The sequence below is a fragment of the Sphingomonas sp. 179-A 2A2 NHS genome, from assembly GCF_045371305.1.
Classification (GTDB): domain Bacteria; phylum Pseudomonadota; class Alphaproteobacteria; order Sphingomonadales; family Sphingomonadaceae; genus Sphingomonas.
The window spans coordinates 1-56,075 of the sequence record NZ_JBIQDE010000001.1 but is presented as its reverse complement, the minus strand read 5'-3'; the positions used below and the strand labels follow the sequence as shown (position 1 = coordinate 56,075).

The window sequence follows — 56,075 nt, the reverse complement described above, 5'->3', positions numbered from 1 at the left end:
TGCGCGCGCCGCCGCGACACGCGCTGTCGAGCTCCAGCGCCGCGCCGACGAGGAACGCGACGCGGCCCGCAAGGCACGAACCGAGGAAGCGGCGGTCGCAGCCCGGATCAGGCGGGCGCAGGCGGATATCGACGCCGCGCGCGCCCGCGTCGCCATCGTCGAAGCGCTGCTCGCGCGGCAACGCGCCGAACTCGGCGCCCGGCAGGAGCCGATCGCACGGCTGATGGCCGCCATCACCTCGCTTGCCCGCCGGCCGGCAACGGCGACGATCGTGCAGCCCGGTTCCATCAGTGATCTCGTCCACGTCCGCGCTGTGCTCGGCAGCGCCCTGCCGGCGGTACGGGAACGAACCGCGGGCCTGCGGGCTGATCTGGCCCGTACGCGTGCATTGCAGGCCAGTGCCACGCTGGCGGAAGAGAGCCTGGCGCAAGGCCGCCGATCGCTCGTCGCTGAGCGGCAGAAGCTCGCGGCGCTCCGCACCCGTCACGCAGATGCGGCGGTGCGGCTCGATCGCGACGCGCTGGTGCAGTCGGACCGGGCGATCGCAATGGGGGAAGCGGCGCGCGACATCGTCGATCGCATGGCGGCACTGGGCGAAACACAGGCGACGCTGGAGGAGTTGTCGGGGCTCGCCGGCCCCCCGCGGTCCGATCCGGCGATATCGAATACGCCCCCCGCATATCGCCTGCCGGTGACGGGGCGCCTCGTGACGGGCTTCGGCGAGATATCGGACAATGGCGTGCGCGCGCGCGGCCTTACTTTTGCCGTCCCCGGCAATACTGCGGTCAACGCGCCAGCGGCGGGCCGGGTGATCTTCGCGCGTCCGTTTCGCCGCTTCGGCACGGTCGTGATTATCGATCATGGCGCCGGCTGGACGACGCTGCTTGCCGGGCTGGGGGGCACCGCTGTCGGGCGCGGCGCATCCGTCAAGGCGGGGCAGGTGATCGGGCGTTCGGTGAGGAGCGGAGACGCGGAAGTGACGGTCGAGCTTCGCCGCCGCGGCCGGCCGGTGGATGCCGCCGCGCTGATGAGCTGAACGTGCGCTCTACGGTTTCGATTGCCCGCCCACTCATTTGCGGTTCACCTCGCCTACTGCTTTGCTCGACCTCGTGAAAACCGCTACATCACGCCGATCCGCATCCCCCGAGGACGTGCACGCATGAAGTATCCGTTGCTCTCCGCTACTGCCTTGGCCGCGACGCTTGCGCTCGTGCCACTCAGCACGGGCGCGATGGCCGCGGTCGATTCCGGCGCCTATCGCGAGATGGAGCGCTTCATGGACGTCTACAATCGGGTGAAGGCCGATTACGTCGACAAGGTCACCGACGAGCAGCTGATCAAGGGCGCCATCGACGGCATGCTCTCGGCGCTCGATCCGCATTCCAGCTATGTTGACGCATCCGATTACGAGAATCTGCGCATCCAGACGGAGGGCAATTACGGCGGTCTGGGCCTCACCGTCTCGATGGAGGATGGCGCGGTGAAGGTGATCGCGCCGCAGGAGGATTCGCCCGCGTGGCGCGCCGGGATCAAGACCGGGGACTATATCACCCACATCGACGGCAAGCTGATCTACGGCGGGACGCTGGACGAGGCGGTCAGCCAGATGCGCGGCAAGCCGGGCACGAAGCTTGCCATCACCATCGTCCGCCCTGGCCGAGACAAGCCGATGGAGCTGTCGCTCACCCGCGAGGTGATCGTGCAGCGCCCGGTGAAGTGGGAAGTGAAGGGCGACGTCGGCTATATCAACATCAACACCTTCTCCGAGACGACCGGCGCCGACACCCGCGCTGCCGTCATGGCAATCGAGAAAGCACTCGGGCGCCGCCCGCTCGGCTATGTCATCGATCTGCGCTCGAACGGTGGCGGGCTGCTGACCCAGGCGATCGAGGTGTCCGACATCTTCCTCGAAGGCGGGGAGATCGTTTCGCAGCGCGGCCGCGGCAAGAACGATGTCGAACGTTATTATGCGAAGCCCGGCGATCTGGCGAAAGGCCTGCCGGTGATCGTGCTCACTGATCCGGGCACGGCGTCCGCGTCCGAGATCGTCGCCGGCGCGCTGCAGGACCACCACCGCGGCCTCGTCATGGGTGAACGCACCTTCGGCAAGGGATCGGTGCAGACGCTGCTGCAACTCGGGCCGACCACTGCGCTCCGCCTGACGACCGCGCGGTACTACACCCCGTCCGGCCGGTCGGTGCAGGAAGGCGGGATCGAGCCCGATATCCGCGTGCCGCAGATCAGCGATCCCGATTACAAGTCCCGCCCGGTGTTCCGCGAGGCTGACCTGCGCCGTCACCTGATCAACGAGGTGAAGGCCGACGACAAGATTCTCGAAGAGGATACCAAGGACGATCCGCGCTTCACCGCGACGCCCGAGGCGCTGGAGAAGCAGGGCATCGAGGACTTCCAGCTCTGGTATGCGCTGAAGACGATCGCGCGTATTGGTGGGCCGACGCAGGTGGCGGCGGTGACCGCATCGATGAAGAAGGAAGTCGCCGCCAAGTGACCGAGGCGCAATCGCGGGCGCGGCTGATCGCCCTTCTCCTCCCATTATTGCTGCTGGCCGGTGCCTGGGGATCGCAACTGATCGGCGGGCTCGTGCCGTGCGAGATGTGCCATTGGCAGCGCTGGCCGCATTACGGTGCCGTGGTCGCGGCGGCATTCGCGTTCATCGTGCCCGGGCGATCGAGCAAGGTGACAATGATCGCGGTCGCCGCGGTGCTGATCGCCATCTCCGGCCTGATCGGGGTGTTCCATGCCGGCGTCGAATATCATTGGTGGCAGGGCATCACCGCCTGCTCCACCATGGTGAGTGGCGACGGGATCTCGACCGACGAGATGCTGCGCCGGATCCTCGCAGCGCCGGTTATCCGGTGCGATGCGGCACAATGGACCTTGTTCGGCGTTTCCCTTGCAGGCTTCAACGCGATCCTGTCCCTTGGCGGTGCAGCGGTGATCGCCTGGCTGATCGGGAGAGCGAGATGAGCTGGAAACCGGGTGATCGCCGGCGCGACACGAAGTCCATGATCCGCGTCGACCAGGCGGGCGAGTATGGCGCCACGCGCATCTATGCCGGGCAGCTCGCGGTGATGGGCCACCGCTCGCCGATGGCGCGCGAGATCGCCGGCATGGCACTGCAGGAGGAGCGGCACCGCGCCTTCTTCGATCGAATGATTGCGGAGCGCGGCGTCCGCCCGACGCTGCTGCAGCCGATCTGGAAGGTCGCCGGCTTCGCGCTCGGCGCGGTGACTGCTGCGATGGGGCCCGAGGCGGCGATGGCCTGTACCGCAGCCGTCGAGACCGAGATCGACAAACATTATGCCGATCAACTCGTTGAACTCGGCAATGACGATCCCGAATTGAGCGGCGCCGTGCTCGAATTTCAGGCCGAGGAGCTGGAGCATCGCGACATCGCGCTGGCGAGCGGCGCAGAAAATGCCCGCGGTTACCCCCTGCTGTCGGCGGTGATCCGGCTCGGCTGCCGCGTGGCGATCGCCACCGCCAAGCGGGTGTGACGGAGTAGAAGGAATGCGACTGACACGATCGATCGTTCTCGCCATGCTGATCGCCGCCCCGGCAGCGGCGGCGCAGACGCCGGAGACTGAAACGGCACCCGTGAAGGCACCGAACGTCGTGATCGTTCCCCCGCCGGCGAAGGTTGCGCTGCCGGGTGCCCCGCGCGCCAGCCGCCAGACGGTTTCCACCGAAACCTCGCGCAACGCGCCGGTGAATGGCGTGCTGGTGCTCTACGGCAACGAACGCTGCCCGACGAACAACAACGGCGAGGAAATCGTCGTCTGCCAGCGCCGCAGCGCGCAGGAGCAGTTCCGCATCCCGCAGGAAGTCCGCACTTTCGAAGTGACGCCGGAGAACGAAACCTGGGCTGCCCGTGAGAAGGCCAATCAGGACGTCGGCGCCGTCGGCGTCGGATCCTGCTCGACGGTTGGTGCGGGGGGCCAGACCGGCTGCTTCGTGCAACAGGCCCGGCGCGCGCGTGCCGACGCACAGGCGCGCAAGAAGGCAGCGACGGTCGACCTCAGCAAGTACTGACGCGCGGGGCATCGTCCGTTCAGGAGGGCGATTGATCGGGGATCGGATTCCGGTCTAGCCTCGGTCCACGATCACGTGACTGGCGCATGCGCGGATCACCGCGGGGGAGCGTGCTCGATCGACGCCGCGCGCCTGGGCATGTCTTCAGCCGAAGGAGAGGCCCGATGCGTATCGCATTCCTGTTGTTTCCCAATGTCACGCAACTCGATCTGACCGGCCCGGCGCAGGTGCTCGCCCGCCTGGGAGGCAATTCGCGCCTCGATCTGGTGTGGAAGACGCTGGATCCGGTGCCGACCGATGCCGGCTTCTCGATCCTTCCCACCGCCACCTTCGACGATGTGGCATCGGCCGATATCCTGTGCGTTCCCGGCGGCGTGGGTGTGAATCGCGTGATCGCGGATGATGCGGCGATGGACTGGGTTGCGCGGATCGGCGGGGACGCTGGGTGGGTGACGAGCGTCTGCACCGGATCGCTGATCCTCGGCGCGGCCGGCCTGCTGCGCGGTTACCGCGCCACAAGCCACTGGGCGTGGCGGGAGCAGTTGGCGGCGTTTGGCGCCATTCCCGTTGCGGAGCGTGTGGTGGTGGATCGCAACCGCGTGACGGGCGGCGGTGTGACGGCGGGGATCGACTTTGGGCTGACGCTGACCAGCCTCATTCGTGGTGAGGATCACGCCCGGATGGTTCAGCTGAGCCTGGAATATGATCCCGCGCCGCCTTTCGATGCGGGCTCGCCGGAGCGGGCAGGGAAGGCGCTGGTGAACGCCTTCGAGCAGCGGATGGAGAAACTGGCGCCGGGCCGGCACGAGGAGCTTCGCGATCTGGCGAAACAGCGCGGCTTCTAAAGCGCGCCTCGGGCCGAAGGTGAAAAAGCAATCGGCCCGCCGGATCTCCGGCGGGCCGATGCGTCACGACTTAAAGATCGATCAGGATGCGGGTCGGATCCTCGATCGCGTTCTTCAGGGCGACGAGGAAGGTCACCGCCTCGCGGCCGTCGATCAGGCGGTGATCGTAGCTCAGCGCAAGGTACATCATCGGGCGCACCACGACCTGGCCGTCGCGGACGACCGGGCGCTCCTCGATGCGGTGGAGGCCGAGAACCGCCGACTGCGGAGGGTTGATGATCGGGGTCGACATCAGAGAGCCGAACACGCCGCCGTTGGAGATGGTGAAGGTGCCGCCCTTCATCTCGTCCATCTTCAGCGTGCCTTCCTTGGCGCGCTTGCCGAAGTCGCCGATCGTCTTCTCGATGCCGGCGACCGACAGGTCCTGCGCGTCACGGATGACCGGCACGACGAGGCCGTTGGGTGCCGAGACCGCGACCGAGATGTCGGCATAATCGTGATAGACGATCTCATCGCCCTCGATCGATGCGTTGACCGACGGGATGTCCTTCAGCGCCATGCAGGCGGCCTTCACGAAAAAGCCCATGAATCCGAGGCGAACGCCGTGCTTCTTCTCGAACAGGTCCTTGTACTTGGCGCGTGCCTCGATCACCGCGCTCATGTCGACGTCGTTGAACGTCGTCAGCATCGCGGCGGTGTTCTGGGCGTCCTTCAGGCGCTTGGCGATCGTCTGGCGCAGGCGCGTCATGCGCACGCGCTCTTCCTTGCGCCCACCCGAGGCGCTGACCGACGGGGTGGTCGGCGCGACCGTCGGCGCCGGGGCAGGGGCTGATGCCGGGCGCGAGGAGGCGGCGGTCGCCACGTCCTCCTTCGTGATGCGGCCGTCACGGCCGGTGCCGCGGATCGTCGCCGGATCGACTCCATGCTCCAGCACCGCGCGGCGCACCGAAGGGCTGAGTGCGGCCGGCGCATCGCTGCCGACCGGCGTCGCGCCGTGATTGCCATAGCCGCCGGCTGCAGGAGCAGGCTCGGACGGCGCCGTAGCCGGAGACGCGGTGACCGCAGGCTGTGCCGCCGGGGTGGCTGCCGGCGCGCCGTCGCCTGCCTCCACCGTGGCAAGCATCGCGCCGACCTCGACCGTGTCGCCAACGGCAACGGCGTGCTGGCCCATGATGCCGGCGACGGGGCTCGGAACTTCGACCGAAACCTTGTCCGTCTCCAGGCTGGCGATCGGCTCGTCAGCTTCGACCTTGTCGCCCGGCTGCTTCAGCCACTCGCCCAGCGTCGCTTCGGTGATCGATTCGCCCAGAGTGGGGACCAGAACTTCGGTTGCCATTCCCGTTTCCTTCCACCCCGCCAAAGACCGGGGCCCAGTTGCGCGGCGTTCGGTGAAGAACGCGATGCGTCGTTACATCTGTTCCGCGAACCGCCCCGGCGCGCCGCCGGGGCTGCCCGCGATGCTATTGGCTCAGCTCGCCGCCTTGCCAGCCTTCTTCGTCGTCTCCGCCGAGCGCGTGCGGCGGATTTCCTCACGCACATTGTGGCCGAGCGCATCCGCGATCAACGCACCTTGTTCGGCCTGGTGCCGCTTCATGAGGCCGGTTGCCGGCGATGCGGCGACCGCGCGGCCCGCATAGCGTGCCCGCTTGATCGCGCAGCCTGCCTGGGCCAGCGCTTCCTCGATGAACGGCTCGACGAAGAACCAATAGCCGTTGTTGCGCGGCTCTTCCTGCGCCCACACCACGTCTTCGAGGTTCGGCATCCGCGCGATGCGCTTGGCCAGTGCCTCGGTCGGGAAGGGATAGAGCTGCTCGACGCGAACGATCTGCGTGTTCTCGTCACCCGCTGCGTCGCGCGCCTCGATCAGGTCGTACGCCACCTTGCCGGTGCACAACACCAGCCGCTTGGTCGCCTCGTCCGGCGCGCCGTTCGTGTCCGACAGGATGCGGCGGAAGTGCGCGTCGCCGACGAAATCCTTGGCACTCGACACCGCCAGCTTGTGCCGCAGCAGCGACTTGGGCGTGAAGATGATCAGCGGCTTGCGGAACGTGCGGTGCATCTGCCGGCGCAGCAGGTGGAAATAGTTCGCCGGCGTAGTGCAGTTCGCGACCTGCATATTGTCCTGCGCGCACAGCTGGAGGAAGCGCTCCGGACGGGCCGAGCTATGCTCGGGGCCCTGGCCTTCGTAGCCGTGCGGCAACAGCATCACGAGGCCGTTGGCGCGCAGCCACTTGGCTTCGCCGCTCGCAATGAACTGGTCGATCATGATCTGCGCGCCGTTCACGAAGTCGCCGAACTGCGCTTCCCACAGCACCAGCGTCTTCGGGTCGGCGAGGGCGTAGCCATATTCGAAGCCAAGCACGCCATATTCGCTGAGCGGGCTGTCGAGCACCTCAAAACGGCCATGCTCCAGATTGTGGAGCGGCACGTATTTGCGCTCGTCATTCTGGTCGACCCAGACAGCGTGGCGCTGCGAGAAGGTGCCGCGGCCGGAGTCCTGACCCGACAGGCGCACCCCGAAGCCTTCCGACAAAAGCGAGCCGAAGGCCAAAGCCTCGCCGGTCGCCCAGTCGAAATTCTCGCCGGTCGCGAACATGTTGCGCTTGGCGTCGATCACGCGGGCCAGCGTCTTGTGGATCGCCAGGTCCTCGGGAACGGTCGTCAGCGTGCGGCCGATGGCGTCGAACAGCTTCTGCTCGATGCCGGTGTCGACACTGCGGCGTGCGTTCTCGGCGTCAGCCGGGGCGGACAGCCCGGACCAGCGGCCCGCGAACCAGTCGGCCTTGTTGGGCTTGTAGCTCGCACCCGCCTCGAACTCGCCTTCGAGCAGCGTGGTGAACTGCTTGACGTTCTCGTCGATCCACGCCTTGTCGACTACCTTCTGCTCGATCAGGCGCTTGCCATAGATCTCGCTCACCGGCGGGTGATTGCGGATCGCCTTGTACATCAGCGGCTGCGTGAAGCCCGGCTCGTCGCCCTCGTTGTGGCCGAACCGGCGGTAGCACCACATGTCGATCACGACATCGCGATGGAACTTCTGCCGGAACTCGATCGCCATCTTGGTGGCGAAGGTCACCGCTTCGGGATCGTCGCCATTGACGTGGAAGACCGGCGCCTGAACGCCCTTCGCGACATCCGACGGATAGGGCGAGGAGCGCGCGAACTGCGGGCTCGTCGTGAAGCCGATCTGGTTGTTGATGACGAAATGGACGCAGCCGCCGGTGTTGTAGCCGCGGATGCCGGAGAAGCCGAAGCACTCCCACACGATGCCCTGGCCGGCGAAGGCCGCGTCGCCATGGATCAGCACCGGCAGCGACTTGGAATGGGTCTCCAGGTCGTTGGCGATGGTCTGGATCGCGCGCGTCTTGCCCAGCACCACCGGATCCGCCGCCTCGAGATGCGACGGGTTGGCGACGAGCGACATGTGGACCTTGATCCCGTCGAACTCGCGGTCGGTGGAGGTGCCGAGGTGATATTTCACGTCACCCGAACCGCCAATGTCGTCCGGATTGGCGGAGCCGCCGGCAAACTCGTGGAAGATCACGCGCAGCGGCTTGCCCATGACGTTGGCGAGCACGTTCAGGCGGCCGCGGTGGGCCATGCCGAACACGATCTCGTTCACGCCGGCCGCGCCGCCGTACTTGATCACGCTTTCCAGTGCCGGGATCATCGATTCGCCGCCGTCGAGGCCGAAGCGCTTCGTGCCGACGTACTTGCGGCCGAGGAACTTCTCCCACTGCTCGGCCTCGATCACCTTGTTCAGGATCGCCTTCTTGCCCTGGGGCGTGAATTCGATCGCCTTGTCCTTGCCCTCCATGCGCTCCTGGAGGAAGCGGCGCTCCTCGACATCGGCGATGTGCATGTACTCAAGGCCGACGTTGCCGCAGTAATTGGCGCGCAGGATGTCGACGAGCTCGCGGATCGTCGCCCATTGCAGCCCCATCGTGCCGCCGAGGTATACCGGGCGATCGATGTCGGCGTCGGTGAAGCCGTGATATTCGGTGCGCAGGTCAGCCGGCAGCTCACGCGTGGCGTTCAGGCCCAGCGGATCGAGATTGGCGGCGAGGTGGCCGCGCACGCGGTACGTGCGCACCAGCAGCTGCGCGCGGATCGCATCACCCGCCGCGCGGACGATCTCGTCCTGCGACAGGGTGGGGGCGGGCGCCGCGGGGGCAGGTGCGGGCTTGCCCTTGGCCGGCTTGGGCGCCGGCTCCATCTGCGTCGGATCGAGCGCGGCGGTCAGATCGTCGGTGGTGGTCAGCGGCCAGCGATCGCTGCTCCAGCTGGGTCCCGAGGCGCCGCTTTCCAGGCCTTCGAAGAACCCCCGCCAGCCCGGCTCGACGCTGTCCGGCGATGTCTTGTAGCGCGCATAGAGCGCATCGATGAACGCCGGCGAGACGCCGCCTGCGATATCCGTGAAATCCTGGCCTTCGTAGCCCATTGCCGCCTCACTTTTCCCTCACGCCCGCGTCACGCGGGGCAAAGGGGTGCGCAGATCTTGGCCAGCGCGGCCTCGATCAGCCGGAGGAGGGGTAACCGGTTTCCGTGCGAAACCCGGATGAGCGCGACACCGCGCGACCCCGCTCCAAACTTCCGCCTAGGCAACGTGTCGCCCGGGCTTCGTATCCTCTCCCCGATAAGGGGAGAGGACATCAACGGTTCAACCCTTCAGCACTTCCAGCAGCGTGGAGCCGAGCTCGCTGGGGGAAGCCGCCACCTTGATGCCGGCCGCTTCCATCGCTGCGATCTTGTCCTCGGCGCCGCCCTGGCCGCCCGAGACGATCGCACCCGCGTGGCCCATGCGGCGCCCCGGAGGTGCCGTACGGCCCGCGATGAAGCCCGCCATCGGCTTCTTGCGGCCACGCTTCGCTTCGTCACGAAGGAACTGGGCTGCTTCTTCCTCGGCGCTGCCGCCGATTTCGCCGATCATGATGATGGATTCGGTCGCATCATCGGCGAGGAACAGTTCAAGCACGTCGATGAAATTCGTGCCGTTGACCGGATCGCCGCCGATGCCGACCGCGGTGGTCTGGCCAAGGCCGGCATTCGACGTCTGGAACACCGCCTCATAGGTCAGCGTGCCGGAGCGCGAGACGACGCCGACCGAGCCCTTCTTGAAGATGTTGCCCGGCATGATGCCGATCTTGCACTCGCCCGGCGTCAGCACGCCCGGGCAGTTCGGGCCGATAAGACGCGACTTGGAGCCGGACAGCGCGCGCTTCACGCGCACCATGTCGAGCACCGGGATGCCTTCGGTGATGCACACGATCAGGGGAACCTCGGCGTCGATCGCCTCGAGGATCGAGTCCGCGGCGAAGGGCGGCGGAACGTACACGACGGAGGCATCGGCGCCGGTCTTCTCGACGGCTTCGGCCACCGTATCGAACAGCGGCAGGCCAAGGTGGGTGCCACCGCCCTTGCCCGGGGTGACGCCGGCAACCATCTGCGTGCCGTAATCGAGCGCCGCCTGCGTGTGGAAGCTGCCCGTATTGCCGGTCATGCCCTGGGTGATGACCTTGGTGTTCTTGTCGACGAGAATGCTCATTGGCTCTCCAATCCAATCAACCGGAAAGCGGCAGGGCCACCTGGCCCCGCCGTTCCCGGATGCGCCATTCAGTTGTTATGCGAGGCTCTCGTCGATGCCCTTGCAGGCGACGAGCAGTTCCTTGACCGCATCGACCGAGACCTGAAGGTTCGCCTTCGCCTCGTCCGACAGCTTCACTTCCACGACCTTCTCGACGCCGCCGGCGCCGATCACGACGGGCACGCCCACGTACAGGTCATCAACGCCATACTGGCCGGTCAGGTGAGCCGCGGCCGGCAAGATGCGCTTCTGGTCGTAGAGATAGGCCTCTGCCATCGCGATGCCGCTGGTGGCGGGCGCATAATAGGCCGAACCGGTCTTCAGCAGGGCGACGATCTCGCCGCCGCCGCCGCGCGTGCGCTTGATGATCTCGTCCACCTTTTCCTTGGTGGAGAAACCCATCTCGATCAGATCGCTGACGGGGATGCCCGACACGGTCGAGTATTCGAGGACGGGGACCATCGTGTCGCCGTGGCCGCCCAGCACGAAGGTGTTCACGTCCTTGACGGAAACCTTGAACTCGTCGGCAAGGAAGTGGCTGAAGCGGGCCGAATCGAGCACGCCTGCCATGCCCACCACCTTGTTGTGCGGCAGGCCCGAGAATTCGCGCAGCGCCCAGACCATCGCGTCGAGCGGGTTGGTGATGCAGATCACGAATGCGTCGGGCGCGTTGTCACGAATGCCCTCGCCGACGGCCTTCATCACCTTCAGGTTGATGCCGAGCAGATCGTCGCGGCTCATGCCCGGCTTGCGGGCGACACCGGCGGTGACGATGATCACGTCGGCGCCAGCGATGTCCTTGTAATCGTTCGAGCCGATGATCTTGGCATCGAACCCTTCGACCGGGCCGCACTGCGACAGGTCAAGCGCCTTGCCCTGCGGCACGCCTTCGACCACGTCGAACAGAACGATGTCACCAAGCCCCTTCAGGGCAGCGAGGTGCGCGAGCGTGCCGCCGATATTGCCGGCGCCGATCAGCGCGATCTTCTTGCGGGCCATCCAATCCCCTTCCGTCGATACTGGGTCGTGATGGCTCGGTCGCGTACGCCGTTTGGGCGCAGCGGGCAACCCAATAAAGCCGAAGCGGGAAGATATTAAAGATAATCGTTCGCAATAGCAATAAGCGATTCAGCCCTCAGGACGTGCCGTGTCCCTGGGCGAGATAATCCTCGGATCGCATCTCCTCGAGGCGGCTCACGGTACGCTGGAACTCGAAGCGTCCGTCGCCTGCTGGGTAAAGTGCGTCGGGCTGCGCATCCGCCGCGGCCAGCAGCTTCACCTTATGTTCGTAAAGAGCGTCGATCAGGCTGACGAAGCGGGCGGCCTCGTTCCGGTTCTCCGGCCCAAGGATGGGGATGCCGACAAGGATCACCGTGTGAAAGCGCCGCGCAATGGCGAGATAGTCGGCACTGCCGCGTGCCTCGCCGCACAGCTTCTTGAAGCTGAAGACGGCGACGCCCTTCAACGACTTGGGGACGCGGAGCATGCGGCCCTGAACGATCATGTCCTCGCTCGGCACATGCGCGCGATCTTCCGGCGGATAGTCAGTCAGGCGGAAGAAGGCGGCGGAAAGCTGCGCCGTCGCCTCCGGACCGTTGGGGACGAGCCAGGTATCCTGCTGGCCCAGCCGATCGCGGCGGTAATCTACCGGGCCGTTCAGCGCGAGCACGTCCAGCCGCTCCTGGATCAGCGCGATGAAGGGCAGGAAGTGCTCGCGGTTGAGGCCATTCTTGTAGAGTTCGTTCGGCGCACGGTTGCTGGTCGTCACCACCGTCACGCCCGCCTCGATCATCGCGGTGAACAGGCGGGAAAGGATCATCGCGTCGGGCGAGTTGTTGACGATCATCTCGTCGAAGGCGAGCAGTTGCGCTTCCTCGGCCAAAGCAGCGGCGACGGGCAGGATGGGGTCACCCTGTTCCTTGCGCCGTTCCACCGCGATGCGGCCGTGCACCTCCAGCATGAACTCGCCGAAATGCACGCGGCGCTTCTTCGCGACCGTCACGTTGGCGAAGAACAGGTCCATCAGCATGGATTTGCCGCGGCCCACGTCGCCCCACATGTAGATGCCGCGCGGCGGAATTACCTTCTTGCGGAAGAAGCCGGTGGTGCGCGGGTTCTCCAGCTCGTGCGCGAGTGCGTCGAGCTTCGCCGCGGCCGCGGCCTGTTCGGGATCAGGGCGAAGCTCCCCGGCGGCGATCAGGGCTTCATAGGCGGAAAGAACAGCGGCCACGCAGATACTCCGGTCATCGTCGGATGTTGCTTGACCCTCAAATCATCCCGGTCTTCAGCCGGATCCATCGGTCGGCGGGCGGGCACGCCCGGTGCGAGGCCGCAATAGATGTGCGGCCGCATGGACCCGGCTGAACGCCGGGATTGGACGGGTGCGGCAGGACGCCGCCAACATCGTGTCACCGGCCCCGGTAGGCCAGAAGACGCCGCCACGACAAGCGCCAGCCGAGCCAGTCGGCGCGCCGACGGTGCATCAGCGCTTCGTCGGCTTCCGGATCGTGCCGGAGAATTCCGTGATCGGGCCATCGCCCTGCATCACCAGACCGCGCATGAACAGCAGCCGACCAGTCTCGCGCAGCAGCTCCACGCGGGCTTCCAGCGGCTCGCCGATCTTGCCGGCGCCAACGAAGTGGGTGTTGAGGTCAAGCGTCACCGCCGTACCCGCCTCGATCAGGCCGAAGCTGCGCGCGGCGGCGAACAGTGACACGTCGATGAATCCCAGCATCGCCCCGCCATGGACGTTGTTGCCAAGGTTCGAGTGGCGCCGCTCCGGCAGCATGCGGACGCGGCACATACCCTCCTCGACGCGCACCATCATGTCGCCGAGGAAGGTGTTGTAGCGATCGGAATTCTTCAGGCCCCAGCGCTTCCAGCCGGGATGATCCGGATGATCCTCGTAGAGGAACTCCGGCTTCGGTTCGGAGTCAACAGCCACTTGCGCCACACATTCTCCATTCGTGCCGAGCGAAGTCGAGACACGGGAAGCGCAGCGCTCGTGACCCCGTTCGTCGACTTCGCTCGAAACGAACGGGGGAGGGAATGGTGGAGCGCGTCAGAGAACGCGCTCGACCTCCATCTTCTTGATCTCGGCGATCGCCTTCGCCGGGTTCAGGCCCTTCGGGCAGGTGTTCGCGCAGTTCATGATCGTGTGGCAGCGATACAGGCGGAACGGATCCTCCAGGCTGTCGAGCCGCTCACCGGTCATCTCGTCACGGCTGTCGGCCAGCCAGCGATAGGCCTGGAGAAGGATTGCCGGGCCAAGGAACTTGTCCGAATTCCACCAATAGCTCGGGCACGAGGTCGAGCAGCAGGCGCACAGGATGCACTCGTACAGGCCGTCGAGCTTCGCGCGGTCTTCGGGCGACTGCAGCCGCTCCTTGCCGGCCGGCGGTGGCGTGACCGTCTTCAGCCACGGCTGGATCGAGGCATATTGCGCGTAGAAGTGCGTGAAGTCGGGGACGAGGTCCTTGATCACGTCCATCGCCGGCAGCGGGGTGATCTTCACCTCGCCCTTCACGTCCTCGATCGCGGTGGTGCACGCGAGGCCGTTCTTGCCGTCGATGTTCATCGAGCAGGAACCGCAAATGCCCTCACGGCACGAACGGCGGAACGTCAGCGACGAGTCCTGCTCGCTCTTGATCTTGATCAGCGCGTCGAGAACCATCGGGCCGCACTCGTCGAGATTCACCTCGAACGTGTCGTAACGCGGGTTCTCGCCGCTGTCCGGATCGTAGCGGTAGATCTTGAAGTTGCGCATCGTCCCGCCCGGCTCGGGCGAAGGGATCTTGCGCCCTCCCTTGATCTTGCTGTTCGCCGGCAGGGTGAATTCGGCCATTTTCCGTTCCCGCTTCAGTCGGTTGGTGACTGGGAACGAAGGCCGCTCCAGTCGAGGTTGCGCGTCAGATACATAACACCGGCCAAGGCCGCAAACAGAAGCAGCGATCCGATGAGCAGCGAATACGCCTCCAGGCTCAGCAGCACGTAGAGCAGGGCATAGAGCGCGGCCAGAAGCGCCGCGATATAGCCGCCCCGACGCCAGCTGCGCAGCACCGCGGCGGAATAGGCCGCCAAGAGGGCGATGATCGCGCCGGCAGCGACGATATAGGCCGCGGCAAAGCCGATCACCTCGGCAAAGGCGAGCAGCAGGACGAAGAACAGCACCAGCCCGGCGCCGACCAGGAGATACTCCACCGTTGCCACGCGCACGCCGCCGATCACGTCGAACATGAGGAAGGCGACGAAGGTGAAGCCGATGAACAGAAAGCCGTATTTCACCGATCGGTTGACCTGGCTGTAGAGATCGACCGGCGAGATCAGATCCACCCGCGCCTCATAGTCGCCGGCCGGAATGGCGGTAATGTAGCGATCCGTTACATCCGGGCGCGACTCGGGCACGACATCGCCCGAGGAGACGAGGCTGCGGCCAAGCGCGAGGTTGCCGACCCGCCACGTTGCCGAGAAGCCCTTCTCGCTTACCTTCTGCGCGGTCGGCAGGAAGCCGCCCTGGAAGCTCGGGTGCGGCCATGCCGACGTCACCTGCCAGCGTGTGTCGCCCGCCTGCGGCGCAAGCGCCAGCCAGCCGTTGCCGCGGAAACTGTAGCGGAAGCTCACCGTCATCGGCCGGCTCTGGATCGTGCCCGCATCCAGCCAGGTGAAGAAGCCGGAGCCGTTCGTCGCCGGCGTCCCCTTGCCGGGCTGCAACGCCAGCTGGCGACCGTCAGCGGTTACCTCGGGCGGCTTGCCGAACAGCCCGCGGGCATCCTTCAGCCCGAAGCGAAGCTCCGCGCGGTCATAGGCCAGCCGGTCCGCCGTAATCCCGAACCGGGCGAGATCGCTTGGCAGCCGGAAGCGCACCATGCCGCTGGCCAGTGCCTCGAACAGCACCGCTTCATAGATCGAGCGACGCCGGCGTTCGGGGGTCAGTTGCGTCTTGAGATCGGCCACCTCGGGCGCCAGCGTCAACTCGCGCCACACCATGCTGGTGCGCACCACCTGTCGCCCGCCCTCGTTGACGGTCTCGGTCGTCTCCGCCTGATAGGGGAGGATCAGAACCGGCCCGGCGATCGTTTGCGGCCCTCCCCATCCGGCAGCGATCGAGGCGCGCGCCGTGTTCGACTGCTCCTGCCGATCGTATACGAGCAGGTAGACGGCGAAGAGCGGGATCGCGAGCAGCAGGGCGATTAGGATCGCCATTCCCAGCTTGCGCCCCGGGGTCGGGCCTTCGATCCTCAAGCAGCACCTCGTTTCGGCTTTTCTGCCGCCTTGGTGCCGCAGCCGTCAGATGATGTCGAGGATCAGCCCAAGGTTACGGGCTTCCTCCGCCTCGATATACCAGTTGGACGGCGCCTTGGCGCGAAGTTCGTCGAGCGACACGTTGGTGCCCTCAACCAGCGCCGCGAAACCCTCGTCCTGGATGCGGATCGAATCCTGGATCTCGTTCAGCTTGGCCAGCAGCACCGGCGCCAGCGTGTTGAGCGGGCCGGAAAGCTGGACGGTGGAGTTCATGATCCGCTCGTGGATCATCAGCCGACTGCCGCGCGTCAGGAAGCGCTTGTCGGCAGGGAAGGCGGACATGAAGGTCGCCCCCGCCGAATAGACCGCCACCTTTCCCAGGAACAGCGTCTCGCGGCCGGTATATTCCCGCAGCATCCGGATCGTATCGCCCATTGCGCGGGCCATTTCCGGGTCACCGCCCAAGGTTGTGATCGAGACGACGAGCGGCCCGTTGCCGGAAGCGTTGGCAAGCTGATCCTTGAAATTGTTGTACATCATGTCGTCAACCGTCCCGTGCAGCTGGATCTGCGGGTTGGCGAGCAGCGGATAATTGATGGCGTTGTTGTTGGTCATGGCGCGCCGAACCACGGGCGGGGGAAGACAGTTCCGGTGCCGCGTTAATATATGTGTCGCCGCCTCGGGCCGTCGCCGGCGCTACCCGCGAAACCCTTCAGCTGGATTGCTCAGCGCCCCGCTTTCGCCGTGGTCAGAACGGCGTTTGCCGGACGCCCCACCGGCGCACTCGCCACCCGCGGCGCGCGCGCGTCCAGCGCTGCCAGCCAGCGTGCGGCGCCGGCACCGATCGAAACCTGCGGCTCGGAAGGTTCGAGCCGCCCGTCACGCTCCCAGCTCGCGATCGTCTTCACCGCCTCGTCCGCCGCCGCCGCGAGCGGCTGCGGCTTGCGCAGCGCGTGATTGACCAGCGCGTCGCCGAAGAACGTCCAGTCATTGTCGGCCTGGCAACCGAACGAGGTCTTGGTCGACGATGCGGCGGTCACGATCGCGGTCGTGTCGCTCGACAGCAGCGGCACGAACACGCCCGCGTAGCAGGCGCTGATCAGGATCAGCCGGTTACGGATGCCCAGTTGCGACAGCGTGGTCCACAGCCGCGTCGGCGAGATCGCGCCAAATCCCTGGTCCGCATCATTGTAGACGATGCCGAAGCGCGCGCCGTGGCTGGTGGTGTAGAGCACCAGCACATCCTCGACCGGATCCATCAACTCCGCGACCCGGGCCAGCGCCATGTCGATATTGGCGGGCGATCCCATCGGCAGGTTGCTGTCGGCACTGCCGTCAGTGCCGGCCAGCACGATGGTGCGGCCCTCGGCGCCATAGCGCTGTGCGAGCACGCGGCCCGCCTCGCGTGCCTCGCGACCAAAGACAGGGTCACTGTCCAGCGCCGCCGCGACAACATAGGCATCCACTGTCCCGCGCCGCTGCGGCTGGATCTTGGCCAGTGTCGTTGCCAGCCGGCGATGCTCGGCCAGCAGCCAGGCGGCCGAACGGTCATGCTCGATCGCGCCCCCTTGGTCGGCCAACTGAACCAGTTCCGTTTCCCCGCCACGCGCGACAAGGGGAACGGGGCGGGTGTGTTGCGGTGGCTGATACGTCTGCGCCGGGGCCATGCCGGCGACCGTGGCAAGCAGCAGCGTGATCAGCTTCTTCATCAGCCCGCATCTCACGATTGCTTTTGGCCGCTGTCAATCACTTGATACTTGTCGCGCGCCTCGCCAAGACTTTGGTTCAGGGGAGAGTGGCCGTGATCGAGTTCTTTTTCGACTGTTCGAGCCCGTGGACTTGGCTCGGCCTCGAAAGCATCCAGCCGCTGGCAGAAGGATTGGGCGCGGAGATCGTGTGGCGGCCGATCTTGGTCGGCGGCGTGTTCAATGCAGTCAATGCAAGCGTCTATGAAGGCCGCAGGAACCCGGTTCCCGCCAAGGCACGCTACATGCAAAAGGACCTTGCGGATTGGGCGCGGCTGCAAGGCCTCACGATCAACTTTCCGCCCGCCGTCTTCCCGGTGAACAGCGTCAAGGTGATGCGCGCCTGTTGCTGGCTGGGGCAGGATTGCGTGTCGTTCGCGCGCGCCGCTTTCCACGCTTATTGGACGGAGAACCGCGACATCTCGCAGGATCCGGTGATCGCCGACGTGGCGGGGCGCGCCGGTGTGGATGCCGATGCGCTGTTTGCGGCCATTGCGGGGGAGGGGCCCCGGGCAATGCTGCGCGCGAACACGGACGAGCTGATCGCGCGCGGCGGGTTCGGATCGCCCACCATCTTCGTCGGCGGTGACGACATGTATTTCGGCAATGATCGGATACCGCTGGTCCGTGCGGCGATCCTGGCTCAGCGATCCGCCTGAGTCTCCAGCCATGCCAGCGTCAGCGTGTCACCGCGCCGCGTGGTGCCTTCCTCCGCCGCTACCCCGGCATTCGACAGCCGCTCCATCGCCGTGGCGACCGCCTCGGCCGGCCCGGACACGGTCAGCGCGCGGCCTAGCCGATGCGCGGCCCAGATGGCGTCGTCGAGCGCCTTGGCATCGGGCCCATCCTCACCAATCGGCACCGGCGGAAGCGTTCCGTCCGGCGGCGTCAGCTCGACGCTCCAGCCCGGCACCGCAGCTTCGGCGCGCTGTTCAATCGCGCGATAGGTGGCGAACCCGGCGCCGGGCAGGGCGGCCGGGCGGGCGGTGGCGCGCTTGAGCACCGGATCGGCTATGACGTTCGTTTCCGGCACGCCGACGATAAGCCCGATGCGCTCGGCAACGGCGTTGCGATCGTTGCGCGCCGCGGAGCTGGCGCCGGCACCGCCCTGCGCGGCCGCGATCTGCGCCGCTTCGCCCGCGCCGCTTTCCATGCCCACCCGGATCTGGTCGACGTGAAGGTCGAGCGGGATGCTCACCGAGCGCTTGGCCAGCGCGACGGCCGCGGCATCCGCCCCCGGCACGACCTTGGATGTCAGCACGATGGCGCGAACCACTGCCGGCGTGCGATCGAAATTGATGTCGAGCTGGCTGATCCGGGCGTCGCGCTCGAACGGCTGCAGCACCGCGTCGCGGATCTGCCGCCGGGCAAGGCTCTCCACCGCAATCTGCTTCAGTGCCAGGCCCAGCGGGATCGCCAGCGCCGCGAGGCCGACGATGATCAGCAGGCCCTGGAGCCGCGTCTGCGCCGGGGACAGGTGCGCGCCGAAGCCATAGAGCCGTGCCACCGTCGCCGCGGTCAGCGCGATGGTGATGAGGTTGGTGAGGAACAGCAGCAGCGATCCGCCCAGCACCGTCCAGTTCTGCGTCGCAAGGCCAAAGCCGACCACCGCGAGCGGCGGCATCAGCGCGATGGCGATCGCAACGCCGACGACCGTGGTCGAACGCTCGCGGATCAGGGCATAGCCGCCGGCGACCGCGGAGAGCAGCGCGACGAGCAGGTCGAACAGGTTTGGCCGCGTGCGGATCGCGATCTCGCTGGTTACCGTCTGGATCGGGGAGACCGCCACGAAGGCAGCGGATAGGGCGACCGCGATCAGCGAGCCGAGCAGCAATGCCCAGCCGGCACGCTTGATCTCGTTCAGGTCGAAGGTCGCAATGCCGAAGCCGAGGCCGATGATCGGCATCATCAGCGGCGAGATCAGCATCGCGCCGATCAGCACTGCGCTCGACGGCAGCAGCAGGCCGAGGATCGAGATCCCCGCGGAGATCACGATCGCGAACAGATATGCGCCGCTCCAGCCGGATTCGGCGGAGATTTTGGTGATGACGGCTTCGTGGTGGACGTCGCCCACCACGCGCGATCGCCACCAGCGGGCGATCACATGAGCACGTCCGGGGCGCACCGGCGCCCCGGAGAGAGCATCATTCACCGCGATCAGTACACCCGCTTCTTCGGCTTGATGTACTCGGCGTCATCGGTGAGCGTGTAATCGTGCACCGGACGGTAATCGAGCGAGCAGCTGCCGCCCTTGCCGCCCCAGCCATCGAAGGTCGCGATGGTGTGCTTCATCCAGTTCACGTCGTCGCGCTCGGGATAATCCTCGTGCATGTGCGCGCCGCGGCTTTCCTTGCGGTTCTCCGCACCGCGCATCGTCACGACCGCCTGGCTGATGAGGTTGTCCAGCTCGAGCGTCTCGACGAGGTCGGTGTTCCAGATCAGCGAGCGATCCTTGATGCCGACGTCTTCCATCGACTTGTAGATCGCGTCGATCTTGGTGACGCCCTCGGCCAGGAGCTCGCTGTCGCGGAACACTGCGGCATGGCGCTGCATCGTCTTCTGCATCTCGGCGCGGATCTTCGCCGTGGGCGAACCGCCGGTCGAATTGCGGAAATGATCGAGCCGGCCAAGCGCCATTTCTTCCGAGCCCTTGGGCAGCGGATTGTGCGGCGTGTTCGGCTTCAGCGTTTCCTTGAGGCGCAGGCCCGTCGCACGGCCGAACACCACAAGGTCGATCAGCGAGTTGGAGCCGAGGCGGTTCGCGCCGTGCACCGACACGCAGGCTGCCTCGCCGACCGCGAACAGGCCGGGGACGACCGCGTCCGGATCACCGTCCTTCAGCTGGACGACTTCGCCGTGATAGTTCGTCGGGATACCGCCCATGTTGTAGTGGACGGTCGGCGTGACGGGGAGCGGCTGGCGGGTGAGGTCCACGCCGGCGAAGATCTTGCCCGTCTCGGTAATGCCCGGCAGGCGTTCCGCCAAGACCTTCGGATCGATGTGATCGAGGTGAAGGAAGATGTGGTCCTTGTCCTTGCCGACACCGCGGCCCTCGCGCATTTCCGCCGCCATCGACCGGGACACGACGTCACGCGAGGCAAGGTCCTTCGCGCTGGGCGCGTAACGCTCCATGAAGCGCTCGCCCTCGGAATTGGTGAGGTAGCCGCCTTCGCCGCGTGCACCCTCGGTGATGAGGACGCCCGCGCCGTAGATGCCGGTCGGGTGGAACTGCACGAATTCCATGTCCTGCAGCGGGAGCCCGGCACGCAGCGCCATGCCGTTGCCGTCGCCGGTGCAGGTGTGCGCCGACGTCGCCGACTGGTACACGCGGCCACCGCCGCCCGTCGCCAGCACCACCGCATGGGCACGGAAGCGATGGATCTGCCCCGTTTCCATGTTGAGCGCGATCACGCCGCGGCACGCACCGTTCTCCATGATGAGATCGAGCGCGAAAAATTCGATGTAGAAGTCCGCGTCATACTTCAGCGACTGCTGGTACAACGCGTGGAGCATGGCGTGGCCGGTACGGTCGGCGGCGGCGCAGGTGCGCTGCACCGGCGGGCCTTCGCCCATGTTCTGCATGTGGCCGCCGAACGGACGCTGGTAGATCGTCCCGTCCTCGTTGCGGCTGAACGGCACGCCGGCGTGCTCCAGCTCGTACACCGCGGCCGGGGCCTCACGCACCATATATTCGATCGCGTCCTGATCGCCGAGCCAGTCGGAACCCTTGACGGTATCGTACATGTGCCAGGACCAGTGATCCGGCGAGTTGTTGCCGAGGCTCGCCGCGATGCCGCCCTGCGCCGCCACGGTGTGGCTGCGGGTGGGGAACACCTTGGTGATGCAGGCGGTCTTGAGGCCAGCCTCGGCGATGCCCATCGTGGCGCGCAGGCCAGAGCCGCCGGCGCCGACGACGACCGCGTCATAGGTATGATCGATGATCTGGTAAGCGGCGGGCATCAATTTGCTCCGAAGGCGATCTTCAGGATCGCGAAGATGGCGGTGCCGGCGATCGCGGCAACGAACAGGTTCAGCACCACCATGGCGGCGACGCGGCGCTCGTGGCGCTGATAATCCTCGATCACCACCTGAAGGCCGATGCGGAAGTGGTAGAAAACCGAGATGACGAGCAGCATCATGGGGATCGCGACCCAGGCCGACGACATCCACTCGCGCATCGTCCCGAAGTCATAGGCCGGACGGCGCGCGAGCGAGATCATCAGCCAGCTCATCAGCAGGATGTTCGATCCCGCGGTGATCTTCTGGTGCCACCAATGATGCGCGCCTTCATGCGCGCTGCCGAGGCCGCGGACGCGGCCGATCGAGGTTCCCGTACCCATTACTTGGTCCCCACGTAGAGCCAGAAGGCGAGCGTCAGGATGGTCGAGCCGACGAAGGTCAGCAGCGCGAGTCGCCGGTTCAGCGTCAGCTCGAACGCCGCGCCGGTGTCGAGCACGAGGTGGCGGATGCCGCTCATCATGTGCTGGAACAGCGACCAGGTGAGGCCAACGCCGACCACCCAACCCAGGATGTTGAGCCGCCCGTCGGACAGCGTGAACACGTCGACGAAGGTCGCATATGCCTCGGCGCCGGACGCCAGCGCGACCAGGAACCAGACCAGCAGCATCGCGCCGACCGTCGCCATGCCGCTGCCGGTGGCGCGGTGGAGGATCGACACGGTCATCGCGGGGCTCCAGTGATAATGGAGCGCGAGCGGGCCGCTGAAGAGGTGAGGGCTTCTCGGGCGGGCGGGTTTGGAGGCCAAAGCGTGGTTTCCTGCGGTGAGCCGACGGATCGGCGCGGTCTATGAGGCGCAGCCTTCGATGATGCAAGCGCGAGGGGCTTACTGCGAATCGCTTGCAGCACCGCACCTAACCGGGGCTTAACCACTAAGCGCGTAATGCGTCCCCGACACCAACGGGGAGCGCACCACCTTGCAAGAAGATCTGCCAGTTCTCGGCGCCATCGCTCGCGACGTCGATCTGGAGACGCGGCTCAGGGTGTTCGACTTCGACGGGTCGCTGGAAAGCGCCAGCCGGGAAGTCTGGGCGCTGCTCGAACCGGAGGTCCGCGACGTCTCCGAGGCCTATTGGCAGCAATGGCTGCGCTGCTTCAACGATCAGCGCAGTTGGGCACCGGCTGAAACCGACAAGATGATCGATCTTGGCTGCGTCTTCCTGCGCAACCGCTTTCTCGACACCGCCGGCCGCGCCTGGGTCGAATCGGTCGAGCGTTCGGTCGCCGCGGCTTATGCCGCCGGGGTGTCACCGATGGCGCTCCTGTCGATGATCAGCGCGAGCGACCGAGCGGCGCTTGGCGTGCTCCTGCGCCGCGTTGCCCCGGGTGATGCGCGCCTGCCGGTGATGATCGAGACGCTGATGCGGCTCTCGGCGCTGGAGGGGGAGCTGACCGCGGCGATCTACAACGAATATCTCATGCACAGTGCGCGATCCTTCCGCGATCGGCTGGCGGTCGATTTCCGCAACGGCATCGCCGCCACGGTCGAGGAAGCGACCGCTGAGGGCGGCGACTTGCGCATCCAGGCGTCGGGCGCCTCGTCCTCCGCCCGCGGCGTGCTGGGCAAGGCGAGCGAAGTGGCCGCCGCGGCCGAGCAATCGGCGGTGGCGATGCGCGATGCCGCCTCCACTGCAGCCGGCCTCATCCGTGCGATCGAGGATGCCCGCGCCGAAGTGGAAGCCGCGGCCGAGATCGCGACGCGCGCGGCGGGCCAGGCGGAGCAGGCCGTCGGCGTCAGCGAGGCGCTGAGTGATCATGCCAAGTCGATCGAATCGATCCTCGGCCTCATTCGCGCCATTGCCGGCCAGACCAACCTCCTCGCGCTCAACGCCACGATCGAGGCGGCGCGGGCAGGGGATGCCGGCCGCGGCTTCGCCGTTGTCGCGCAGGAGGTGAAGAGCCTCGCCAACCAGACGGCACGCGCGACCGATGACATCGCCGCCAAGATCACCGCGATCCAGACGGCGACTCGCGTGACGGTGGATTCAAGCGCCGGCATCCGCACCACCATCGGGGAGGTGCAGGAGTCCGCCACCCGCATCCGCCACGCGATGGAGGTACAGGCACAGACGGTCACTGCGATCACTGCCGCAGTGGACGAGACCGCGCTTGCCGCCGACTCGATGTCCGGCACGATCGCGGCGATCCATGCCGATACCGAGGCGGTCGCCGGCGAAATCGATTCGCTTGGTGCCGGGTTCGACCGGCTCGCCGGGCGGCTTGGCCTTCTCAACGGCAGTGCCGGGGAGTTCGCCGCGCGCGTCGCGGCCTGAGGATAAGGGTAAGCGCCCGTCAGCGGCGCGAGGGAGGAGAGGATCATGGCGCAGCAGACGAGCACGACCCCCGGGGAATGGGGCGGGCGTGCCCGGCCGATCGCGGCGCATGTCGGCGAATACAATTGGGACGATGCAATCGGCCCCGGCGCGGCAGAGATTGACGCGCTGCTGACAGCGTCGGATTGCGAGACCATCGCGTCTGCCTTCTGGGACCATTATCTGTCCCTGCCGGCGACGCAGCATATCGCTGCCATGCTCGACGGGTCCGCGCGCCGGCGGCAGATCGAGCGCAGCGCGCACTATATGCGCATCAAACATGCCGCGCCCTTCGATGAGGCGTGGAAGGCGGCAGCGATCAAGCATGCCGAGATGACGCGCAAGGGCGGCGTGCCGCTGGCGGCGCTCACGGCCGCGCTCGCTTTCTCCCATGCCCGTACGCTCACTATCCTTGAAGCGCGCGTCGAGGGCGATGTCACGCGGATGCGGCGGCTGGCGGACGTCGTTCAGCGGCTCGCGCTGATCGAGGCGGACGTGATGGCCGCGCATCTTGCGCGAAGCGATCGTGCACGGGTGAGCGAGCAACGCGCCGCCCACGCAGAGGCCTTTCGGGAGCATATCGCCGGTGCCATCGACGGTGCCGCCTCGCTCGGCCAGCATCTGCGCACCCAGGCGAGCAGCGCCGCGCGCTCGGCGAGCGCCATGATCGGGCGGGGCGCCGAAGTCGCCGCCGCCGCCGAACAGACCGCGGCCGCGATGCGCGATGCCGCGTCCACCGCTGCGGGCCTGATCCGTGCGATCGAGGATGCGCGGTCGGAAGTGGAAAGCGCGGCCGAGGTCGCGATCCGCGCGTCGCAACAGGCAGATCGCGCGGTGGGCGTCAGCGAAGCGCTCAGTGCCCATGCCAAATCGATCGAATCGATCCTGGGCCTCATTCGCGACATTGCCGGGCAGACGAACCTCCTCGCGCTGAACGCCACGATCGAGGCTGCCCGCGCTGGTGATGCGGGGCGCGGCTTCGCGGTGGTGGCGCAGGAAGTGAAGAGCCTCGCCAACCAGACCGCGCGTGCCACCGATGACATCGCGGCGCAGATCAATGCGATCCAGTCGGCCGCCAGCGTAACGGTCGAGGCGAGCACCGGCATCCGCGCGACTGTGGGAGAGGTGCAGACCTCCGCCACCAGGATCCGCCACGCGATGGAGGTTCAGGCCCAGACGGTGACCGCGATTACCGCCGCGATCGACGAGACGGCGATGGCCGCGGATGCAACCGCGGGGAACATGACGGCGATCATGCACGAGGGGCAGGCATTCGCGCGCGACTATGATCGCCTGAGCAGCGAGTTCGTCGCGGTCGACGAGCGGCTCGTGGCGCTGCGCTCGGCGGCGGAGGATTTCAGCGCGAAGGTGGCCTGATCGCGGGTGGCGCGCTCGCACGCAGGCCATGATTGAGCGGCGGCACCAGCCTGCCTATGGCGGGGGGATGACGAACATCCTTCTCACCGGCTCCTCGCGCGGGATCGGCGCAGCGATCCGCACCGCGCTCGCCCCGCACGCCAGGGTCGTCGGCCACGCCAGCCGTGATGCCGAAGACACGATCGGCATCGATCTCGACCAACCCGGTGCCGCCGCGGAATTGTGGCAGGCCGCGCTTGACCGGCTCGGCACGATCGACGTTCTCATCAACAACGCCGGCGTGTTCGAAGCGAACCCGATTGATGCCGATGACGAGGCATGGCGCGCGGGGTGGGAACGCACGATGCGTATCAATCTCACCGCGTCCGCCGAATTGTGCCGGCTCGCCATCAAGCACTGGCAATCGCGCGGCGTGGCCGGCCGGATCGTCAACGTGGCGAGCCGCGCTGCCTATCGCGGGGACAGCCCCGCACACTGGCATTATGCCGCGTCAAAGGCCGGCATGGTCGCGATGACCAAGACGATCGCGCGCGGCTATGCCAAGGACGAGATCCTCGCTTTCGCCATCTGCCCCGGCTTCACCATGACGGGCATGGCGGACGATTATCTGGCGAGCCGCGGCGGCGACAAGCTGCTGGCCGACATTCCCCTCGGCCGTGTGGCGATGCCTGACGAAGTGGCCGAGATGGCGCGCTGGCTCGCGCTCGATGCGCCTGCTTCCATGACCGGCGCGGTGCTCGATGTGAACGGGGCAAGCTATGTCCGCTGAGGAAACGGCAACCGCCCCCGACAGCTGGCGCGTCACGCTGCCGTGTACGCGCGCAGAGGCCGAGGCGATCGATGCCGCCGACGATCTGGTGATCGACGCCGTGTTGATGACCACCGAAGAGGTGGAGGACGATGTCGAGCGCTGGCGGCTCGACGCGTATATGGAGAACGAGCCGGACCAGGCGATGCTGACCGCGCTTCGTGCGCTCGTCCCCAGCGCTGCCGCGATCGAGCCGCAGGTGGTCGCGCTTACTGCGCAAGACTGGGTCGCGCTGTCGCAGGAAGGGCTGGAGCCGATCCATGAGGGCCGCTTCGTCGTGCATACCAGCGCGCATCCCGTGGAAGCGCCGCCGGGCGGCCGCGCGCTGCTGATCGATGCCGGCCGCGCCTTCGGTACCGGCCACCACGCCACGACGAGCGGGTGCCTTGCGATGCTCGACGGGCTGGCGGATCGCCGCTTTGCGCGGATCATCGATGTCGGCACCGGCACCGGCGTGCTCGCCTTCGCCGCGGCCTTCCTGTGGCCCGATGCCGAGATCGTGGCGACCGACATCGATCCTGCGGCGATCGATGTCACCCGCACGAATGCGGAGGCCAACGGTGTCGAGGGCGTCGAACTCGTCGTTGCCGATGGCGCGCTCAGCGATGCCATCACCGCGCGCGCGCCTTATGATCTGGTGATCGCCAATATTCTCGCCGGCCCGCTCGTCTCGATGGCGCCGGAGCTTGCAGCGATCGCGGATTCGGGTGCGGTGATCGTGCTCGCCGGGCTGCTCGAGACGCAGCGCGCGAAGGTGGTCGCCGCCTTTGAGGCATGCGGCTGCACGCTTGAGGTGGCGGACCAGCGCGGCGACTGGACGATCCTTCGCCTCGCCGCTGGGCCGCAGCGCTACGTGCCCCTCACCCCGCCCGATCCGAAGGGACGGGACGGCTGGGCGCTCGATATCTGATCGGGCGCTTCAGCGGGCGCCTCAGACGGGGCGATGTGCCTTGCTGCGCGCATATTCCTGCGTACCGCGAGTGATCACCTCGTCCTCGCTGACGATCTCCGCCACCGCGATCTCGGGGAGGTCGCGGATCGCATCGTACAGCGGCGCGAAGTCGGTCTCGACGGTGACGCGCAGCAGTTCGTCGAAGCTCGGGATGACGAAGTAGTTCTGCTGGAAATCGTCGATCCGGTAATCGGTGCGCATTACCCGCGCGAGATCGAACTTCAGCCGGTGGGGCGAAGGATCGTCGAGCGCAAAGCGGCTCTCGGCATAACTCGATACGATTCCCGAGCCGTAGATCCGCATCCCTTCGGGCTCGACGATCAGCCCGAACTCCACCGTGTACCAGTAAAGCCGCCCCAGATATTTCAGCGCGTCGTGCTGCATCGCGCGCTGCCCGCCGCGGCCATATGCCTCCAGATAGTCGGCGAACACCGGGTCGGCGAGCATTGGCACATGGCCGAACACGTCATGGAAGACGTCCGGCTCCTGCAGATAGTCAAGCTGATCCGGGCGACGGATGAAGTTGCCGGCAACGAAGCGGCGGTTCGCCATATGGTCGAAGAACACGTCGTCGGGAACGAGGCCCGGCACCGCCACCACCTGCCAGCCGGTGAGATCCATCAGCCGGTCCGACAGTTCGGCGAAGTCGGGAATGCCGGGCTTCGACAGCTTCAGCACGTCCAGCCCGCGCAGCCACGCGTCCGATGCGCGGCCCGGCAGCAGCTTCGCCTGTCGCGCGAAGAGCGTGTCCCAGGTGGCATGTTCCTCGGCCGTATAGTGCGACCAGTCCTGTGGCACGGTCCAGTCGGCTGCGGCGTTCGGCGGCGGGCTCAGCGGGGTATCTGCCATGCCGTTGCGCATAGCACGCAGCCAGTTTGGGGCAAGAAAGTTACGGTTGATACGGGTTTGAAGCGCGCGCTGCCCCCCAAAAGGAAGCGCGCGCCCAGGCTTGTCGATCAGGCCGCGAGCCGCTGCGGTTCCGCCGCCGCCGCTTCGTCGCGCCGCGCGCTCAAATACGAGGCCATTTCCTCGCCAAGCTCGCGCTGCGCCTTCTTGTAGAGCACCGGCTCGGTCAGGTTCAGTCGCTTGCGTGCATCGGCCAGCGGCTCGTCCATCAGCTTGAGGTAATCCTCGCCCGCCAGCCACTTCGCCTTGCGGCCGCGCTCATAGCCTTCGGCCACGGCGCGCGCGAACAGCGTGCCCTTGGTCACGCGCAGGCTCTTCAGCGCCGCCGCGCTGCCGATGAACGCCCAGCCGAGGCCGCCGACCTGCGCATAGCTGAACGCCACCAGCGCCGCTTCGCCCAGGCTTTCGTCGGCCTTGTAGCCGGTCAGCACGTGCCAGATGTCGTGGATATCCCGCGTGCGGCGTCCGAACCACGCATAGGGATGCTCGATCTCGACATTGTCATTCCCCTCGCGGCTCACCGCGACGAGGCCGTCGGCGGAATAGCCCGTCGCATCCAGGAAGTCGCGATAGGCCGCGCCCACCGTGCCGGGTGCGAAGCTGTCGACCCACGCGCGATCGGAAAAGCGCTCGGCAAGCTCCGCCTTCTCCAGAGCGATCCGCCCGCCCTCGGGCGTCGCGAGCAGCTTGGCATAGCCCCATTCGGTGCTGCCGGTATTCAGCGCGCGCATGATGCGGAACACCTGCACCGTGTCGTCGCCGTTGTTCAGCAGCTTCTTGATCGCGTCGAATGCCGTCCGCCAGTCGCGCTGGCCGGTGGTTCCGGGGAAGGGGGGAAGCGTCGCCGCCATGACATCGATCTCCTTATTAACAATATTGTCAATAAGCGAGCCGCGCCTCCGGGTCAAGGCAGATCCGGCGCATTCTGGTCGTTCCCCGGTGACGCCGCCCGGCTCCTGCTGCTAGCGCACGGCGACTATGCCGATCGACCTTGTCTGCCTCGATGCCGATGACACCCTGTGGCACAACATGCGCTTCTTCGCCGCGGCGGAGGAGGCGTTTGTTGCCATGCTTGCGCCCTTCGCCGATGCCGGCATCGCCCGAAACGCGCTTGCCTCGGTCGAGATCCGCAACCTCCCGCTCTACGGCTATGGCGCGAAGAGCTTCACCCTTTCGATGATCGAGACCGCGCTCGAGCTTGTCGGCGAGACGTTGCCGGCAAGCGCAGTGGCGGAGATCCTCGCCGCCGGCCGCGCGCTGCTGGCGCACCCGGTCGAACTGCTCGACGATATCGAGGAAACGCTGGACCAGCTGGGCGAGCATGCCCGCCTCGTCCTCGTCACCAAGGGCGATCTGCTGCACCAGGAAATGAAGCTCGCCGCCTCCGGTCTTGGCGAGCGGTTCCACGGTGTCGAGATCGTCAGCGACAAGAACCCCGACACCTTCGCGCAGCTCTTCGCCCGCTACGGCGTCACGCCGGATCGGGCCCTTATGGCGGGCGATTCGATGCGCTCCGACGTGCTTCCGGCCCTTGCCGCCGGCGCCTGGGCAGCGTTCATCCCGCAGGAAGGCGCCTGGTCGCACGAGGCCGCACCGCCGCCAGCCGATGCGGATCGTTTCCGGGAACTGTCGTCGCTGGCCGAACTGCCGGCGTGGATCGCGACGCTCTAGCGGGCTGCCGCCTCGAACCTGGGGCCTGGCGCGGTTTTGCCAGCATCTTCGTCGCGAATATCGGGAAGATCACCGAACATCATGTCGACATAGGCGGCGGGAAGGCCGAAAGCGTCTTCTCCGTCCGTGCCGCTCGGTGTCGGCGTGCCATAGGACAGATTATCGTCCTCAGGCGCGGCTTTCGTCCCGATGATCATGCCGGCCGTGTTAATCCAGTAACACGCATGTGGCTAGACTTAGGTGAGGTTGTCTGCCCTTTTTGCGACGAACCGTTGCCCGATTGGCGTGCTGGTCAGGCCGCGTTGTCGATCCCCAGCTCACCCAGCTTGCGATAGAGCGTCGATCGCCCGATCCCCAGCCGCCGCGCCACTTCGGTCATGCGGCCGCGGTAATGGCCGATCGCCAGCCGGATAATGTCCGCCTCGATCTCGTCCAGCGTCCTGAGATTGCCGTCGGGGCGGAACAGCATCACCCCGCCGGACGTCGCCATCTGCTGCGGCGGCGGCATACGGGTGCGGCGCGCGTTGAAACCGGCGATCTGCGGGAAATCGGCGCGGGTCAGCGCGTCGCCCTCGCACAGCACCGCCGCACGGAACAATGCGTTCTGCAGCTGGCGGACATTACCGGGCCAATCATAGTCGGTCAGCAGCGCGAGTGCATCGTCGGTGATGCCCAGCTCCTTCAGGCCGGGCTGCTGCGCAATCCGCGCCAGCAGGTGCCGCGACAGGGCAGGGATGTCCTGCGCCCGTTCGCGCAGCGGCGGAATCGTCACCTGGGCGACGTTCAGCCGGTAATAGAGATCCTCGCGGAAGCGGCCCGCCTCCACTTCCTCGATCAGGCGCTTGTTGGTCGCCGCGATCACGCGAACGTCCACCTCGCGCGCATGGCGCGCGCCGATCGGCAGCACTTCGCTGGTCTGCAGAAATTGCAGAAGTTTCGCCTGCGCATCCAGTGGCATCTCACCGATCTCGTCGATGAAGATCGTGCCGCCTTCGGCATCCACCATCTTGCCGATCTTGCGTTCGAACGCGCCGGTAAAGGCGCCGCGCTCATGGCCGAACAGCTCGCTTTCCACGAGGTTGGGGGGCAGCGCGCCGCAATTCACCCGGATCATCGACTTCTTCGATCGCGGGCTGGCGGCGTGAACCGCCTCCGCCACCACTTCCTTGCCGACGCCGCTCTCGCCCTCGATCAGCACGGCGACTCGCGCTCGCGCCGCCTTCGCCGCCACCGCCAGCGCTGCACGGAAATCGGGCGCGGAGCCGACGATCTCGTCGAAGCCGAGCATTGCCGGGATCTTCTCGGTCAGCGGGCGAAGCTCCCCCGCCGCGGTATCGGCCACCGCCGCGTCCAGCGCCCGCAGCAGCCGCTCCGGCGCCAGCGGCTTCACCAGGAAGTCGGTTGCCCCCGCGCGCATCGCGTTGACCGCGTGGCTCACCGATCCATTGGCCGTCAGCACCAGGATCGGCAGCGCGGGGCGGCGCACGCGCAATTCCTCGATCAGCGCGGACGCGTCGGCATCCTCGCCCCAATGATCCAGCAGGATCGCGTCCAGACGCATCCCGTCCTGCGTTCCCAAGGTTGCGATCGCCGTCTCCGAATCGCCGGCAAACAAGGTCCGCCAGCCGCCGCGCGCGGCCAGTGCTGCGACCAGCCGGCGCTGCGCGGGTTCGTCGTCGATCAGCATCAGCATGCGCTGGCCGTTTCGCGTCATCTCGTATCCCGTCTCCGTCCCTTTGCTTAGCTTTAGTGGCCGCAAGTAAAAGCGCCCTTAAGCAGGGTTGAGGGTCATGACGGCGCCGGATAAGGACGGACGCGGAACAATCTACGAAGAGGACCACCATGGCCGATCAGGGCGCGAACCCCGGTGATATCAAGGCGCATGTCTCAACCTATGAAGGTGTGATGAGCCTGCTCAAGTGGGGAACGGTGGCCAGCGTCATTCTGGTCGCTATCGTTATCTGGCTGATCGCCTGAGCCATGAAGATCGCTGTCCTTAAGGAGGGGGCGGACGGCGAACGACGAGTGGCGGCGACACCGGAGACGGTGAAGAAGTTCACATCGTTGGGGGCCGATCTCGCCGTAGAAGCGAGCGCCGGACATTCAGCTTCGATCGCCGATCAGGCCTATGCCGATGCCGGCGCGGTCATCGGCGATCGCGCCAGCGTGCTGGCAGATGCCGACATAATCCTTGCCGTGCAGGGGCCGGATCCGGCCTCGATCGCCGGCGCCAGGCCCGGCACGTGGCTCGTCGCCGGGCTCAACCCGTTCGGCGAGCGCGCGCGGGTCGATGCCTATGCCGCCGCCGGGCTCGAGGCGCTGGCAATGGAGTTCATGCCGCGTATCACCCGCGCGCAATCGATGGACATCCTGTCCTCCCAGTCCAATCTCGCCGGCTACAAGGCCGTGCTGGACGCGGCCGGCGAATATGATCGCGCTTTCCCGATGATGATGACTGCGGCGGGCACGATTTCGGCCGCCAAGGTCTTCGTGATGGGCGTCGGTGTCGCTGGCCTCCAGGCGATCGCCACCGCGCGCCGTTTGGGCGCGCAGGTGTCGGCCACCGACGTGCGCTCCGCGACGAAGGAACAGATCCTCTCGCTCGGCGCCAAGCCGATTTTCGTCGAGAATGTGAAGGGGATCGAGGGCGAGGGCTCGGGCGGCTACGCGACCGAGATGAGCGAGGAATATCAGAAGGCTCAGGCCGAACTGGTGTCGTCGCACATCGCCAAGCAGGATATCGTGATCACCACCGCGCTGATCCCAGGGCGGCCCGCGCCGCGCCTTATCAGCGACGCGCAGATCGCGACCATGCGGCCCGGCAGCGTCATCGTCGATCTCGCGGTGGAGCAGGGCGGCAACGTCGAAGGCGCAGTCGCCGGCCAGATCGTCGAGCGGCACGGCGTCAAGATCGTCGGCCATCGCAACGTGCCTTCGCGGCTTGCGGCGGATGCCTCGGCGCTGTTCTCGCGCAACCTGTTCAATTTCCTGTCCGCTTTCTGGGACAAGGAACAGGGGCGCCCGGTGCTCGATGAAGAGATCGGCGACGCGGTGCGGCTGACCAGGGATGGCAAGGTGGTGAACCCGCGGCTGCTCGCGGGCTGATGCTGTCCTACACGCCGCTTTTCGACCATGGTTCCTGGGTCGGCGCGGCGAAAGTTGAGGCGTTGGAGAAAAACGCGCGATCGCCTCAACTTATTCAACATTCGCGCCGCACAAGGAGGGGAAGTTGAGCTTCATCGCGATCCTGTCGATCTTCGTGCTCGCCTGTTTCGTCGGCTATTTCGTCGTCTGGTCTGTCACGCCGGCGCTGCATACGCCGCTGATGGCGGTCACCAATGCGATCTCCTCCGTCATCATCGTCGGCGCGCTGATCGCCGCTTCGGCAAGCGGCAGCCCGAGTGCGAAATGGCTCGGCCTGCTGGGCGTGGTCCTCGCCAGCATCAACATCTTCGGCGGCTTCGCCGTCACCCAGCGCATGCTGGCGATGTACAAGAAGAAGGAGCGGCCAGCGGTCGCCAAGCACTGATCGGGCGCGGCCGCGATCACGCGGCGCGCTTCAGCTTCTAAAGGGGTAGAGGGTAGTGGAACACGTCGCGGACAATCCCTGGGTGGCGCTTGCCTACCTCATCTCGGGCGTGTGTTTCATCATGGCCCTGCGAGGGCTGTCGAGCCCCGAGAGCAGCCGCCGCGGCAATCGCTACGGCATGATCGGCATGGCCATCGCCATGGTCACCACGCTGCTGACGCATGTGCCGACCATGCCGGTGCTCACGGTGGGTGAGATCGCCGGCTACAATCAGGTCGCACTGATGCAGCGCGTTGATACGCTCGCGGTGATCGAGATTCTGGCCGCGATCGGGCTCGGCGCGGCGATCGGCATCCTCATTGCGCGCCGAATTGCGATGACGGCGATGCCGCAGCTCGTCGCTGCCTTCCACAGCCTCGTCGGCCTCGCCGCGGTGCTCGTCGCCGTCGCTGCCTTCCTCAATCCGCTTGCCTTCGGGATCGCCGATCTTGTGACGCCGATGATCGGCCAGCCGTTCGCCTCGATCGATCCGGTCAGCCGGATCGAGATGATCCTTGGTGTCGCGATCGGCGCGATCACCTTCTCGGGCTCGGTCATCGCGTTCCTGAAGCTCAACGGCAACATGGGTGGCGCGCCGATCCTCCTGCCGATGCGCCACGCGATCAATCTCGGCGTCGCGCTGATGATCGTGTGGTTCTCCTTCTCCTTCTGGATGACGCAGGCGCCGCTCGATTTCTGGATCGTCGTCATCCTGTCGTTCGCGATCGGATTCCTGCTGATCATCCCGATCGGCGGGGCAGACATGCCGGTCGTGGTGTCGATGCTGAACAGCTATTCCGGCTGGGCCGCCGCGGCGATGGGCTTCACGCTGCACAACACCGCGATGATCATCACCGGCGCGCTGGTCGGCTCGTCCGGCGCGATCCTCAGCTACATCATGTGCCGCGCGATGAACCGCAGCTTCATCAGCGTCATTGCCGGCGGTTTTGGTGCCGAAAGCGGCGGTGGGGGTGACGGCGCCGCGAAGATCGATCGCCCGTGGAAGCGCGGCTCGGCGGAGGACGCAGCCTTCCTCATGAGCCAGGCCGAACAGGTCATCATCGTTCCGGGCTACGGCATGGCCGTCGCCCAGGCTCAGCACGTGCTGCGTGAGATGGCGGACAAGCTGAAGGAGCAGGGCGTTCGCGTGAAATACGCGATTCACCCCGTCGCCGGACGCATGCCGGGCCACATGAACGTCCTGCTGGCGGAAGCGAACGTGCCTTATGACGAGGTTTTCGAGCTTGAGGACATCAACTCGGAATTCTCGCAGACCGACGTCGCCTTCGTCATCGGCGCCAATGACGTGACCAACCCCGCTGCAAAGACGGACAAGTCCTCGCCGATCTACGGCATGCCGATCCTCGATGTGGAAAAGGCAAAGACCGTGTTGTTCGTGAAGCGCTCGATGGGCGGCGTTGGATATGCCGGTGTCGACAATGAGGTATTCTACCGAGACAATACCATGATGCTTCTTGCTGACGCGAAGAAGATGGTGGAGGAGATCGTAAAGGCATTGGACTGATGGATTATTGTCCATAATGGAGACTGTTGCCCGATTCTGCGGATAGCCGCTCCATTCTCGATGTTTATGATCAACTGCGGGCTGCACGCCAATCCCATGGTCCTGGGGCGGATCGGAGGAACACATGCACTTGTTGAATCATGAGCAACGGGCGGGAATTAGCGCGGGGGTAGAGGCCCTCATCATTGGAGAGGCTTCGCTGGGCGCGCCGACGGGCCCTGTAGCGGCGGTGGAATCCTGCGGCGGCCGGGTCGTTGCCCAGGTCGACTGGCAGGATGCGGTCGAGCGGATCACGGCCATGTCGGCGCGGCCCATCATCCTGATGGAGGCGGCCGCGCTGGGCGATGAGGCGCTCGCAACCGCGCTTGCCCGGCTGGATGGTCTGGCGGCGGGGCGCGATCTGGCGCTGATCGTCGGGATCACGGAGCATCAGATCGATCTGGCGGCCGCGGGCCTCGTGCAATCGCGCTATGAAATCCTCTGCGACCCAGCCGAAGCCGATTGGATTACCGCACTCGCCACCGCGCACCTGGTTGACCCGCTGGTGCTTCATGATCGGGTGAGCGAAGGCAACATCGGCCGCATCGCCCAATTGAATGCGGAAGTTGCGCGGATCACTAATGTGCTCGCCAATCTGACGCGGCACGAAACCCCCATCCGGCCCGCCGCGATCAACGAGCCTAAGCTGTCGGGTTATGGCGTCGAACCGGTGGAACTGCATCAGGTCTCACCGGTCGAAGTGCGGCAGATCGTCCGCGCGCGCCGGATGCGCGATCGTCATTTCGGCGAGGGGATGTTCGAGGATCCGGCGTGGGACATGATGCTCGATCTCTACGCCGCGCATCTGGAGCGCGCTCAGGTGTCGGTATCCAGCCTCTGCATCGCCGCCGCCGTCGCGCCGACGACCGCGCTTCGCTGGATCGCGCGATTGACGAATGCGGGCCTGTTCCAGCGCACGCCCGATCCCTTCGACCGCCGCCGTGCCTTCATGTCACTCACCGATGCCGGGCTGACGGCGATGAGCCGTTACGTGTCCTCGATCCGCGCCATGGGCCTGCCGCTGGTCTGACTCACGGTTCACGGATCGATGGTGGTGTCTTGTGCGATCCGAAAAGGTCGCTAAACCGCCGCTCTCCCGACAGGGGCGCTTAGCTCAGCTGGTAGAGCGGCTCGTTTACACCGAGTAGGTCGGCGGTTCGAACCCGTCAGCGCCCACCATTCCCGCTCAGAGGCACGCCTCCAGGAACGCCTGGTCAAAGCCATATTGCTTGGCCTTGTCGATCGTGTACGGGCGAAGGCCCATCGCCCGATATTCGCCGATGATCTTCCCGTCCGCGCTCTCGTCGAGATACTCGAACTTGAAGAGCTCCTGCGTCACGATGACGGGGCCTTCCATGCCGATCACCTCGGTCACGTTGGTCACCCGGCGCGAACCATCCCGCAGGCGCTTCACCTGGATGATCATGTCCACCGAATCGGCGATCTGACGGCTGATCGCCTCCTTCGGCACCTTGATGTCGGACATCATCACCATGTTCTCCATACGCGCCAGTGCCTCGCGCGGGGAGTTGGAGTGGAGCGTACACATCGAGCCGTCATGGCCGGTGTTCATGGCGGCGAGCATGTCGAAACACTCGGCGCCACGAATTTCGCCCAGGATAATGCGGTCCGGCCGCATACGCAGCGCGTTCTTGACGAGGTCGCGGATCGAGATTTCGCCCTGACCCTCAAGGTTGGCGGGGCGTGTTTCGAGGGGCAGCCAGTGCGGCTGCTGCAGGCGAAGCTCGGCCGCGTCCTCGATCGTCAGCACGCGCTCGCCCGGGTCGATCATCTTCGACAGGGCGTTCAGCATCGTCGTCTTGCCCGAGCCCGTGCCGCCCGAGATGACGATGTTGAAGCGGCAAGCGCCGGCGATCTTCAGCGCAGTCGCCATCTTGGGCGACATGCTGCCGAAGCCCGCCATCATGTCGAGCGTGATCGGCTTGGCGGAGAACTTACGGATTGAGATGGCGGTGCCGCGCAGCGAAAGCGGCGGAACGATGACGTTGACGCGACTGCCATCCTTCAGGCGGGCGTCGGCAAGCGGCGTCGTCTGGTCGACGCGGCGGCCGACCGAGTTGCAGATGCGCTGCGCGATCTGGAACAGATGCTCCTCGTCGCGGAACTGGATTTGCGCCAGCTGCAGCTTGCCCTTCTTTTCGATAAACGTCTGTTCAGCGCCGTTGACCATGATGTCCGAGATATCCGGGTCGGCCAGCAGCTCCTCGAGCGGCCCCAGGCCGAGCAGTTCGTCGACCAGCACCTTTTCCAGCGCGAACTGTTCGCGGCGGTTTAGGGTGAGCTTCAGCTCAGCGAGAACTTCGCCGATGATCGGCCGGAATTCCTCGGCAAGCTCATCCTTCCCGAGCGTGGCGGCGGCTTCCGGGTCGACGCGTTCGAGTAGGCGCGGGAGCACCTGTTCCTTGATCTTGTGGATCGAGGATTCGAACCCTTCCACACGGCTGTTGCCGGCCTCTCCTGACGCTGCCTGCCGGTCGGCGAGGCGTTGCATCGCGTCACCCTGGCTGCCCCCCATCAAGGGCATAACGTCCGGCGCAGGCAGCTCGCCCGGCATTGCGATCGTGTCGAGCGGAGGAAACTGATCCCCGCCCTCCGGCCGAGGTCCGCCGCCCTGCATGGGGCGCGCAACACCAAAGCCAGGTCGCGTGGCCGAACCTACTGCACTTCGACGCCCGAATGCGCTCACGTCCGCTTCCTGTCCTGCTGGTCGTTCATCGGACGCTACGGGGAACGGTTTTCAAAATGCTTAACGGCCATATACCTAGCGGCAGCTCCCCTGGCCGGCGTGCTGTCTCAGCTCTCCCGCTCCCGCGCGAGCAGCGCCCGTTTGCGCTCCGGACCAAAGGCGTAGCCACCAAGCTCGCCGCCGGATCGAGTAACCCGATGGCAGGGAATGAGCACGGGGAGGTGGTTTGCGCCGCATGCGGAACCCGCCGCGCGCACGGCCCCGGGCCGCCCGGCCATCGCGGCTAGTTCCGCGTAGCTGCGGGTCTCTCCCGCCGGAATGCGCTTCAATGCTTGCCAGATCGCCTCCTGGAAGGCGGTGCCACGCACATCGAGCGGCAGGTTGTGATCGCGCTCCCGCGATTCGACTGCCGCCACCACCTCTGCCGCCCAATTCGCCAGACGTGCATCGCCGGGTATGATCTCAGCGCGAGGAAATCGCATTGCCAAATCCTCCGCGTCCTCGTCAAAGGCGATGCGGCACAGCCCGCGATCGGTGGCCGCGATCAGCATCGGGCCAAGGCTGGAAGGGACAATCGTCCAGCGGATCGTTACGCCAGTACCGCCCTGCTTCCATGCACTCGGGCTCATTCCCAGCCGTCGGACGCCATGATCGTAGAAGCGGCTAGGCGCGGAGTAGCCCGCCGCATAGATCGCCTCCGTCACGCTCCCGTCACCGCTCAGCGCGGCAGCTGCGCGCCGCGCCCTCAGGCCGCGACCGTACGCCGCGGGGGTGACGCCGGTGGCGCGCTTGAACAGGCGGTGAAAATGGTGCGGCGCATAGCCGACATGCGCAGCGAGCACCTGAAGCGGCGGAACGTCCTCTGCAGCGTCGATAAATGCTAGCGCTTGGGCAACTGCGATACGGTCCCGGCCAAGCTCATCGGGTTTGCACCGCAAGCAGGCGCGATAACCAGCAGTCCGCGCGGCGGCGGGATCGGCGTAAAATGTCACATTCTCGCGCTTCGGATGCCGCGCCGGGCAGCTTGGCTTGCAGTAGATGCCGGTCGTTCGCACCGCGACGACGAAGCGCCCATCCGCCGCCCGGTCGCGCCGCTCAAACGCCTGCCAGGCTGCATTGGTGTCGATGGCCTCGGTCGTGGGCGTGATGTAGGCGAAGGCGTGAGCGCGGGCATCCCGCGATTTGCGATCAAAAAAAGGAGTGGATGAATGAATGATTTGGTGTTGATGGAAAAGGCGGGCGGGATTGCCACGGTTACGCTGAACCGTCCCGACGCGATGAACGCCCTGTCCAAGGCGCTACGCGCGCGGCTCTACGAAGTGATGACCGCGATCGATGCTGATGACGAGGTCCGCGCCGTCGTACTCACGGGCGCCGGAGACCGCGCGTTCACGGCCGGCCTGGATCTGAAGGAACTCGGGTCGCAGCCGGGTGCGCTGGGTTCCGCGAACGCGACCGGTGCGGATGAAAATCCTGTCCGCGCCATTGAGCTTTGCCGCAAACCAGTGGTCGGCGCGATCAATGGGGTCGCCATCACCGGTGGCTTCGAAGTCGCGCTGGCCTGCGACATACTAATCGCGAGTGATCGGGCGCGCTTTGCAGATACGCACGCGCGCGTCGGCGTGATGCCCGGGTGGGGGCTCAGCCAGAAGCTATCGCGCCTGATTGGCATCAGCCGCGCAAAGGAACTTTCGCTGAGCGGCAATTTCCTCGATGCGGCGACGGCGGAGCGGTGGGGCCTCGTTAACCGGGTCGTTCCAGCTGACAAACTCGTGGCGACTGCCCAACGCTTGGCAGCAGACATCGCCAGCATCGATCCGGCTTTCATTTCTGCATACAAGCGCCTGATCGACGATGGCCTTGCGCTTCCGTTCGGTGAGGCTCTCGCGCTGGAACACGAGCGGTCTTCCGCGGCAAATCGCCAAGTAACGCCGGAAGCGGTCGAGGCACGCCGTGCTGCGGTGCAGGCGCGCGGGCGAACGCAATAGCTACTTCCGCTCACCTCCAATCCCTGTAAGTGACTGCAAGGGGACAGTTTACAGGCGGGGGTTACATGATTTGGCGCGGCGTACTGCTGCTGATGGCCAGTCTTCTGGGAACGTCGGCATCTAAGGCGGAATGGCTCGAAGCCAAGTCGCGCCATTTTATACTTTATGCCGACAGCAACCAGGCGACGCTGAAACGGCAGGCGGAGGAACTGGAGCGCTTCGACTGGAGCCTTCGCCGGTTCATGTCCACGCCGGACGAGCCGGAAATAGCGTCACGCAAGCTCACCGTCTTTCTGGTCGATGACGACGATATTCGGCGATTGTGCCGGTGCCGCAACGCAGCGGGCTTTTATATTTCGCGTGTGAGCGGCTCCATCGCATTCAGTGGTAATGGCGGCTGGAGCACTGCTCAGGACGGATCCAGGTTGGTGCTGTTCCACGAATATGCGCATCATTTTCTGCTCGGCAGCTTCGATCTGGCTTTTCCGAAGTGGTTTTCGGAAGGATTTGCCGAACTGGCTTCAACCACGCGTATCGAGGATGAGCGTGCCGTCATCGGCTATCCTGCGCAGCACCGGGCCTATGCACTGGTTCTGGGCGACCGCCTTCGCGCTGAGCAGGTATTCGAGCCGTCGACGAAGAAAAGCTGGACCGCCAGCGAGATGGACAGCTTCTATGGCCGAAGCTGGCTGATGACCCACTATATGACGTTCGATCCCGCACGGTTCGAGAAGTTTCGCAGCTACATCGCTGAGGTGAATCGCGGCGCGCCAAACCTCCTGGCGGCGCAAAAGGCTTTCGGCGACATGCGCCAACTCGATCGCGAGCTTTCCGCTTACTTGAAGAAGAGCCGGCTGAGCGGTGTCTCGATGCGCTATGGGGACGCAGCGGTGCCACCGGTCGCGATTCGACCCTTATCCAAGGGTGAGGCGGCAATGATCGCAATGCGGATGGAATCGGTTCGCGGCGTCAATGAGGAATCTGGGCGGAAGCTCTACGCCAAGGCTGCGCCTGTGGCCGTGCGCCACCCGGACGACCCGATCGTACAAGGCTGGTTCGCCGAGATGGCGCATGATGCCGATGAGGACGCAGCCGCGGAGAAAGCGGCTGCCAATGCCTTGGCTAAGGATCCCGCATCGGTTCAGGCGCTGCTCTATCGCGGGATGGTGCAGCTGCGCCGGCTCGAGCGGGAGAAATCGACGGACAATGCGGCGTGGGGGAAAGCGCGCGCCAGCATCGTCGCCGCCAATCGTGCGCAGCCTGATAATGCCCAGCCCTTGTGGTGGTACTGGCAAAGCTTCGGGATGCAGGGCAGGGAGCCGATCGCCTCATCAATCCAGGGTCTCTACAAGGCTCAGGAGCTCGTGCCGCAGGACGGGGAGGTGCGCCTCGCGGCTGCGATCACCCGGATCGCGGCGAACGAAGTGGATGAGGCCAAGGCGCTGCTACGTCCGCTCGCCTACCACCCTCATGCCGAGGCCAATAATCCGGCCAGCCAAATGATCGCCGCGCTCGATGCCGGTAAGAAGGGGCACGACGTGATCACGCTCGCGGCGCCCCCGATGACGGGAGACGCGGCGAAGGAGTAGGTAGCCCTGATAAGTAAGCGAAACCGGTCCTCAGCCGCCATTGGCGCGGAAAAGGTTCAGAGTGCGCTCAATTGCCAGGTCGGCGGACGGCTCGTGATAATCCTTGCGCCGATCGGAGTTGAAGCCGTGCCCCGCTTCATAAACGAACACCTCCGCGAGCGGAAATTCCTTCGCGATCACCTTCTCGACGCCTTCCATTGGGATGCCCGTGTCGAAGCGGCCGAAATGGGCGATCACCGGCACTCGCGGCGCCGCTTCCTCTGCAAGCACCGGTACCATGCTTCCGTAATAGGCGGAGGCTGCCGCCACCCCATCAAGCTTCGTCGCCGCTGCCCAGGCTACCGAGCCACCATAGCAATAGCCGACGACGAACACCGGGCCCTTGTTGCGCAGCGCGTCGATGCAGGTCTGCGTGTCCTTCAATGACAGATCGAACGGGTGAAGCTCGCGCGCCAGTTCGACCGCGCGGGCAAAGTCCGGACCGGCATATGCGGCCTCGAAGCCGGGATGCTCGCGATCGAACAGGGCAGGGGCCAGCACTTCATAGCCTTCGGCGGCAAAATCATCAGCCATGTCGCGAATATGATCGGTGACGCCGAAGATCTCCTGCACCAGCACGACACCGCCGCGCCGATCACCTAGTGGATCGACGTGATAGACCGCGATCTCGGCGCCATCGCTCATCGTCATGCGGACCATTGCGCCCGCGTGGCCTGTTCCCGTCTGGCCGCCGCCGATCCCGTCGCCGTTCATCGCCATCTCTCCGTTAGCTTTTGTTGCATCTGCGCTATCCCTTTGCTACGCGCCCGCCAACCCAAGCGACGGCGCCGCTCGCGCGCCGTGTTTTCGCATGGGGGTTACTCTTAGTGCGAACGGGGATCGAATCGCGTGGATGGTTCCAGCGGTAATCTAGGCAGCAGCATCCAGGCGAGCCTGGGCGGGCGTTACGCGACCGCGCTGTTCGACCTCGCCGAACAGGCGAAGACAATTGATACGGTGGAGGCGAGCCTGGCAAAGGTTCGCGCCGCGCTCGATCAATCGGATGATTTCAAGGCGCTGACGACGTCGCCCGTGGTCGCACGCGAAGCGGCGAGCAAGGTCGTTCTTGCCACCGCGGACGAGTTGGGTGTCGACGCGACGACGCGCAACTTCCTCGGCGTGCTGGCGCAGAACCGCCGCCTGGCGGAGCTGCCTGCGATCATCCGTGCCTTCCGCACGCTCGCCGCACGTCATCGCGGCGAAGTCACCGCCGAAGTGACCAGCGCGCACGCGTTGACCGACCACCAGGTGGAACAGCTGAAGCAGCAGCTCCGTCAACGCGTCGGCCGCGAAGTGTCGGTCGATCTGGCGGTCGATCCCGCGCTCCTTGGCGGGCTCGTCGTCCGCATCGGTTCTCAGATGATCGATTCGTCGATCCGTACCCGCTTGAATGCGCTTGCCAGCGCGATGAAAGGCTAAGTGATGGATATCCGCGCCGCAGAAATCTCGAAGGTCATCAAGGACCAGATCGCCAATTTTGGCACCGAGGCCCAGGTCAGCGAGACCGGTCAGGTGCTCAGCGTCGGTGACGGCATCGCGCGCATCTATGGCCTCGACAACGTCCAGGCGGGCGAGATGGTCGAGTTCGCCAATGGCGTGCAGGGCATGGCCCTCAACCTCGAAGCCGACAACGTTGGTGTCGTGATCTTCGGCTCGGACGCCGAGATCAAGGAAGGCGACACCGTTCGTCGTACCGGCACCATCGTTGACGTTCCGGTCGGCAAGGGCCTGCTTGGTCGCGTGGTCGATGGCCTCGGCAATCCGATCGACGGCAAGGGCCCGATCGTGTCGACGGAGCGTCGCCGCGTCGAAGTGAAGGCGCCGGGCATCATCCCCCGCAAGTCGGTGCACGAGCCGGTGCAGACCGGCCTTAAGGCCATCGACGCGCTGGTGCCGGTCGGCCGTGGCCAGCGCGAACTGATTATCGGTGACCGTCAGACCGGCAAGTCGGCGATCGCGATCGATACGTTCATCAACCAGCGCGAAGTGAACAAGGGCGACGACGAATCGAAGAAGCTGTACTGCGTCTATGTCGCAGTGGGCCAGAAGCGTTCGACCGTTGCTCAGCTCGTCCGCACGCTGGAAGAGAATGGCGCGATGGAATATTCCATCATCGTTGCCGCAACTGCTTCGGACCCGGCGCCGCTGCAGTTCCTGGCGCCGTACACCGGCACCGCGATGGGTGAGTTCTTCCGCGATAACGGCATGCACGCCGTGATCGTGTTCGACGACCTGTCGAAGCAGGCCGTTGCATATCGCCAGATGTCGCTGCTGCTGCGCCGCCCGCCGGGCCGCGAAGCCTATCCAGGCGACGTGTTCTATCTCCACTCGCGCCTCCTCGAGCGTGCGGCGAAGATGAACGACGCGAACGGCAATGGTTCGCTGACTGCGCTGCCGATCATCGAAACGCAGGCGGGCGACGTGTCGGCGTATATCCCGACGAACGTGATCTCGATCACCGACGGCCAGATCTTCCTGGAAACCGACCTGTTCTTCGCGGGCATCCGGCCGGCGATCAACGTGGGTCTCTCGGTGAGCCGTGTGGGTTCGTCGGCGCAAACCAAGGCGATGAAGAAGGTGTCCGGCTCGATCAAGCTGGAGCTGGCGCAGTACCGCGAAATGGCGGCCTTCGCGCAGTTCGGCTCGGATCTCGACGCCTCGACCCAGAAGCTGCTGAACCGCGGCGCACGCCTGACCGAGTTGCTGAAGCAGCCGCAGTTCTCGCCGCTGCCGTTCGAGGAGCAGACGGTGTCGATCTTTGCGGGCACCAACGGCTATCTTGACAGTGTCGCGGTGCAGGACGTCGTCCGCTATGAAGCGGCGATGCTTGCCTTCATGCGTGACCAGCATGGCGACACGCTGAAGCTGATCCGCGACACCCGCGACCTCGGCGACGAAGCCAAGGGCAAGGTCGTCGCGGCGCTGGACGCGTTCGCGAAGACCTTCGCGTAACGAACAGGGCAACACACATTGTCGCCCCGGCCTGAGCCGGGGTTCCGCTTCGATCCATGAGGAGACGCGGGATGCCGGATCAAGGCCGGTGCGACGAGTGAGGGGACGGTGAAGAAGTAGAATGGCAAGCCTCAAGGCCCTCAAGATCCGCATCGGCTCGGTGAAGTCGACGCAGAAGATCACCAAGGCGATGAAAATGGTCGCCGCCGCCAAACTGCGCCGTGCCCAGGAAGCGGCGATGGCCGGCCGGCCCTATGCCGAGCGGCTTGAGGCGGTCATGGCCAGCCTCGCGTCCAAGGTGACGGTAAGCGAGAACAGCCCGAAGTTGCTTGCCGGCACGGGCAAGGATCAGGTGCATCTGCTCGTCGTCGCGACGTCGGAGCGCGGCCTCGCTGGTGCGTTCAACACGAACATTGTTCGCGCCGCCCGCCGCAAGGCCGAGGAACTCGAAGCGGCCGGCAAGACGGTTCGGTTCTATCTTGCCGGTAAGAAGGGCCGCGTGCTGCGCCGCTTTTACCCGAACGGGATCGCTGCGGATCATGAGCTAGGCCAGCACAAGATACTCGGCTTTGATCAGGCACGTGAGATCGCCGACGATCTGATTGCCCGGTATGAGGCTGGCGAGTTCGACGTCGCGCATCTCTTCTTCGCCAAGTTCCAGTCGGCACTGGTGCAGATCCCCACTGGTCAGCAGATCATCCCGGTGGCGGTGCCTGTCGGCGAGGTCTCGACCGCGAACGACGGCGGCGCTGCGGTCGAGTACGAGCCGGACGAGGAAGCGATCCTCGCTGAGCTTCTGCCCCGCAATGTCGCAATCCAGATCTTTCGCGCGATGCAGGAAAATGCCGCGTCCGAGCAGGGCAGCCGCATGACCGCGATGGACAATGCGACGCGCAACGCCGGCGACATGATCAATCGCCTCACCATCCAGTATAACCGTACCCGCCAGGCGGCGATCACGACCGAACTGGTCGAGATCATTTCCGGCGCGGAAGCGCTCTAAGTTTCGAAAGCAGGAAGCAGAACATGGCCACCGTCCTCGATGATCGCCCGACCATTTCGGGCAGCAACAATGTGGGCCGCATCAGCCAGGTGATCGGCGCCGTTGTCGACGTGACGTTCGACAACCAGCTGCCGGCGATCCTGTCCGCACTGGAGACCGAGAACAACGGGCAGCGCCTTGTTCTTGAGGTCGCTCAGCACTTGGGTGAAAACACTGTCCGCACGATCGCGATGGACTCCACTGAGGGGCTGACCCGCGGCCAGAACGTGACTGACACGGGCGCCCAGATCACTGTGCCGGTGGGGCCGGCGACGCTCGGCCGCATCCTGAACGTGGTCGGTGAGCCGATCGACGAGCGTGGTCCGGTCAGCTCCGAGCACAAGGCGCCGATCCACGCGCCGGCGCCGCTGTTCGTCGATCAGTCGACGGAGAGCGCGATCCTCGTGACGGGCATCAAGGTCATCGATCTGCTCGCGCCGTATGCGAAGGGCGGCAAGATCGGCCTGTTTGGCGGCGCCGGGGTGGGCAAGACCGTGCTCATCCAGGAACTGATCAACAACATCGCGAAGGGCCACGGCGGCACCTCGGTGTTCGCGGGCGTTGGCGAGCGTACCCGTGAGGGTAATGACCTTTATCACGAGTTCCTCGACGCCGGCGTCATCGCCAAAGATGCCGACGGCAACCCGACCAGCGAAGGTTCGAAGGTGGCACTGGTGTTCGGCCAGATGAACGAGCCGCCCGGCGCCCGCGCCCGTGTCGCTCTGTCGGGGCTCACGATCGCCGAGTATTTCCGCGACGTGGAAGGTCAGGACGTGCTGTTCTTCGTCGACAACATCTTCCGCTTCACGCAGGCGGGCGCGGAGGTGTCGGCGCTGCTCGGCCGTATTCCGTCGGCCGTGGGTTATCAGCCGACCCTGTCGACCGACATGGGTGCGCTGCAGGAGCGCATCACCTCGACCAACAAGGGTTCGATCACTTCGGTTCAGGCCGTGTACGTTCCCGCGGACGACCTTACCGACCCGGCGCCGGCAACCTCGTTCGCTCACCTTGACGCGACGACCGTGCTCAGCCGCGCCATCTCCGAACTCGGTATCTATCCGGCGGTGGACCCTCTGGATTCGACCAGCCGCGTTCTCGAGCCGCGCGTCGTCGGTCAGGAGCATTACGAGACGGCACGCGCCGTGCAGACGATCCTGCAGAAGTACAAGTCGCTGCAGGACATCATCGCCATCCTCGGCATGGACGAACTGTCCGAAGAGGATAAGCTGACGGTCAGCCGCGCCCGCAAGATCCAGCGCTTCCTCAGCCAGCCGTTCCACGTCGCCGAGGTGTTCACCAACATCCCGGGCAAGTTCGTGCAGCTTGAGGACACCGTCCGCTCGTTCAAGGCTGTGGTGAATGGTGAGTACGATCACCTGCCGGAAGCAGCCTTCTACATGGTCGGCGGCATCGACGAAGTTGTCGCCAAGGCCGAGAAGCTGGCGCAGGAGGCTTAAGCCGATCCCCTCCCGCCTGCGCGCGGGAGGGATCCGGAGAGGGGTGCCGTGCGGTGCCCTTCGCAACGGCCTCCCCAAACCCCTCCCGTCTGCGGAGGGGAGTGAGAAGAAGAGATGCTCCACTTCGAACTCGTTACCCCCGAACGTCTCGTGCGCAGCGAGAGCGTCTACATGGTCACCGTCCCGGGCACTGAAGGTGACTTCGGTGTGCTGGAAGGCCACGCTCCGTTGATGTCGACGATCCGCGACGGCGATCTGCTCGTCCAGAAGACCCAAGGCGCCGCCCCCGAGACGATTGCGATCCGCGGCGGTTTCGCGGAAGTGAATGCCAACGGCTTGACGGTTCTGGCGGAACACGCCGGCTGACCGCCGCCTTACGGCTTTTGGAAGGCTCTGCCGGGTTTATCCTGGTGGAGCCTTTTGCTTCGTGCGGGAGCGGGTGATCCCTGATCGTCGCGGGTGCGGGTCGGGGAGCGGCCTCTAAAGAAAACTATACGGATCAACATCAACAGCAACGCGCACCTTTGCCGGCCAATCGAGCTTCGCGAGCCAAGCGCGTATCGCATCCTGGACATCGATTGATCGACGGGCGTGAACGAGTAGGCGAAAGCGATGGCGGCCGCGTAGCATCGCCAGCGGTGCAGGCGCCGGGCCATAGACGTGCATGCCGTCCACCTGCGGCGCGGTTCGGCCGATGAGGCGGGCCGTTTCGCTCGCGCAGCCCTGATCCTCGCTGGACACGATGATCGCGGCATATCGGCCGAAGGGCGGGGCGCCGGCCTCCTGCCGCGCTTCTGTCTCAGCGGCATAGAAGGCCTCCGTATCGCCGGTGATGAGCGCCTGCATCACCTGCGCTTTAGGGCTGTGCGTCTGGATAAAGACGCGCCCGGTCTTTTCGCCGCGACCAGCGCGCCCGGACACCTGCCGGATCTGCTGGAACGTCCGCTCCGAAGCGCGAAGGTCTCCGCCTTCCAAGCCAAGATCAGCATCGATAACGCCGACCAGCGTCAGGTTGGGAAAGTGATATCCCTTCGTCACCAACTGCGTGCCGACGACGATATCGATCTCGCCGTCCTCCATTCGGTTGACGAATTCCGCCGCCTTTGCCGGTGACCAAATGGTGTCAGAGGTGACGATGGCGACGCGCGCGTCCGGGAAGAGGGCCGATACCTCGTCCGCGATCCGCTCGACGCCCGGCCCGCATGCTACCAGACTGTCCTCCTCGCTGCACTCCGGGCAGGCGCGCGGGATCGGCTCCACGTGCCCGCAATGGTGGCAGGCAAGCCGGCGGGTCAGGCGGTGCTCCACCATCCACGCTGTGCAGTTCGGGCACTGGAAGCGATGGCCGCAATGACGACATAAGGTCAGCGGTGCGTAGCCACGCCGGTTGAGGAACAGCAGCGACTGCTCGCGCCGTTCCAGCGCTTCCTCCAGTGCCTTCACCAAAGGTGGCGCGAGCCAGCGGCCTCGATCGGGCTTGTGTTCGAGAAGATCGATTGCTTCGATCGCCGGCATTTGTGCGGGGCCGAAGCGGCCGGGAAGCTTGAGCTCGGCGTAATTGCCGAGTGTCACCTGCTGGCGGGTCTCGATGGCCGGCGTTGCAGACGCCAGGATCACAGGACAGCCCTCGAACTTGCCCCGCATCACCGCGACATCGCGCGCGTGATAGTGGACGCCGTCCTCCTGCTTGAAGCTCGTCTCGTGCGCCTCGTCGACGATGATCAGCCCCAGATCGGCGTAGGGCAGGAACAGTGCCGAGCGCGCGCCCACCGTCACACGCGCATCTCCGTTGGCGATCGCGCGCCATGCCCGGCGACGCTGCGTGGAGCGCAACCCCGAATGCCAGGCGACCGGCTCGCACCCGAAGCGATCGTGGAACCGCTTGAGGAACGGCTCGGTCAGCGCGATCTCCGGCAGCAGGACGAGTACTTGCCGTCCTTGCCGAAGCGCCTCTGCTACCGCTTCGAAATAGACCTCGGTCTTGCCTGATCCGGTGACCCCGTCCAGCAGGGTGGGGCGGAAGGCGCGCGTGCGCACGTCCGCGGTGAGAGCATCGGCTGCCGCTCGCTGGTCCTGGGAAAGTCTTGGTGGCGCGTGGTCCGGGTCGGGCATTGGGAACGGACTGTCGATGTTGACCTCGATCGGCTCAATCGCTCCGGCTTTCACCAAACCGCGGATCACCCCGTCCGAGACATCGGCGATCATCGCAAGCTCGCGGATCAACCCCTGCCGCTCACCGATGCGTTCTAGGGCCTGCGCCCGTTGCGGCGTCAGGCGTGGCGGCTCCGTGCCGGTCGCCCGATATTCGATCGCGGTTCTCGCGCCCTCCAATGCTGACGTAGAAGACAGCGACATGCGTAGCACCGCTGCTGCGGGCGCAAGATAATAGTCCGCGGTCCACTCGATCAGCCGCCGCAGCGCTGGACGGAGCGGCGAGACATCCACCACTCCAAGCAAGTTGCGCAGGCGATTGTCGCCGACCTCGGCTTCGGACGGCATCCGTTCCGGTTCCCATACCACGCCGAGCAGTTGACGGGGACCAAGTGGAGCGACCACGACCGATCCCGGCTCGACGCTCATGCCGGCGGGAACACGGTAGTCTAAAGGCCCAAGAGCGGAGTTCAGGACGAGGACGCGAGCACGGGACATTGCGCCTGCATATGGGTTGTTGGCGACTCGGAGGAAAGCGGTCGCTATGCATTACGCGTGGAAGATCTTCCGAGCCTCTATGCCGCGCACCTTGTTCGTGATCGCCGCCGTTCGATCCACACGGTGCGAGTGTATCGCGCGACCGCTGAGCGCCTCCTCGCCTTCCTTCGCGCGCATTGGGGCGACCCACCCACGCGATTACGTCTAGCGGAGGTCGGCGCCGCAGATCTGCGGGCCTTTCTCGCCCACCGCCGCGGCGAAGGGCTATCGAACTCATCCGCAGCGCGCGAGCTCTCGGCGGTGCGGCACTTCCTCGGTTGGTCAGCGGGAGATGGCAAGGCGCCTCGCCTCAAGGGGCCGCGCGTGCGCAAGGGTGTTCCCCGTCCTGTCGCGCCACACGAAGCGGTGGCGCTGGCCGAGGAGGTGGGAGCGGCCGCGCAGACGCCGTGGGTAGGAAAGCGAGACTGGGCCTTGCTGCTCCTTCTCTATGGTGCTGGCCTGCGCATCGGTGAAGCGCTGGCGCTCACCGGATCGGTGTTGCCGCTCGGTGAAACGATCATCGTCCAGGGCAAACGAGACAAGACTCGTATTGTCCCGCTGCTTCCCCCAGTCAGAAGCGCGATTGAGGAGTATCTGGCGATCTCGCCGTGGTTGGCGGATCGGGGAGAACCATTGTTCCGCGGCCTTCGCGGCGGGCCGCTCTCCCCCGGGGTGGTGCGAGCGCGGGTTCGCCAGGCACGGGGGCTGCTAGGCCTTTCGGAACGCACCACGCCGCACGCGCTTCGGCATTCATTCGCCACGCATTTGCTTGGTCGCGGCGCGGATCTTCGATCGTTGCAGGAGTTGCTCGGACATGCGAGCCTGAGCTCAACACAGATCTACACTGCTGTCGACGCGGCTCATCTGCTGGATGTGTACCGCCACGCCCATCCCCGGGCCTGACGGAACAAACCGGCGACGGGGCCCGTTTTCCTGGCAGTAGTAGGAGGTGAATATGGGCGAGCTTATCGACAAGGTAAAAGGCAACGTCAACGAGGCGTTGGGCAAAGCCAAGCAAGCCGCTGCCGACAAGGATCCTGCAACTCGTACGGCAGCCGATGATCGGCTTGCTGCAGAGGGCGCCGGCCAGGAAATGAAAGGCAAGGCGCAGCAGTTTGCCGGCAAGGTGAAGGGCGCGCTTGGCGACGACATCTAAGGCGGCTTTTATTTGAAGTGTCACGCGGGAGAGGGGCCGCGCCGAATGTTCGGCGCGGCCCCTTGTCATTTCGGAACCGCGGGCGCAGGGCGAATTCAGGTGGTATCAGGTGATACCAGGAGAGATGAATGCTGGTTGGTGTTCCGAAGGAAATCAAGAACCACGAATATCGTGTCGGTCTGACCCCAGGAGCGGTTCGCGAATACATCGCGCACGGCCATGATGTCATCATCGAGACAACGGCTGGAGCCGGGATCGGTGCGGATGACGCAGCCTACGTTGGCGCAGGGGCAAGCATCGTCGCGACCGCCGAAGAGATTTTCGCGCGCGCCGAGATGGTTGTGAAGGTTAAGGAGCCGCAGCCAAACGAATGGGTGCAGCTTCGCGAGGGCCAGATCCTTTTCACCTACCTGCATCTGGCGCCGGATCCCGAACAGGCGCAGGGACTGATAGATTCCGGTGTCACCGCGGTCGCCTATGAAACGGTGACGGACCGATCAGGCGGGTTGCCGCTCCTTGCGCCGATGAGCGAGGTCGCCGGTCGCCTCTCGATCGAGGCCGCTGGCGCTGCGCTGAAAGCCTATAACGGTGGTCGCGGTGTCTTGCTCGGCGGTGTCCCGGGCGTGGCGCCCGCTCGCATCGTGGTGCTCGGCGGCGGTGTGGTGGGTACCCATGCCGCGCGCATGGCGGTGGGCCTCGGCGCGGAGGTAACGATCGTCGACCGCTCGATCCCGCGGCTGCGACAGCTTGACGAACTGTTCCAGGGGCGGGTGCGCACGCGCGTCTCCACATTGGAGGCGATCGAACACGAGATCAGCGAGGCTGATGCTGTCATTGGTGCGGTGCTCATCCCCGGCGCGTCGGCACCCAAGCTGGTAACCCGTTCGATGCTGTCCCACATGAAGCGACGCGCCGTGCTGGTCGACGTCGCGATCGATCAGGGCGGGTGCTTCGAGACGAGCCACGCCACGACCCATGCTGACCCCACCTACGAGGTGGACGGGGTGATTCACTATTGCGTCGCGAACATGCCGGGCGCGGTGCCGCTTACATCAAGCCACGCGCTCAACAACGCCACGCTTCCTTACGGCCTTGCGCTCGCCGCGAAGGGTGTCGCGGCGTGCGACGGCGATCCCGGGCTCATGGACGGTCTCAACATTCACGACGGCGAAATCGTTAACAAAGCGGTGGCTGAGAGCTTGCGGTAGCGGCCACACCGGGAGCGGCGCTGTTCGCTCATCATCTTACTTCGAAAGCAAAAAAACCTCGATCTGGTGTCAGATCGAGGTCTTTCTGTTTTTAAACGCGACCAGCCAAATGGATTGTCGCGACCCTAATATTACTGCGGCAGCACCATTGCGATCTTCCCGTCATGAAGCCTAGCCGCAACATGACACTCCGATGCCGAGCACTGCCAAGCAGTTACCAAGGCTTGATTTCAGCGCCGTGGATAAGCGCGAGGATGAAAGCGAGCATTTTAGTCTCCCTAGTTTGGTGCGCGACGGAAACGCAGCTAACCCCTTAACGATTTGTTTACCTTCTAGCAAACAGTTTAAGAGAAAATTAACCAAACAATCTGTGCCGATACGGTGCACGTTTAAGGTGTCTTCAGAGATGCCGGCGTATCGCGGAGCCATGTCTCGCTCGGGCTCCCAAACCATGCATGTCGCAGCGACGAATCATGCGGACGACGCCCTACCGTTGTCGCCGGCGGAGCGGCCGGCATGGTGTTTCATGGTGCTGGCCGAGATCACCAACTTCGCGGCGCTGCGTCGGCACCTTGGATGTGCCCGCGCTGATCTACTGACCGCGGATGTAGTGTCGCGCTTTGCCGCCGCGTTGCCTGATGCGCGCCTATCCGCGGCAAGCCGCAGCATGGTGGAGCTGACGATGGAGAGCGGCGAAGCAAGCGATCTCGATAGGGTGTTGGAGCGCCTTCGAGAGCTTTGCGATGCTCCGTTTAACCTCGAGGGTGAGGAGCATAGATTAAAGGCCGTCTTCGGAGCGGCGGTAGGCCGCGCCTCGCAGACGGATGACGTCCGGTTGGTGGAGGAAGCGGAAGCGGCCCTGCTGGAGGCGCGAGGGGCAGATGGCGCCGTAAAGCACGATGTTACCGGACCCGGCGCCCGCGAGTTGCGCCGGATGGCAGATGAGCTACGGGTCGCGATCGCCGAAAACCAATTGCTGCTGCTTTATCAACCGAAGGTGCATGTCCGCCGGCAGGAGATTGGCAGCGCCGAGGCCTTGGTTCGGTGGCGTCATCCGGAACGTGGGCTTGTCCTCCCGGGTGACTTCATCGCGGCCGCTGAGAATGGCGGGGTTATCGACCTCCTGACCTTATGGACGATCCGTCAGGCGATCGCCGATCAGCGTCGCCTTTCGGCCGCCGGCCACGATCTACGCGTCTTCATCAACATCTCGGGCCAACTGCTCGCCGACAATGCGTTTGTCGATGCAGCTTGTCACCTGGTTGCGGAGGCAGATGCGAAACTCGGCTTTGAGGTGACAGAGACTTCGGTCATTCGCGATCCGCAGTCTGCGATCGCCAATCTTCAGCGATTCGCGGACATCGGCATCGTCATCGCGATCGACGATTACGGGGCCGGTCTTTCCAGCCTTGCTTACCTGAAGCAGCTTCCCGCGCGCGAACTCAAGATCGACAAGCTGTTCGTTACGCAATTGACGAGTTCGAACCGCGACCCGCTCATCGTCCGCTCGACGATCGACCTCGCGCATGCGCTTGAGATGGAAGTCGTTGCGGAAGGCGTTGAGACTCACGCCGCGCTGGCGTTGCTCACCGTCATGGGATGCGACATGGTTCAGGGCTTCCTCATCAGCCGTCCAATCGCGGTCGAGGCTTTGATGACGTACCTGGAAGAAGACCGGCACCACCAGGCGCCCGAGGATACGCGAGCATCCTTTAACCGCCTTGCAACCGCTTGGAAGCGCGGTTGATACAGTTCCGCCGCTGCGCGTCTGCAGCCCTCTTAGTCGCCCCGCTTTTGCTGGCTGCTGCGCCTCCGAGCCGTTCGGTAAGCGATCCAAAGTTCGATGTCATGGCCGCGGATGTGAAGGCAGCTATGCTCACCGATCCGGCGCGCGCAGTCGGGGGTGCGGAACAAGCCCTCGCATTCGCCCGGCGCGCTCAGTCTCGACGTATGGAAGCGATTGCGCTGTGGTTGCTCGGCGAAGCGAAGAGTCGAGTGGCCGAGCCAGAGGAAGCCGCCAGGGTTCTCGCAGATGCGCGGCGCATCGTTGAAAAGACGGCGCCCGGCACGCAGTTGAACGCTGACATCCTGCTCTCCGAAGGGGGGGTGCTGAGCGCTACAGGGCAGATAGGGCCCGCACTGACCAACCTGCGTCGTGCTCATGCCATGTTCCAGGCTTCGGGAGACACGCGCAGTCAGGCGAAGGCCTTGATCATGATCGCGTTGGTGCATGCCAACGCGAACGATCATAACGCGGCGCTGCGCTACTTTGGCGAAGCGATCGAAGCGCATCGCGCCGATCCTGGACTGTCTGTCGCTATCTTCAACGGTCGCGCGCGCGCACTGAAAGAGCTTGAGCGATTGCCTGCCGCTGAAGCGGAAATCGGGAAGGCGCTCGGCGCCGTTCGCTCGATGAACAGCCCGTTGCTTTATGCTCAGGTCCTGTCCAACGCTGCCGACATTCGTCTGGAGCGTAAGGACCTCGTGGGGGCTCAGCGCTATATCACGGAGGGGCTCGGCTTCCCGGCAAAGTCTGACGCTGCTGCTTATCGACCCATCTTTATCGCTCTTGCCGCAGAGTTAGCGCTCGACCGCGGTGATGTTGCCCGGGCGCGGCAACTGATCGAAGAACGGTTTCGGGCAGTCGACCTCGAAGCCACGCTACCTCCAGATCGTCCGGCGCACGCAACGGCATACCAAATCTATGAGCGGGTCGGGCGCCCCGATCTTGCGCTGAAACACCTCGCTGCGTTGAAGCGGCTCGATGACCAGGCAACGGAGATCGCCCGGTCGAACAGCGCCGCTATCGCTGCAGCACGGTTCGATTTTGCCAACCAGGAACTGCGGATTGCGCAGCTCAAGGCGGCCGATCTGCAAAAGGACGTCGCGTTCGAGCAAGCGCGTGCGCGCACGCAGCGGCAGATTTTCGTCGGCGTGGCGGCCGTAACTCTGCTGATCATCGGCCTGCTTGCCTTCGGCCTTTTCACGATCCGTCGCAGCCGCAATGCGCTTGCCGTCTCGAATAAAGCTCTGGCGAAGGCCTTGGCTGCGAAAACGGAGTTCCTCGCGACAACCAGTCACGAGATTCGCACCCCACTGAATGGCATCCTGGGGATGACCCAGGTCATGCTCGCGGATCCGAAGCTCGAGCCGGGTACGCGCGATCGTCTGTCGGTGGTGCACGGCGCGGGCACCACCATGCGCGCGCTTGTCGATGACATCCTGGACGTCGCGAAGATCGAAACCGGCAAAATGCTGATCGAGAACGCGCCGGCCGACGTTCGCCGGACGATCGTTGAATCAGCGCGCATGTGGGAAGATCAGGCGCGTGCGAAGGGGCTCAATTTCAGCCTCGATCTGATGGACTGCCCCGGTAACTCGATGATCGACGCCACGCGGTTGCGCCAGATCGTCTTCAACCTGTTGTCCAACGCGGTGAAGTTCACGCCGTCCGGCCATGTAACCGTCACCTCGTCGACTACGAACGGGCGCTGGAGCCTGGTCGTTGCCGATAGCGGCATCGGCATTGCAGCGGACAAGCAGGAGATAATTTTCGAAGCTTTCCGCCAGGCTGATGCAGGCACGACCCGTCAATTCGGCGGGACCGGTCTTGGCCTGTCGATCTGCCGCAATCTTTCCCGTGCGATGGGCGGCGACGTCACGGTGGCAAGTGAACTGGACGGCGGGGCGACCTTCACGCTTGATCTGCCCTATGAGCCGATCGAAGAACCGGCCCGAGCAGGCGGGCAGGGTCGCGGCGTACTGGTAATTGATCGAAGCCCGATCACACGCGCCATGTTCAAGGCGCTGCTCAGCCCTGTCGGCGGTGCGGTGGCTTTTGCCGCCACCGCGCCGGACGCGCTCGAGGCGCTGGCGACCGCACCTGCCGCGACTCTGCTCATCGATGACACCACCATGCGCGGGTGGGACGATCATGTCTCGGCAATTGCGTCCCTGGCGGCCGCTTCGCCTCAGGCGACGATCGCTTTGCTGGGACCCGCACTGGAGCCGGTGGAGCGAGCAAGTCTCGGCAGAGCAGGCATTACCCGTTTCGTCGCAAAGCCGATTGGCAAGGAAGCGTTGGTTAAAGCATTGTTCACTACAGATTCGGATGCCGCCGCTCTTGTGCCCGAAGCGGCATAACGCGATAATGGTAGGCAACATGGAACGAATGAGCTGCCTGTCCGGGCTCCACTTATGAACGTGCTTTTCATCGAGGATGACCGGATGAATCGCCGTGTCGTCCGGGATATGCTGGAAGTTGCCGGGGCCGACATGGAAGAGGCCGAAAGCGCGGAGGAAGGTCTGCGCTTGGTCGACATCAATGATTACGACATGCTGCTCGTCGATCTGCGTATGCCGGGCATGGACGGCATCACCGCCATCCGCCACGTGCGGGCGCGTGAGGATGCGAAGGGCCGGGTGCCCATCATCGTCGTTACCGCGGACACCGCCATCGACCTTCGCGAACGCTGCATCGCCGCCGGCGCTGACGACGTAATCTTCAAGCCCGTTGCCATGGACAATCTGGGGTCGGTTCCGGCTGAGGGCGGAATGACACCCTAAGCGCCGGCGTCCTTGGGCCAAAGGTACTCGCCAGTGAGGA

52 protein-coding genes, 1 tRNA gene and 1 riboswitch (1 of these 54 running past the window's edge) are annotated in these 56,075 nt (G+C 65.3%); of the genes, 31 read left to right on the top strand and 22 right to left on the bottom strand.

What is annotated here, in order from left to right:
* From ACH0AE_RS00265 to ACH0AE_RS00240, 6 genes are all read left to right on the top strand, one after another.
* Window positions 1–1,036, top strand: partial view of a murein hydrolase activator EnvC family protein gene (locus ACH0AE_RS00265; RefSeq protein WP_406875361.1) — the 3' portion only. It extends 95 nt beyond the left edge of the window; only the last 1,036 of its 1,131 coding nucleotides appear in the window; its start codon lies beyond the left edge, outside the window; the stop codon is at window positions 1,034–1,036.
* A 123-nt stretch (window positions 1,037–1,159) separates the two neighbouring features.
* Window positions 1,160–2,509, top strand: a complete 1,350-nt coding sequence (locus ACH0AE_RS00260) for a S41 family peptidase (RefSeq protein WP_294442860.1) — start codon at window positions 1,160–1,162, stop codon at window positions 2,507–2,509.
* Window positions 2,506–2,988: a disulfide bond formation protein B gene (locus ACH0AE_RS00255; protein ID WP_294442859.1), complete on the top strand. Its 483-nt coding sequence runs from the start codon at window positions 2,506–2,508 to the stop codon at window positions 2,986–2,988. Before ACH0AE_RS00260 ends, ACH0AE_RS00255 begins: the two co-directional genes overlap by 4 nt.
* Window positions 2,985–3,518, top strand: a complete 534-nt coding sequence (locus ACH0AE_RS00250; RefSeq protein ID WP_294442858.1) for a demethoxyubiquinone hydroxylase family protein — start codon at window positions 2,985–2,987, stop codon at window positions 3,516–3,518. The genes ACH0AE_RS00255 and ACH0AE_RS00250 overlap by 4 nt, the downstream gene beginning before the upstream one ends.
* Window positions 3,519–3,531: 13 nt before the next feature.
* Complete coding sequence (locus ACH0AE_RS00245; RefSeq protein ID WP_294442857.1) at window positions 3,532–4,053, top strand: hypothetical protein; 522 nt, start codon at window positions 3,532–3,534, stop codon at window positions 4,051–4,053.
* A 65-nt stretch (window positions 4,054–4,118) separates the two neighbouring features.
* Window positions 4,119–4,198: riboswitch (ZMP/ZTP riboswitch) on the top strand.
* 19 nt (window positions 4,199–4,217) lie between these two features.
* Window positions 4,218–4,898: a DJ-1/PfpI family protein gene (locus ACH0AE_RS00240; RefSeq protein WP_294442856.1), complete on the top strand. Its 681-nt coding sequence runs from the start codon at window positions 4,218–4,220 to the stop codon at window positions 4,896–4,898.
* Between the two features lie 70 nt (window positions 4,899–4,968).
* Here ACH0AE_RS00240 and odhB read toward each other — a convergent pair whose 3' ends face one another.
* From odhB to ACH0AE_RS00190, 10 genes are all read right to left on the bottom strand, one after another.
* A complete protein-coding gene (gene odhB, locus ACH0AE_RS00235) occupies window positions 4,969–6,234 on the bottom strand; it encodes a 2-oxoglutarate dehydrogenase complex dihydrolipoyllysine-residue succinyltransferase (protein WP_406875360.1) in 1,266 nt (421 codons plus the stop codon).
* Window positions 6,235–6,366: 132 nt separating this feature from the next.
* Window positions 6,367–9,339 carry a 2-oxoglutarate dehydrogenase E1 component gene (locus ACH0AE_RS00230; RefSeq protein ID WP_406875359.1) on the bottom strand — a complete coding sequence of 991 codons (2,973 nt, stop codon included), beginning with the start codon at window positions 9,337–9,339 and terminating at the stop codon, window positions 6,367–6,369.
* Window positions 9,340–9,558: 219 nt separating this feature from the next.
* A complete protein-coding gene (gene sucD, locus ACH0AE_RS00225) occupies window positions 9,559–10,443 on the bottom strand; it encodes a succinate--CoA ligase subunit alpha (RefSeq protein ID WP_294444196.1) in 885 nt (294 codons plus the stop codon).
* A 75-nt stretch (window positions 10,444–10,518) separates the two neighbouring features.
* Window positions 10,519–11,481: a malate dehydrogenase gene (mdh, locus tag ACH0AE_RS00220; protein WP_227770666.1), complete on the bottom strand. Its 963-nt coding sequence runs from the start codon at window positions 11,479–11,481 to the stop codon at window positions 10,519–10,521.
* Between the two features lie 136 nt (window positions 11,482–11,617).
* Window positions 11,618–12,712 (bottom strand): cell division protein ZapE, encoded by a 1,095-nt coding sequence (gene zapE, locus ACH0AE_RS00215; RefSeq protein ID WP_294444195.1) that lies wholly within the window; start codon window positions 12,710–12,712, stop codon window positions 11,618–11,620.
* A 252-nt stretch (window positions 12,713–12,964) separates the two neighbouring features.
* Window positions 12,965–13,426: a PaaI family thioesterase gene (locus ACH0AE_RS00210; RefSeq protein ID WP_294444194.1), complete on the bottom strand. Its 462-nt coding sequence runs from the start codon at window positions 13,424–13,426 to the stop codon at window positions 12,965–12,967.
* Window positions 13,427–13,543: 117 nt separating this feature from the next.
* Entirely contained in the window at window positions 13,544–14,326 is a 783-nt protein-coding gene (locus ACH0AE_RS00205; protein WP_294444193.1) for a succinate dehydrogenase iron-sulfur subunit, read from the bottom strand.
* A gap of 14 nt (window positions 14,327–14,340) precedes the next feature.
* On the bottom strand, window positions 14,341–15,684 hold the full coding sequence (gene creD, locus ACH0AE_RS00200; RefSeq protein WP_294444192.1) for a cell envelope integrity protein CreD: 1,344 nt from the start codon (window positions 15,682–15,684) through the stop codon (window positions 14,341–14,343).
* 84 nt (window positions 15,685–15,768) lie between these two features.
* Window positions 15,769–16,338, bottom strand: coding sequence for a ClpP family protease (locus ACH0AE_RS00195; protein ID WP_294444191.1), 570 nt, complete (start codon window positions 16,336–16,338; stop codon window positions 15,769–15,771).
* A gap of 110 nt (window positions 16,339–16,448) precedes the next feature.
* On the bottom strand, window positions 16,449–17,432 hold the full coding sequence (locus ACH0AE_RS00190; protein WP_294444190.1) for a C13 family peptidase: 984 nt from the start codon (window positions 17,430–17,432) through the stop codon (window positions 16,449–16,451).
* 92 nt (window positions 17,433–17,524) lie between these two features.
* Between ACH0AE_RS00190 and ACH0AE_RS00185 the strand changes: the two genes are divergently transcribed.
* On the top strand, window positions 17,525–18,127 hold the full coding sequence (locus ACH0AE_RS00185) for a 2-hydroxychromene-2-carboxylate isomerase (protein WP_294444189.1): 603 nt from the start codon (window positions 17,525–17,527) through the stop codon (window positions 18,125–18,127).
* Here ACH0AE_RS00185 and ACH0AE_RS00180 read toward each other — a convergent pair.
* The 4 genes from ACH0AE_RS00180 to sdhC are packed head-to-tail and all read right to left on the bottom strand — an operon-like array spanning window position 18,112 to window position 22,233.
* Window positions 18,112–19,593, bottom strand: coding sequence for a DUF389 domain-containing protein (locus tag ACH0AE_RS00180; RefSeq protein WP_294444188.1), 1,482 nt, complete (start codon window positions 19,591–19,593; stop codon window positions 18,112–18,114). The two genes, ACH0AE_RS00185 and ACH0AE_RS00180, sit on opposite strands and share 16 nt — an antisense overlap.
* 32 nt (window positions 19,594–19,625) lie before the next feature.
* Window positions 19,626–21,428, bottom strand: a complete 1,803-nt coding sequence (gene sdhA / locus ACH0AE_RS00175; RefSeq protein ID WP_136451411.1) for a succinate dehydrogenase flavoprotein subunit — start codon at window positions 21,426–21,428, stop codon at window positions 19,626–19,628.
* Entirely contained in the window at window positions 21,428–21,808 is a 381-nt protein-coding gene (gene sdhD / locus ACH0AE_RS00170) for a succinate dehydrogenase, hydrophobic membrane anchor protein (protein WP_294444186.1), read from the bottom strand. The genes sdhA and sdhD overlap by 1 nt, the downstream gene beginning before the upstream one ends.
* Complete coding sequence (gene sdhC / locus ACH0AE_RS00165; protein ID WP_294444185.1) at window positions 21,808–22,233, bottom strand: succinate dehydrogenase, cytochrome b556 subunit; 426 nt, start codon at window positions 22,231–22,233, stop codon at window positions 21,808–21,810. Before sdhC ends, sdhD begins: the two co-directional genes overlap by 1 nt.
* Window positions 22,234–22,402: 169 nt before the next feature.
* On the opposite strand from sdhC, the gene ACH0AE_RS00160 reads away from it, so the two are divergent.
* From ACH0AE_RS00160 to ACH0AE_RS00145, 4 genes are all read left to right on the top strand, one after another.
* A complete protein-coding gene (locus tag ACH0AE_RS00160; RefSeq protein WP_294444184.1) occupies window positions 22,403–23,758 on the top strand; it encodes a methyl-accepting chemotaxis protein in 1,356 nt (451 codons plus the stop codon).
* 45 nt (window positions 23,759–23,803) lie between these two features.
* Window positions 23,804–25,174 carry a methyl-accepting chemotaxis protein gene (locus tag ACH0AE_RS00155; protein WP_294444183.1) on the top strand — a complete coding sequence of 457 codons (1,371 nt, stop codon included), beginning with the start codon at window positions 23,804–23,806 and terminating at the stop codon, window positions 25,172–25,174.
* A gap of 67 nt (window positions 25,175–25,241) precedes the next feature.
* The gene (locus ACH0AE_RS00150) at window positions 25,242–25,943 is read left to right on the top strand and encodes an SDR family NAD(P)-dependent oxidoreductase (protein ID WP_294444182.1); all 702 of its coding nucleotides are present in this window, start codon (window positions 25,242–25,244) and stop codon (window positions 25,941–25,943) included.
* On the top strand, window positions 25,933–26,892 hold the full coding sequence (locus tag ACH0AE_RS00145; protein WP_294444181.1) for a 50S ribosomal protein L11 methyltransferase: 960 nt from the start codon (window positions 25,933–25,935) through the stop codon (window positions 26,890–26,892). The genes ACH0AE_RS00150 and ACH0AE_RS00145 overlap by 11 nt, the downstream gene beginning before the upstream one ends.
* 21 nt (window positions 26,893–26,913) lie before the next feature.
* Here the strand turns inward: ACH0AE_RS00145 and phhA are convergent, their stop codons facing one another.
* The gene (phhA, locus tag ACH0AE_RS00140) at window positions 26,914–27,783 is read right to left on the bottom strand and encodes a phenylalanine 4-monooxygenase (protein WP_294444180.1); all 870 of its coding nucleotides are present in this window, start codon (window positions 27,781–27,783) and stop codon (window positions 26,914–26,916) included.
* A gap of 107 nt (window positions 27,784–27,890) precedes the next feature.
* Window positions 27,891–28,691, bottom strand: a complete 801-nt coding sequence (locus ACH0AE_RS00135) for a Coq4 family protein (protein ID WP_406875358.1) — start codon at window positions 28,689–28,691, stop codon at window positions 27,891–27,893.
* 127 nt (window positions 28,692–28,818) lie between these two features.
* Here ACH0AE_RS00135 and ACH0AE_RS00130 point away from each other — a divergent pair, with 127 nt between their 5' ends.
* Window positions 28,819–29,511 carry an HAD family hydrolase gene (locus ACH0AE_RS00130; RefSeq protein ID WP_294444178.1) on the top strand — a complete coding sequence of 231 codons (693 nt, stop codon included), beginning with the start codon at window positions 28,819–28,821 and terminating at the stop codon, window positions 29,509–29,511.
* Here the strand turns inward: ACH0AE_RS00130 and ACH0AE_RS00125 are convergent.
* Entirely contained in the window at window positions 29,508–29,708 is a 201-nt protein-coding gene (locus ACH0AE_RS00125) for a hypothetical protein (protein WP_406875357.1), read from the bottom strand. The genes ACH0AE_RS00130 and ACH0AE_RS00125 overlap by 4 nt on opposite strands.
* Window positions 29,709–29,803: 95 nt before the next feature.
* Complete coding sequence (locus tag ACH0AE_RS00120; RefSeq protein WP_294444758.1) at window positions 29,804–31,225, bottom strand: sigma-54 dependent transcriptional regulator; 1,422 nt, start codon at window positions 31,223–31,225, stop codon at window positions 29,804–29,806.
* A gap of 128 nt (window positions 31,226–31,353) precedes the next feature.
* Here ACH0AE_RS00120 and ACH0AE_RS00115 point away from each other — a divergent pair, with 128 nt between their 5' ends.
* The 6 genes from ACH0AE_RS00115 (at window position 31,354) to ACH0AE_RS00090 (ending at window position 35,822) form a co-directional block, all read left to right on the top strand.
* Window positions 31,354–31,488, top strand: a complete 135-nt coding sequence (locus tag ACH0AE_RS00115) for an aa3-type cytochrome c oxidase subunit IV (protein ID WP_294444759.1) — start codon at window positions 31,354–31,356, stop codon at window positions 31,486–31,488.
* A 3-nt stretch (window positions 31,489–31,491) separates the two neighbouring features.
* On the top strand, window positions 31,492–32,616 hold the full coding sequence (locus ACH0AE_RS00110; RefSeq protein WP_294444760.1) for a Re/Si-specific NAD(P)(+) transhydrogenase subunit alpha: 1,125 nt from the start codon (window positions 31,492–31,494) through the stop codon (window positions 32,614–32,616).
* Between the two features lie 124 nt (window positions 32,617–32,740).
* Window positions 32,741–33,040, top strand: a complete 300-nt coding sequence (locus tag ACH0AE_RS00105) for a proton-translocating transhydrogenase family protein (RefSeq protein WP_294444761.1) — start codon at window positions 32,741–32,743, stop codon at window positions 33,038–33,040.
* Between the two features lie 55 nt (window positions 33,041–33,095).
* Window positions 33,096–34,604, top strand: a complete 1,509-nt coding sequence (locus ACH0AE_RS00100) for an NAD(P)(+) transhydrogenase (Re/Si-specific) subunit beta (RefSeq protein WP_294444763.1) — start codon at window positions 33,096–33,098, stop codon at window positions 34,602–34,604.
* Between the two features lie 124 nt (window positions 34,605–34,728).
* Window positions 34,729–35,673 carry a winged helix DNA-binding protein gene (locus ACH0AE_RS00095; protein ID WP_294444765.1) on the top strand — a complete coding sequence of 315 codons (945 nt, stop codon included), beginning with the start codon at window positions 34,729–34,731 and terminating at the stop codon, window positions 35,671–35,673.
* A gap of 73 nt (window positions 35,674–35,746) precedes the next feature.
* Window positions 35,747–35,822, top strand: a tRNA-Val gene (locus ACH0AE_RS00090).
* A gap of 7 nt (window positions 35,823–35,829) precedes the next feature.
* On the opposite strand, the gene ACH0AE_RS00085 is transcribed toward ACH0AE_RS00090, so the two are convergent.
* Together ACH0AE_RS00085 and ada are read right to left on the bottom strand one after the other, a co-directional pair.
* Window positions 35,830–37,350: a CpaF family protein gene (locus tag ACH0AE_RS00085; protein ID WP_406875356.1), complete on the bottom strand. Its 1,521-nt coding sequence runs from the start codon at window positions 37,348–37,350 to the stop codon at window positions 35,830–35,832.
* A 107-nt stretch (window positions 37,351–37,457) separates the two neighbouring features.
* Window positions 37,458–38,498, bottom strand: a complete 1,041-nt coding sequence (gene ada / locus ACH0AE_RS00080; protein WP_294444772.1) for a bifunctional DNA-binding transcriptional regulator/O6-methylguanine-DNA methyltransferase Ada — start codon at window positions 38,496–38,498, stop codon at window positions 37,458–37,460.
* A gap of 60 nt (window positions 38,499–38,558) precedes the next feature.
* Between ada and ACH0AE_RS00075 the strand changes: the two genes are divergently transcribed.
* On the top strand, window positions 38,559–39,338 hold the full coding sequence (locus tag ACH0AE_RS00075; protein ID WP_294444767.1) for an enoyl-CoA hydratase: 780 nt from the start codon (window positions 38,559–38,561) through the stop codon (window positions 39,336–39,338).
* A 242-nt stretch (window positions 39,339–39,580) separates the two neighbouring features.
* Window positions 39,581–40,927 (top strand): hypothetical protein, encoded by a 1,347-nt coding sequence (locus ACH0AE_RS00070; RefSeq protein WP_294444768.1) that lies wholly within the window; start codon window positions 39,581–39,583, stop codon window positions 40,925–40,927.
* A gap of 30 nt (window positions 40,928–40,957) precedes the next feature.
* On the opposite strand, the gene ACH0AE_RS00065 is transcribed toward ACH0AE_RS00070, so the two are convergent.
* Window positions 40,958–41,686: a dienelactone hydrolase family protein gene (locus ACH0AE_RS00065; RefSeq protein ID WP_365928927.1), complete on the bottom strand. Its 729-nt coding sequence runs from the start codon at window positions 41,684–41,686 to the stop codon at window positions 40,958–40,960.
* Window positions 41,687–41,815: 129 nt separating this feature from the next.
* Between ACH0AE_RS00065 and ACH0AE_RS00060 the strand changes: the two genes are divergently transcribed.
* The 5 genes from ACH0AE_RS00060 to ACH0AE_RS00040 all read left to right on the top strand — a co-directional run bounded on the left by ACH0AE_RS00060 (window position 41,816) and on the right by ACH0AE_RS00040 (window position 46,783).
* Window positions 41,816–42,385, top strand: coding sequence for a F0F1 ATP synthase subunit delta (locus ACH0AE_RS00060; RefSeq protein WP_294444769.1), 570 nt, complete (start codon window positions 41,816–41,818; stop codon window positions 42,383–42,385).
* A gap of 3 nt (window positions 42,386–42,388) precedes the next feature.
* Window positions 42,389–43,918 carry a F0F1 ATP synthase subunit alpha gene (gene atpA / locus ACH0AE_RS00055; RefSeq protein WP_406875355.1) on the top strand — a complete coding sequence of 510 codons (1,530 nt, stop codon included), beginning with the start codon at window positions 42,389–42,391 and terminating at the stop codon, window positions 43,916–43,918.
* 121 nt (window positions 43,919–44,039) lie between these two features.
* Window positions 44,040–44,921 carry a F0F1 ATP synthase subunit gamma gene (locus tag ACH0AE_RS00050; RefSeq protein WP_294442020.1) on the top strand — a complete coding sequence of 294 codons (882 nt, stop codon included), beginning with the start codon at window positions 44,040–44,042 and terminating at the stop codon, window positions 44,919–44,921.
* Window positions 44,922–44,944: 23 nt separating this feature from the next.
* The gene (gene atpD, locus ACH0AE_RS00045; RefSeq protein WP_294442021.1) at window positions 44,945–46,417 is read left to right on the top strand and encodes a F0F1 ATP synthase subunit beta; all 1,473 of its coding nucleotides are present in this window, start codon (window positions 44,945–44,947) and stop codon (window positions 46,415–46,417) included.
* Between the two features lie 114 nt (window positions 46,418–46,531).
* Complete coding sequence (locus tag ACH0AE_RS00040; protein ID WP_294442022.1) at window positions 46,532–46,783, top strand: ATP synthase F1 subunit epsilon; 252 nt, start codon at window positions 46,532–46,534, stop codon at window positions 46,781–46,783.
* Between the two features lie 114 nt (window positions 46,784–46,897).
* Here the strand turns inward: ACH0AE_RS00040 and ACH0AE_RS00035 are convergent, their stop codons facing one another.
* Window positions 46,898–49,066 carry a primosomal protein N' gene (locus tag ACH0AE_RS00035; protein ID WP_294442023.1) on the bottom strand — a complete coding sequence of 723 codons (2,169 nt, stop codon included), beginning with the start codon at window positions 49,064–49,066 and terminating at the stop codon, window positions 46,898–46,900.
* A 57-nt stretch (window positions 49,067–49,123) separates the two neighbouring features.
* Between ACH0AE_RS00035 and ACH0AE_RS00030 the strand changes: the two genes are divergently transcribed.
* From ACH0AE_RS00030 to ACH0AE_RS00005, 6 genes are all read left to right on the top strand, one after another.
* The gene (locus ACH0AE_RS00030) at window positions 49,124–50,008 is read left to right on the top strand and encodes a tyrosine-type recombinase/integrase (RefSeq protein WP_294442024.1); all 885 of its coding nucleotides are present in this window, start codon (window positions 49,124–49,126) and stop codon (window positions 50,006–50,008) included.
* A 52-nt stretch (window positions 50,009–50,060) separates the two neighbouring features.
* Entirely contained in the window at window positions 50,061–50,261 is a 201-nt protein-coding gene (locus ACH0AE_RS00025; RefSeq protein WP_294442025.1) for a CsbD family protein, read from the top strand.
* A gap of 128 nt (window positions 50,262–50,389) precedes the next feature.
* Window positions 50,390–51,469: an alanine dehydrogenase gene (gene ald / locus ACH0AE_RS00020; protein WP_294442026.1), complete on the top strand. Its 1,080-nt coding sequence runs from the start codon at window positions 50,390–50,392 to the stop codon at window positions 51,467–51,469.
* Window positions 51,470–51,995: 526 nt separating this feature from the next.
* Entirely contained in the window at window positions 51,996–53,216 is a 1,221-nt protein-coding gene (locus ACH0AE_RS00015) for an EAL domain-containing protein (RefSeq protein ID WP_294442027.1), read from the top strand.
* A gap of 101 nt (window positions 53,217–53,317) precedes the next feature.
* Window positions 53,318–55,612, top strand: coding sequence for an ATP-binding protein (locus ACH0AE_RS00010; protein WP_406875354.1), 2,295 nt, complete (start codon window positions 53,318–53,320; stop codon window positions 55,610–55,612).
* A gap of 54 nt (window positions 55,613–55,666) precedes the next feature.
* Window positions 55,667–56,035, top strand: coding sequence for a response regulator (locus ACH0AE_RS00005; protein WP_406875353.1), 369 nt, complete (start codon window positions 55,667–55,669; stop codon window positions 56,033–56,035).
* Window positions 56,036–56,075: the final 40 nt, after the last annotated feature.

What these genes read in the sequence shown, in the direction of transcription:
- ACH0AE_RS00260 (WP_294442860.1), top strand. Translation starts at nt 1,160, where the DNA reads ATGAAGTATCCGTTGCTCTCCGCTACTGCCTTGGCCGCGACGCTTGCG.
- ACH0AE_RS00250 (WP_294442858.1), top strand. Translation starts at nt 2,985, where the DNA reads ATGAGCTGGAAACCGGGTGATCGCCGGCGCGACACGAAGTCCATGATC.
- ACH0AE_RS00245 (WP_294442857.1), top strand. Translation starts at nt 3,532, where the DNA reads ATGCGACTGACACGATCGATCGTTCTCGCCATGCTGATCGCCGCCCCG.
- ACH0AE_RS00240 (WP_294442856.1), top strand. Translation starts at nt 4,218, where the DNA reads ATGCGTATCGCATTCCTGTTGTTTCCCAATGTCACGCAACTCGATCTG.
- odhB (WP_406875360.1), bottom strand. Translation starts at nt 6,234, where the DNA reads ATGGCAACCGAAGTTCTGGTCCCCACTCTGGGCGAATCGATCACCGAA.
- ACH0AE_RS00230 (WP_406875359.1), bottom strand. Translation starts at nt 9,339, where the DNA reads ATGGGCTACGAAGGCCAGGATTTCACGGATATCGCAGGCGGCGTCTCG.
- sucD (WP_294444196.1), bottom strand. Translation starts at nt 10,443, where the DNA reads ATGAGCATTCTCGTCGACAAGAACACCAAGGTCATCACCCAGGGCATG.
- mdh (WP_227770666.1), bottom strand. Translation starts at nt 11,481, where the DNA reads ATGGCCCGCAAGAAGATCGCGCTGATCGGCGCCGGCAATATCGGCGGC.
- ACH0AE_RS00205 (WP_294444193.1), bottom strand. Translation starts at nt 14,326, where the DNA reads ATGGCCGAATTCACCCTGCCGGCGAACAGCAAGATCAAGGGAGGGCGC.
- creD (WP_294444192.1), bottom strand. Translation starts at nt 15,684, where the DNA reads ATGGCGATCCTAATCGCCCTGCTGCTCGCGATCCCGCTCTTCGCCGTC.
- ACH0AE_RS00195 (WP_294444191.1), bottom strand. Translation starts at nt 16,338, where the DNA reads ATGACCAACAACAACGCCATCAATTATCCGCTGCTCGCCAACCCGCAG.
- ACH0AE_RS00190 (WP_294444190.1), bottom strand. Translation starts at nt 17,432, where the DNA reads ATGAAGAAGCTGATCACGCTGCTGCTTGCCACGGTCGCCGGCATGGCC.
- sdhA (WP_136451411.1), bottom strand. Translation starts at nt 21,428, where the DNA reads ATGCCCGCCGCTTACCAGATCATCGATCATACCTATGACGCGGTCGTC.
- sdhD (WP_294444186.1), bottom strand. Translation starts at nt 21,808, where the DNA reads ATGGGTACGGGAACCTCGATCGGCCGCGTCCGCGGCCTCGGCAGCGCG.
- ACH0AE_RS00155 (WP_294444183.1), top strand. Translation starts at nt 23,804, where the DNA reads ATGGCGCAGCAGACGAGCACGACCCCCGGGGAATGGGGCGGGCGTGCC.
- ACH0AE_RS00150 (WP_294444182.1), top strand. Translation starts at nt 25,242, where the DNA reads ATGACGAACATCCTTCTCACCGGCTCCTCGCGCGGGATCGGCGCAGCG.
- ACH0AE_RS00145 (WP_294444181.1), top strand. Translation starts at nt 25,933, where the DNA reads ATGTCCGCTGAGGAAACGGCAACCGCCCCCGACAGCTGGCGCGTCACG.
- phhA (WP_294444180.1), bottom strand. Translation starts at nt 27,783, where the DNA reads ATGGCAGATACCCCGCTGAGCCCGCCGCCGAACGCCGCAGCCGACTGG.
- ACH0AE_RS00135 (WP_406875358.1), bottom strand. Translation starts at nt 28,691, where the DNA reads ATGGCGGCGACGCTTCCCCCCTTCCCCGGAACCACCGGCCAGCGCGAC.
- ACH0AE_RS00130 (WP_294444178.1), top strand. Translation starts at nt 28,819, where the DNA reads ATGCCGATCGACCTTGTCTGCCTCGATGCCGATGACACCCTGTGGCAC.
- ACH0AE_RS00125 (WP_406875357.1), bottom strand. Translation starts at nt 29,708, where the DNA reads ATGATCATCGGGACGAAAGCCGCGCCTGAGGACGATAATCTGTCCTAT.
- ACH0AE_RS00120 (WP_294444758.1), bottom strand. Translation starts at nt 31,225, where the DNA reads ATGACGCGAAACGGCCAGCGCATGCTGATGCTGATCGACGACGAACCC.
- ACH0AE_RS00115 (WP_294444759.1), top strand. Translation starts at nt 31,354, where the DNA reads ATGGCCGATCAGGGCGCGAACCCCGGTGATATCAAGGCGCATGTCTCA.
- ACH0AE_RS00110 (WP_294444760.1), top strand. Translation starts at nt 31,492, where the DNA reads ATGAAGATCGCTGTCCTTAAGGAGGGGGCGGACGGCGAACGACGAGTG.
- ACH0AE_RS00095 (WP_294444765.1), top strand. Translation starts at nt 34,729, where the DNA reads ATGCACTTGTTGAATCATGAGCAACGGGCGGGAATTAGCGCGGGGGTA.
- ACH0AE_RS00075 (WP_294444767.1), top strand. Translation starts at nt 38,559, where the DNA reads ATGAATGATTTGGTGTTGATGGAAAAGGCGGGCGGGATTGCCACGGTT.
- ACH0AE_RS00070 (WP_294444768.1), top strand. Translation starts at nt 39,581, where the DNA reads ATGTCCACGCCGGACGAGCCGGAAATAGCGTCACGCAAGCTCACCGTC.
- ACH0AE_RS00065 (WP_365928927.1), bottom strand. Translation starts at nt 41,686, where the DNA reads ATGGCGATGAACGGCGACGGGATCGGCGGCGGCCAGACGGGAACAGGC.
- atpA (WP_406875355.1), top strand. Translation starts at nt 42,389, where the DNA reads ATGGATATCCGCGCCGCAGAAATCTCGAAGGTCATCAAGGACCAGATC.
- ACH0AE_RS00050 (WP_294442020.1), top strand. Translation starts at nt 44,040, where the DNA reads ATGGCAAGCCTCAAGGCCCTCAAGATCCGCATCGGCTCGGTGAAGTCG.
- atpD (WP_294442021.1), top strand. Translation starts at nt 44,945, where the DNA reads ATGGCCACCGTCCTCGATGATCGCCCGACCATTTCGGGCAGCAACAAT.
- ACH0AE_RS00040 (WP_294442022.1), top strand. Translation starts at nt 46,532, where the DNA reads ATGCTCCACTTCGAACTCGTTACCCCCGAACGTCTCGTGCGCAGCGAG.
- ACH0AE_RS00035 (WP_294442023.1), bottom strand. Translation starts at nt 49,066, where the DNA reads ATGTCCCGTGCTCGCGTCCTCGTCCTGAACTCCGCTCTTGGGCCTTTA.
- ACH0AE_RS00025 (WP_294442025.1), top strand. Translation starts at nt 50,061, where the DNA reads ATGGGCGAGCTTATCGACAAGGTAAAAGGCAACGTCAACGAGGCGTTG.
- ald (WP_294442026.1), top strand. Translation starts at nt 50,390, where the DNA reads ATGCTGGTTGGTGTTCCGAAGGAAATCAAGAACCACGAATATCGTGTC.
- ACH0AE_RS00015 (WP_294442027.1), top strand. Translation starts at nt 51,996, where the DNA reads ATGGTGCTGGCCGAGATCACCAACTTCGCGGCGCTGCGTCGGCACCTT.
- ACH0AE_RS00010 (WP_406875354.1), top strand. Translation starts at nt 53,318, where the DNA reads ATGGCCGCGGATGTGAAGGCAGCTATGCTCACCGATCCGGCGCGCGCA.
- ACH0AE_RS00005 (WP_406875353.1), top strand. Translation starts at nt 55,667, where the DNA reads ATGAACGTGCTTTTCATCGAGGATGACCGGATGAATCGCCGTGTCGTC.